54 protein-coding genes (2 of these 54 only partly in view) are annotated in these 57671 nt (G+C 42.7%); 24 read left to right on the top strand and 30 right to left on the bottom strand.

What is annotated here, in order from left to right; genetic code table 11:
• Both NSS76_RS01575 and NSS76_RS01570 read right to left on the bottom strand, forming a co-directional pair.
• Positions 1 to 439, bottom strand: partial view of an ABC transporter permease gene (locus tag NSS76_RS01575; RefSeq protein WP_044333587.1) — the 5' portion only. The gene continues 737 nt to the left of window position 1, outside the view; only the first 439 of its 1176 coding nucleotides appear in the window; it begins with the start codon at positions 437 to 439; the stop codon falls past the left edge of the window.
• On the bottom strand, positions 439 to 1179 hold the full coding sequence (locus tag NSS76_RS01570) for an ATP-binding cassette domain-containing protein (protein WP_024424365.1): 741 nt from the start codon (positions 1177 to 1179) through the stop codon (positions 439 to 441). The genes NSS76_RS01575 and NSS76_RS01570 overlap by 1 nt, the downstream gene beginning before the upstream one ends.
• Positions 1180 to 1340: 161 nt before the next feature.
• Here NSS76_RS01570 and NSS76_RS01565 point away from each other — a divergent pair, with 161 nt between their 5' ends.
• Together NSS76_RS01565 and NSS76_RS01560 are read left to right on the top strand one after the other, a co-directional pair.
• On the top strand, positions 1341 to 2042 hold the full coding sequence (locus tag NSS76_RS01565) for a LytR/AlgR family response regulator transcription factor (protein ID WP_034623942.1): 702 nt from the start codon (positions 1341 to 1343) through the stop codon (positions 2040 to 2042).
• Positions 2043 to 2053: 11 nt separating this feature from the next.
• Complete coding sequence (locus NSS76_RS01560; protein WP_197202796.1) at positions 2054 to 3019, top strand: sensor histidine kinase; 966 nt, start codon at positions 2054 to 2056, stop codon at positions 3017 to 3019.
• Between the two features lie 32 nt (positions 3020 to 3051).
• On the opposite strand, the gene NSS76_RS01555 is transcribed toward NSS76_RS01560, so the two are convergent.
• Positions 3052 to 3981, bottom strand: a complete 930-nt coding sequence (locus NSS76_RS01555) for an aldo/keto reductase (protein WP_024424368.1) — start codon at positions 3979 to 3981, stop codon at positions 3052 to 3054.
• Positions 3982 to 4139: 158 nt separating this feature from the next.
• Between NSS76_RS01555 and NSS76_RS01550 the strand changes: the two genes are divergently transcribed.
• The 4 genes from NSS76_RS01550 to NSS76_RS01535 all read left to right on the top strand — a co-directional run bounded on the left by NSS76_RS01550 (position 4140) and on the right by NSS76_RS01535 (position 7844).
• On the top strand, positions 4140 to 4604 hold the full coding sequence (locus NSS76_RS01550) for a DUF1453 domain-containing protein (protein ID WP_225315555.1): 465 nt from the start codon (positions 4140 to 4142) through the stop codon (positions 4602 to 4604).
• 18 nt (positions 4605 to 4622) lie between these two features.
• Positions 4623 to 5837 carry a sensor histidine kinase gene (locus NSS76_RS01545; RefSeq protein WP_151040478.1) on the top strand — a complete coding sequence of 405 codons (1215 nt, stop codon included), beginning with the start codon at positions 4623 to 4625 and terminating at the stop codon, positions 5835 to 5837.
• On the top strand, positions 5834 to 6490 hold the full coding sequence (locus NSS76_RS01540) for a response regulator (protein ID WP_044333593.1): 657 nt from the start codon (positions 5834 to 5836) through the stop codon (positions 6488 to 6490). Before NSS76_RS01545 ends, NSS76_RS01540 begins: the two co-directional genes overlap by 4 nt.
• A 313-nt stretch (positions 6491 to 6803) precedes the next feature.
• Positions 6804 to 7844 carry a DUF4352 domain-containing protein gene (locus NSS76_RS01535; protein WP_341080263.1) on the top strand — a complete coding sequence of 347 codons (1041 nt, stop codon included), beginning with the start codon at positions 6804 to 6806 and terminating at the stop codon, positions 7842 to 7844.
• 46 nt (positions 7845 to 7890) lie between these two features.
• Here the strand turns inward: NSS76_RS01535 and NSS76_RS01530 are convergent, their stop codons facing one another.
• The 3 genes from NSS76_RS01530 to NSS76_RS01520 all read right to left on the bottom strand — a co-directional run bounded on the left by NSS76_RS01530 (position 7891) and on the right by NSS76_RS01520 (position 11397).
• Complete coding sequence (locus tag NSS76_RS01530; RefSeq protein WP_025092766.1) at positions 7891 to 8976, bottom strand: SEC-C metal-binding domain-containing protein; 1086 nt, start codon at positions 8974 to 8976, stop codon at positions 7891 to 7893.
• A gap of 191 nt (positions 8977 to 9167) precedes the next feature.
• Positions 9168 to 10106, bottom strand: a complete 939-nt coding sequence (locus NSS76_RS01525; RefSeq protein ID WP_025092765.1) for a response regulator — start codon at positions 10104 to 10106, stop codon at positions 9168 to 9170.
• Between the two features lie 4 nt (positions 10107 to 10110).
• Complete coding sequence (locus NSS76_RS01520; protein WP_341080247.1) at positions 10111 to 11397, bottom strand: ATP-binding protein; 1287 nt, start codon at positions 11395 to 11397, stop codon at positions 10111 to 10113.
• Between the two features lie 517 nt (positions 11398 to 11914).
• Between NSS76_RS01520 and NSS76_RS01515 the strand changes: the two genes are divergently transcribed.
• Both NSS76_RS01515 and NSS76_RS01510 read left to right on the top strand, forming a co-directional pair.
• Complete coding sequence (locus tag NSS76_RS01515) at positions 11915 to 12895, top strand: glutaminase (RefSeq protein ID WP_044333602.1); 981 nt, start codon at positions 11915 to 11917, stop codon at positions 12893 to 12895.
• 33 nt (positions 12896 to 12928) lie between these two features.
• Positions 12929 to 14356 carry an alanine/glycine:cation symporter family protein gene (locus NSS76_RS01510; protein WP_341080243.1) on the top strand — a complete coding sequence of 476 codons (1428 nt, stop codon included), beginning with the start codon at positions 12929 to 12931 and terminating at the stop codon, positions 14354 to 14356.
• A gap of 63 nt (positions 14357 to 14419) precedes the next feature.
• Here NSS76_RS01510 and NSS76_RS01505 read toward each other — a convergent pair.
• The 5 genes from NSS76_RS01505 to NSS76_RS01485 form a co-directional block, all read right to left on the bottom strand.
• A protein-coding gene (locus tag NSS76_RS01505; protein WP_206534229.1) for an IS3 family transposase occupies positions 14420 to 15570 on the bottom strand; the annotation gives its coding sequence in 2 pieces (ribosomal slippage) (positions 14420 to 15297 and positions 15297 to 15570; 1152 coding nt in all).
• A 115-nt stretch (positions 15571 to 15685) separates the two neighbouring features.
• Complete coding sequence (locus NSS76_RS01500) at positions 15686 to 16546, bottom strand: alpha/beta fold hydrolase (RefSeq protein WP_024427419.1); 861 nt, start codon at positions 16544 to 16546, stop codon at positions 15686 to 15688.
• 112 nt (positions 16547 to 16658) lie between these two features.
• The gene (locus NSS76_RS01495; protein WP_024424379.1) at positions 16659 to 17024 is read right to left on the bottom strand and encodes a VOC family protein; all 366 of its coding nucleotides are present in this window, start codon (positions 17022 to 17024) and stop codon (positions 16659 to 16661) included.
• A 100-nt stretch (positions 17025 to 17124) separates the two neighbouring features.
• Positions 17125 to 18507 (bottom strand): amino acid permease, encoded by a 1383-nt coding sequence (locus NSS76_RS01490; protein WP_073203643.1) that lies wholly within the window; start codon positions 18505 to 18507, stop codon positions 17125 to 17127.
• 66 nt (positions 18508 to 18573) lie between these two features.
• Positions 18574 to 20082 carry a class I adenylate-forming enzyme family protein gene (locus NSS76_RS01485; protein ID WP_073203642.1) on the bottom strand — a complete coding sequence of 503 codons (1509 nt, stop codon included), beginning with the start codon at positions 20080 to 20082 and terminating at the stop codon, positions 18574 to 18576.
• Between the two features lie 262 nt (positions 20083 to 20344).
• On the opposite strand from NSS76_RS01485, the gene NSS76_RS01480 reads away from it, so the two are divergent.
• Complete coding sequence (locus NSS76_RS01480) at positions 20345 to 20782, top strand: MarR family winged helix-turn-helix transcriptional regulator (RefSeq protein WP_012008812.1); 438 nt, start codon at positions 20345 to 20347, stop codon at positions 20780 to 20782.
• 208 nt (positions 20783 to 20990) lie between these two features.
• Here the strand turns inward: NSS76_RS01480 and NSS76_RS01475 are convergent, their stop codons facing one another.
• The 4 genes from NSS76_RS01475 to NSS76_RS01460 all read right to left on the bottom strand — a co-directional run bounded on the left by NSS76_RS01475 (position 20991) and on the right by NSS76_RS01460 (position 25477).
• A complete protein-coding gene (locus NSS76_RS01475; RefSeq protein ID WP_073203639.1) occupies positions 20991 to 22124 on the bottom strand; it encodes a zinc-dependent alcohol dehydrogenase in 1134 nt (377 codons plus the stop codon).
• Between the two features lie 158 nt (positions 22125 to 22282).
• Positions 22283 to 23305: a quercetin 2,3-dioxygenase gene (locus NSS76_RS01470; RefSeq protein WP_073203637.1), complete on the bottom strand. Its 1023-nt coding sequence runs from the start codon at positions 23303 to 23305 to the stop codon at positions 22283 to 22285.
• A gap of 80 nt (positions 23306 to 23385) precedes the next feature.
• Positions 23386 to 23958 (bottom strand): TetR/AcrR family transcriptional regulator, encoded by a 573-nt coding sequence (locus tag NSS76_RS01465; RefSeq protein WP_024424384.1) that lies wholly within the window; start codon positions 23956 to 23958, stop codon positions 23386 to 23388.
• A gap of 37 nt (positions 23959 to 23995) precedes the next feature.
• Complete coding sequence (locus NSS76_RS01460; RefSeq protein WP_171463907.1) at positions 23996 to 25477, bottom strand: amidase; 1482 nt, start codon at positions 25475 to 25477, stop codon at positions 23996 to 23998.
• A gap of 187 nt (positions 25478 to 25664) precedes the next feature.
• On the opposite strand from NSS76_RS01460, the gene NSS76_RS01455 reads away from it, so the two are divergent.
• Positions 25665 to 27278, top strand: coding sequence for a S8 family peptidase (locus NSS76_RS01455; protein ID WP_286098882.1), 1614 nt, complete (start codon positions 25665 to 25667; stop codon positions 27276 to 27278).
• 39 nt (positions 27279 to 27317) lie between these two features.
• Here NSS76_RS01455 and NSS76_RS01450 read toward each other — a convergent pair whose 3' ends face one another.
• Positions 27318 to 27857 carry a DUF402 domain-containing protein gene (locus NSS76_RS01450; protein ID WP_341080187.1) on the bottom strand — a complete coding sequence of 180 codons (540 nt, stop codon included), beginning with the start codon at positions 27855 to 27857 and terminating at the stop codon, positions 27318 to 27320.
• Positions 27858 to 27968: 111 nt separating this feature from the next.
• Here NSS76_RS01450 and NSS76_RS01445 point away from each other — a divergent pair, with 111 nt between their 5' ends.
• Positions 27969 to 28172 (top strand): hypothetical protein, encoded by a 204-nt coding sequence (locus tag NSS76_RS01445; RefSeq protein ID WP_044333490.1) that lies wholly within the window; start codon positions 27969 to 27971, stop codon positions 28170 to 28172.
• A gap of 58 nt (positions 28173 to 28230) precedes the next feature.
• On the opposite strand, the gene NSS76_RS01440 is transcribed toward NSS76_RS01445, so the two are convergent.
• Positions 28231 to 28767, bottom strand: a complete 537-nt coding sequence (locus tag NSS76_RS01440) for a GNAT family N-acetyltransferase (protein ID WP_024427428.1) — start codon at positions 28765 to 28767, stop codon at positions 28231 to 28233.
• A 213-nt stretch (positions 28768 to 28980) separates the two neighbouring features.
• Between NSS76_RS01440 and NSS76_RS01435 the strand changes: the two genes are divergently transcribed.
• The 3 genes from NSS76_RS01435 (at position 28981) to NSS76_RS01425 (ending at position 31715) form a co-directional block, all read left to right on the top strand.
• On the top strand, positions 28981 to 30198 hold the full coding sequence (locus NSS76_RS01435; protein WP_044333487.1) for a multidrug effflux MFS transporter: 1218 nt from the start codon (positions 28981 to 28983) through the stop codon (positions 30196 to 30198).
• A gap of 604 nt (positions 30199 to 30802) precedes the next feature.
• Entirely contained in the window at positions 30803 to 31495 is a 693-nt protein-coding gene (locus NSS76_RS01430; protein WP_213404971.1) for a hypothetical protein, read from the top strand.
• A 16-nt stretch (positions 31496 to 31511) separates the two neighbouring features.
• Positions 31512 to 31715: a hypothetical protein gene (locus tag NSS76_RS01425; RefSeq protein ID WP_034283153.1), complete on the top strand. Its 204-nt coding sequence runs from the start codon at positions 31512 to 31514 to the stop codon at positions 31713 to 31715.
• A 575-nt stretch (positions 31716 to 32290) separates the two neighbouring features.
• Here NSS76_RS01425 and NSS76_RS01420 read toward each other — a convergent pair.
• The 4 genes from NSS76_RS01420 to NSS76_RS01405 form a co-directional block, all read right to left on the bottom strand.
• The gene (locus NSS76_RS01420) at positions 32291 to 32461 is read right to left on the bottom strand and encodes a hypothetical protein (protein ID WP_213404969.1); all 171 of its coding nucleotides are present in this window, start codon (positions 32459 to 32461) and stop codon (positions 32291 to 32293) included.
• Positions 32458 to 33045, bottom strand: a complete 588-nt coding sequence (locus NSS76_RS01415) for a DUF1700 domain-containing protein (RefSeq protein WP_024424391.1) — start codon at positions 33043 to 33045, stop codon at positions 32458 to 32460. The genes NSS76_RS01420 and NSS76_RS01415 overlap by 4 nt, the downstream gene beginning before the upstream one ends.
• Positions 33038 to 33355 (bottom strand): PadR family transcriptional regulator, encoded by a 318-nt coding sequence (locus NSS76_RS01410; RefSeq protein WP_024424392.1) that lies wholly within the window; start codon positions 33353 to 33355, stop codon positions 33038 to 33040. The genes NSS76_RS01415 and NSS76_RS01410 overlap by 8 nt, the downstream gene beginning before the upstream one ends.
• A gap of 116 nt (positions 33356 to 33471) precedes the next feature.
• Positions 33472 to 34302: a YitT family protein gene (locus NSS76_RS01405; RefSeq protein WP_341080172.1), complete on the bottom strand. Its 831-nt coding sequence runs from the start codon at positions 34300 to 34302 to the stop codon at positions 33472 to 33474.
• Positions 34303 to 34640: 338 nt separating this feature from the next.
• Between NSS76_RS01405 and mmuM the strand changes: the two genes are divergently transcribed.
• The 3 genes from mmuM (at position 34641) to NSS76_RS01390 (ending at position 37762) form a co-directional block, all read left to right on the top strand.
• Positions 34641 to 35579 (top strand): homocysteine S-methyltransferase, encoded by a 939-nt coding sequence (gene mmuM, locus NSS76_RS01400; RefSeq protein ID WP_341080169.1) that lies wholly within the window; start codon positions 34641 to 34643, stop codon positions 35577 to 35579.
• 46 nt (positions 35580 to 35625) lie between these two features.
• Positions 35626 to 37029: an S-methylmethionine permease gene (gene mmuP, locus NSS76_RS01395; RefSeq protein WP_024427433.1), complete on the top strand. Its 1404-nt coding sequence runs from the start codon at positions 35626 to 35628 to the stop codon at positions 37027 to 37029.
• A 112-nt stretch (positions 37030 to 37141) separates the two neighbouring features.
• Positions 37142 to 37762: a hypothetical protein gene (locus NSS76_RS01390; protein ID WP_048238197.1), complete on the top strand. Its 621-nt coding sequence runs from the start codon at positions 37142 to 37144 to the stop codon at positions 37760 to 37762.
• A gap of 466 nt (positions 37763 to 38228) precedes the next feature.
• On the opposite strand, the gene NSS76_RS01385 is transcribed toward NSS76_RS01390, so the two are convergent.
• Positions 38229 to 38711: an Ig-like domain-containing protein gene (locus NSS76_RS01385; protein WP_044333477.1), complete on the bottom strand. Its 483-nt coding sequence runs from the start codon at positions 38709 to 38711 to the stop codon at positions 38229 to 38231.
• 108 nt (positions 38712 to 38819) lie between these two features.
• Positions 38820 to 41486, bottom strand: coding sequence for a S8 family peptidase (locus tag NSS76_RS01380; protein ID WP_270126205.1), 2667 nt, complete (start codon positions 41484 to 41486; stop codon positions 38820 to 38822).
• A 242-nt stretch (positions 41487 to 41728) separates the two neighbouring features.
• Between NSS76_RS01380 and NSS76_RS01375 the strand changes: the two genes are divergently transcribed.
• The 6 genes from NSS76_RS01375 to NSS76_RS01350 are packed head-to-tail and all read left to right on the top strand — an operon-like array spanning position 41729 to position 49216.
• Complete coding sequence (locus tag NSS76_RS01375) at positions 41729 to 42187, top strand: PTS sugar transporter subunit IIA (RefSeq protein ID WP_213404993.1); 459 nt, start codon at positions 41729 to 41731, stop codon at positions 42185 to 42187.
• Positions 42184 to 42513, top strand: a complete 330-nt coding sequence (locus NSS76_RS01370; RefSeq protein ID WP_007498438.1) for a PTS fructose transporter subunit IIB — start codon at positions 42184 to 42186, stop codon at positions 42511 to 42513. Before NSS76_RS01375 ends, NSS76_RS01370 begins: the two co-directional genes overlap by 4 nt.
• A 35-nt stretch (positions 42514 to 42548) precedes the next feature.
• Positions 42549 to 43667, top strand: coding sequence for a PTS fructose transporter subunit IIC (locus NSS76_RS01365; RefSeq protein WP_213404967.1), 1119 nt, complete (start codon positions 42549 to 42551; stop codon positions 43665 to 43667).
• A 28-nt stretch (positions 43668 to 43695) separates the two neighbouring features.
• The gene (gene mngB / locus NSS76_RS01360) at positions 43696 to 46359 is read left to right on the top strand and encodes a mannosylglycerate hydrolase (RefSeq protein ID WP_341080157.1); all 2664 of its coding nucleotides are present in this window, start codon (positions 43696 to 43698) and stop codon (positions 46357 to 46359) included.
• 56 nt (positions 46360 to 46415) lie between these two features.
• On the top strand, positions 46416 to 47300 hold the full coding sequence (locus tag NSS76_RS01355; RefSeq protein WP_341080155.1) for an ROK family protein: 885 nt from the start codon (positions 46416 to 46418) through the stop codon (positions 47298 to 47300).
• A complete protein-coding gene (locus NSS76_RS01350) occupies positions 47297 to 49216 on the top strand; it encodes a BglG family transcription antiterminator (RefSeq protein WP_044333467.1) in 1920 nt (639 codons plus the stop codon). The genes NSS76_RS01355 and NSS76_RS01350 overlap by 4 nt, the downstream gene beginning before the upstream one ends.
• A gap of 57 nt (positions 49217 to 49273) precedes the next feature.
• Here NSS76_RS01350 and arr read toward each other — a convergent pair whose 3' ends face one another.
• The 5 genes from arr to licT all read right to left on the bottom strand — a co-directional run bounded on the left by arr (position 49274) and on the right by licT (position 54541).
• Complete coding sequence (gene arr, locus NSS76_RS01345; RefSeq protein WP_044333465.1) at positions 49274 to 49690, bottom strand: NAD(+)--rifampin ADP-ribosyltransferase; 417 nt, start codon at positions 49688 to 49690, stop codon at positions 49274 to 49276.
• Positions 49691 to 49801: 111 nt separating this feature from the next.
• Positions 49802 to 50014: a hypothetical protein gene (locus tag NSS76_RS01340; RefSeq protein WP_044333463.1), complete on the bottom strand. Its 213-nt coding sequence runs from the start codon at positions 50012 to 50014 to the stop codon at positions 49802 to 49804.
• A gap of 155 nt (positions 50015 to 50169) precedes the next feature.
• Positions 50170 to 51591: a glycoside hydrolase family 1 protein gene (locus tag NSS76_RS01335; protein WP_125587561.1), complete on the bottom strand. Its 1422-nt coding sequence runs from the start codon at positions 51589 to 51591 to the stop codon at positions 50170 to 50172.
• 19 nt (positions 51592 to 51610) lie between these two features.
• On the bottom strand, positions 51611 to 53470 hold the full coding sequence (locus NSS76_RS01330; protein WP_024424408.1) for a beta-glucoside-specific PTS transporter subunit IIABC: 1860 nt from the start codon (positions 53468 to 53470) through the stop codon (positions 51611 to 51613).
• 234 nt (positions 53471 to 53704) lie between these two features.
• Positions 53705 to 54541 (bottom strand): BglG family transcription antiterminator LicT, encoded by an 837-nt coding sequence (gene licT / locus NSS76_RS01325; protein WP_024424409.1) that lies wholly within the window; start codon positions 54539 to 54541, stop codon positions 53705 to 53707.
• Between the two features lie 185 nt (positions 54542 to 54726).
• On the opposite strand from licT, the gene NSS76_RS01320 reads away from it, so the two are divergent.
• Entirely contained in the window at positions 54727 to 54927 is a 201-nt protein-coding gene (locus NSS76_RS01320; protein ID WP_024424410.1) for a hypothetical protein, read from the top strand.
• A 35-nt stretch (positions 54928 to 54962) separates the two neighbouring features.
• Here the strand turns inward: NSS76_RS01320 and NSS76_RS01315 are convergent, their stop codons facing one another.
• The gene (locus tag NSS76_RS01315; RefSeq protein WP_024424411.1) at positions 54963 to 56582 is read right to left on the bottom strand and encodes an APC family permease; all 1620 of its coding nucleotides are present in this window, start codon (positions 56580 to 56582) and stop codon (positions 54963 to 54965) included.
• Positions 56583 to 56924: 342 nt separating this feature from the next.
• Positions 56925 to 57671, bottom strand: partial view of an oxygen-dependent tRNA uridine(34) hydroxylase TrhO gene (gene trhO / locus NSS76_RS01310; protein ID WP_024424412.1) — the 3' portion only. Its footprint extends 222 nt past the window's final position; only the last 747 of its 969 coding nucleotides appear in the window; the start codon falls outside the window, past its right edge — the gene reads right to left on this strand; the stop codon is at positions 56925 to 56927.

The following is a 57671-nucleotide window of genomic DNA, read 5'->3' as shown; positions in this document are numbered from 1 at the left end:
CTGCTAAGCGCTTCTCGACCACCTGGTTTTGATACTGCTCCAGCAATGATTGCAGCATTTGAACGGTGATCACTGAATCATCATCTGTCGTATATCCATGAATTTTAATGGCGAATGGCTTTTGATGCTTGAGCATATCGCCTGCCTCTTTCGGCATTTCTAGGTAAGCATTTGCCTCCCCATCCTTGACGGCTTGCTGCGGATCATCAAATGTTTCAAGGTTTAGGTTTTTGACCTCTTTGATCATTTGGTTCATTTCGGCTGGAAGCTGTTCATTGATGGCGACTGTATAGGCTTTATCCCCTGGATCTGCAATCATGCTTTCATAAAAGAACACCAGTCCAAGCATCGTCAAAAGAGGAATCAGTACGGTTAAGAGCAACGTTTTTCGATCCCTTAGCGCATCTGTCATTTCTTTCAAAAAGACGGTTTTCCACATTATGAAATCCCCCTAGCTAGCTTCGACATAAAGATATAGTTCAAGTCTTCACTTTGTTCCTGTGTATATAATTCTGGAAGTGTGCCTTTATACACAAGCTCTCCTTGATGAATCATCATCACACTGTCACAAAGCTGGCTGACTTCTTCCATGATGTGGCTTGAAAAGAGGATCGTTTTATTTTGCTGCTTGAGCTGATGGATAAAATCTCTGAAAATATTACTCGACGTGATATCTAAGCCTGTTGTCGGCTCATCAAATAAAATAATGTCAGGATCATGAATTAACGTTCTAGCAATCGCCACCTTTTGTTTCATTCCTCTTGAGAATCCTTTCACCTTGCGATCCATGTATTGTCTCATCCCAAAACGCTTTGCCAAATCCTCTATTCTTGCTTTGATTTCATGCTGATCTAAGCCATATAATTTGCCAAAGTATTCAAGGTTTTCTCTTGCCGTCAAACGATCGTAAAGCCCCGTCTCTCCGCCAAACAAGACACCAATCCGCTTTTTCACTTCTGTTGCTTCTTTCACTGTATCAAAGCCTGCGACAGTGACTGTTCCGTGTGTAGGCTCTAATAATGTGGCTACGGCGCGCAATAATGTTGTTTTTCCTGCACCATTTTCTCCTAGAATGCCAACGACTTCCCCTTCCTTCACGGAGAACGTCATGTGTTTCATCGCTTTTACGACTTTTTTCTTATCTTTAAACCAGCAGCTGCAATCGCTGAGAGTAATCATGTGGTTCGCCCCTTTCAACTTTCTAAGTCTATGATAGAAAAAATAACGCTTGCCTGATATAAAAATGTCGCGAAACGTCCTTTTTCTGTCTTGAAATGATCTATTTCAAAAAAACAAATGGTAAAATAGACAAATAATAAGAATGATCATAGGTGATTTTTATGATAAAAGTAGGTCTCGTCGACGATTACCGAGTAGATTTAGAAAAGCTGCACGCCATTGTAGGCAGGATGGAGGCTGTGGACATCGTCTTTGTCACGCAGTCAGCAGAGGATGCATATGAGAAGGTCAAAAAAGGAGACATTGATCTGTTGTTCGCTGACATTGAAATGCCTGGAATGTCCGGCTATGAATTAGCGGACCTCATTCACTCTCACGCACTGAATGTCGATGTGGTCTTTGTGACAGGAAACAGTGGGTATGCGGTCCATGCGTTTGATTTGAATGTACATGATTATATTATGAAGCCCTACCAAGCTGATCGAATTGCCAAATGCTTAGAGCGTTATCTGTCCACCAAGCAGGAGAAGAGCATTCATGGACGGCTTCTCATTAAGCAGCAGTCAGATATTCATGTGCTGCAGAAAAAGGATGTTATTTTTGTTGAGCGAACAGGCCGGTCAACAACTATCGTGACAACGACAGGAGATATCCAGACCTATCAGACATTAAATGAGCTAAAGGGCGATCTAGCTGAAAAGGATTTTATCCGCTCCCACCGATCGTTTATTATCAATATTCATTACATTAAGAATTTCTCGGCGTATGCTAAAAATTCGTATATCGTGTCTTTTGAAGGTACAGATAAAAAAGCCATGATGACCAAGCAGCAATTAGAATTCTTTAAGAAATACTATTTTTAAGGAGAACGAACGTGAACGCTTTCTATCTTGGATTTCGCATTTATGCTCTCATATGGTTAGGTCTTGCGTTTCATGCAGCTGCTGAAGCCTTTCTGCCGCTTTCACCCATTGTGTTGTGGCTTTTTACCTTTTGCGCGGTGTGTGTTTATACATTTTTCATGTACAAAAGATTTTTGCCTCATACGAGCGGTTATGTGATATTTGGCGCTTTTATACTCATTACCTGCACAGGCCTTTTGCTGTTTCTAATCCAACCGAATGAGCTGAGCTGTCTTTTGGCGCTCATCATGATGGTGACAGTCGACATCCTCTCATTGAAGGTGATGCAGACAGAGAAACAGTTAAATGGACAGCTTCAAGAGCTCATAAACGCAGAATCAAGAACCAATGAATTACTTCTTGAGCTGCGCAGTAAACATCATGAAACAGCTAGACATTTAAATGCCTTTTCCGCATCGAACGACGAGCATGAAATCAAAGATTTGATTCAGCAATACGTCAAACATTTCCCATGGATTAAAGGAGAAAATGCATATTTAGCCTCAACCCTACATCCCTTTTTGGAGCGGGCTGAGAAAGAGGACATTGCACTTTCACTAGACCTTCAAGCACCCTTTTCATCGCTTCCTTTTTCAAAGGCGGATCAGGTTAGTTTTACTGGCAACCTGCTTGATAATGCTCTAGATGCAGCGATTGAAGCGAAGCAAGCCGGAAAAGAGGGAAGCATTTCGGTCACGACCTCTATTCGGAGCGGGCTATTTTTAATCCATTGTGAAAACAGCACAAAAGGTATGGAAAAACACGTGCTAGATCATTTGTTCAAAACTTTTGGCCGCTCGACAAAAGGCGGCGATCATCAAGGCATGGGGACGTATATCATTCAACAGCTTGTTGAAAAGGCAGACGGTACACTTGATTTCACTTACCGTTCTCCAAATTTGCGGCTCGTCATCAAAATCCCTCTCACCATGTCATAAAAAAAGGTGCATAGCTGCACCTTTTTTTAGTGTTAAGAGAAGATCTTATCGATTTGATTGATTTCCTCTTCTGTTAATTGAACATCGTTTGTTTTTAGGTTTTGCAGCACTTGGTCTGCTCGTTTTGCCCCTGGAATAATAGCATCAATGCCATCCTGCGCTAAGAGCCAAGCGAGTGCGACGTGTGCTGTTTCTGCATTCTTTGATTGAGCAATGGCTTTCAGCTTGTCTACTTTTTCGAGATTTGAAAGGAAAGCATCGCCTTGGAAAAGCGGGTCCTTTGCTCGAATATCATCAAATGTCGCATCTTTTGTAAATTTCCCAGTCAACAAGCCTGATGCCAATGGGAAATAAGGAATAAAGGAAATACCATGCTCGACGCAGTATGGAAGAAGATCCTGCTCTGCCTGACGTTTCAGCAGAGAATACTCCGATTGAAGCACGTCTAAGTAGCCATCTCGGTTAAAGGCTTGAAGCTGTTCAAAATCAAGGTTTGATGCACCGATTGCCCTGATTTTCCCTTCGTCCTTCAATTCCTTTAATGTGCCTGCTACTTCTTCGAGCGGCGTACGTCCATCTGGGAAATGCATATAGTACAAATCAATATAATCAGTTTGCAGTCGTTTCAGGCTATTTTCAACCTGCTCTCTTAAGAAATCACGGCTGTTATCAAGTTCAATTTGCCCGTTTACTTCCTTATGAGCTCCTTTTGTCGCAAGGACAAGCTTTTCTCTGCCGCCTCTTTTGGCAATGATCTCACCGATTAATTCCTCTGAACGGCCCAGCCCATAAATAAAAGCAGAATCTAAGAAATTAACACCTTGATCAAGAGCCGTCTCCACAAGCTCCCGTCCAGCATCCTCACTAAGATTCGGGAATAAATTATGTCCACCTACTGCATTCGTACCAAGCCCTATCGGATTTACCTGCAAATCAGTTCGTCCAAGCGTTACCTTTTTCAAAAGCTCATCTCCCTTATCTACATAATCATCCTTATTTTCCCACGAATCATTTCCAACATTCAAGTATACCGCTCTCTAAAATCAACCTGCAGGTGGACGCCGCGAAAATAGAAGATGCGTATGATGAAGATAGACTAAAACGAAAAGGAGATCTTGTCATGACCATTCAAATTGTCATCATTATGATTATTCTGCTTTTAAGAACAGGCAAGGAAAAAGAAATCCGCCCCATCAGGCTTCTCATAGGACCGCTCATTTTATTAGGCACACTCTCTTATTCCTTTACTCAGCATATTGAAATCACGGCGATGAGCCTGCTTGCAATGATTGTCTTTGCACTCACAGGTTTTGCAATCGGGCTATGGAGAGGTAAACTATACAAAGTAACATATGATCAACAGTCGGGGCGTATCACCGCCGCCAGCTCACTTTATGGAACACTTTTTTTCATCGGAATCATCCTTATCCGGATGACAGTAGGTTCAATTGTACAGGATGGCGGTCATTCCCTGATCATTTTCGCAAATGGCCTGACATTCCTTCCAATCGGCAGTATGATCGGCTTACGTTTTATTCTTTTAAAAAGATATATGAACATCAAAGCATCTGCTGCTATTAACTGACAGACAGGAGTTTTTGATATGAACCTTCAGCAGCCACTCAAGCTTTTAGGTCAAATAAGGCGGAAATTTGTATTAGGCCTTGTATTGACCTATATGTATATTCAAATGTATGAGCCCCTTTCAATAGGCGAATTGGTGTTTCGCACCTTCGTCTATTTGGTGTTTCTCCTTTGTCTTTTTCCAAAAAGCAAGCTGTCACCTAAAAAGCAATTTTCTATGCTCCTCTTGATGTGGATTCTGACACATCTCTTGTGGCTGGTGACAGGTCAGATTCAAGACAGTATTGGACTGACCTTTTTTATGATCGGCTTTATCGCTTTTCGTTTTTCAGAGGCGCATCATCCCTATCTATTTGCTATCATCTTTTTCACCAGTGGGGTCAGCTATTATATAAACGATTTTTCTTGGAACTTGGTGATCACTCTCCCGCTATTCCAGCTGCTTGTGTATACACTTGTTTTGATTTCTAGAATGCGTCGGCGTGAACAGGAATTAAAGGAAGAACACTTCGGAGAACTGCAATTGGTTCACAAGGAATTATCAGAAGCCCATGAACAATTGAAAAAGGCGCATATGGAGCTTGAAGAAGCGACCGTTCAGTCACTCCAATTTGCAGTGCTCGAGGAGCGAAGCAGAATCGCACGTGACCTGCATGACAGTATCGGTCACCAATTAACCTCAATGATTGTCCAGCTTCAGTCTTTGCCCTACCGTTTAAAGCAAGAAGAACCAGAGCAGATGACGCAGACATTTCAGGAGCTGATCCATATTTCTAAAAATTGTCTCACCGAAGTTCGTTCTGTGGTTCATCATATGGCGTCAGATGATGCAGGTCTCGGACTTGCCGGACTTCGCAGCCTCATCAAGCAAGGAGAGGTATCGGGAGAGCTTGACATTCACTTTCATACAGAGCAGCTTACGTATAAAAAATGGCCGCTCTCCGTATCTGAACTGCTTTACCGCATTTTACAAGAGGGCATCACCAATACAATTCGCCATGCCAAGGCCACCGCGATGACCATTACACTATCTAACGACCAGCATGAGCTGATGATGAACATTGAAGACGATGGATATTTGACCAGCGAAAAAGATATTTCATTTGGCTTTGGACTGTCAGGCATGAAGGCACGGTGTGACGCAGCAGGCGGTTCCCTCAAGACGGCCATACGCGAGCCGCACGGCTTTTGTATCCATGTTCAAATTCCTATCAAGGAGGACTCCGAGACATGACAAACCCTATTAAGATTGGCATCATTGATGATCAGCCGCTGATCCGCCAAGGATTTCGTTATATTGCAAGCGCTCAAGAGGATATTGACGTCATATGGGAGGCGTCAGACGGTCAGGAGGCGGTTGAGCTTTGCTCGATCAACACACCAGACGTACTGCTGATGGATGTACAAATGCCTGGAATGGATGGCATCACAGCAACAGAGCACATTTTAAAAAAGCATCCAGATGTAAAAGTTGTGATTCTCACGACCTTTGATACGGAAGAATACGTCTTTGACGGAATTCGTGCAGGGGCAGTCGGTTATTTGCTGAAGGATACAATGCCTGAGGAATTAATTGAGGCCATCCGTACCGCCTTTGCTGGTGAATCTGTCTTTCGAACGGCAGCCTCTGAGCACATGATGGCACGAGCTCTTCAGCAGGCAAATGATACACATCACACTCATCTGCTTCACGAATCATTCACAGAACGTGAACGCGATGTATTACAGCAAATGGCCTATGGCTTAAAGAATGAAGACATTGCTGATCAATTATTTATCAGCAAAAGTACGGTAAAAACGCATGTGCACCGTATTTTACAAAAGCTCAATGCACAAGACCGTACACAGGCTGTCGTCTTCGCCATCCGGCACCGCCTCGTGAAATAAAAACTACCTTCACTTCAAGATTTTTATACAAAAAACATTTAAAACCTAAAATAAATCTACAAATCAATACTTATTAACTAGTATATTGTGCTTATTTAATTCCTTATTTTATAGGTGATTGTGTTAAAAACTATCAAAAATAGGGACTAAAACCTATTCCTCATCATGAATGAATTTCGATAGAATGAATAGTGCAAATCGTCATTAGGATATTTTCCCCTTTAACACCCGAATATACCAATCTATCTGTTTCTTTTTTCTTAGTCAGATAGCGGGAATGAAATGACGAAAGAAAAGCAAAGGAGCTTCAACTGTGAATCTTAAAAAAATAAGTGCACTCCTCATGATTTCATTCGTGATGATCATCTCTGTAGCCTGCCAGGGCTCAGCCAAATCAACCGACGCTGATCAAAAGTCAACAAAAACAGCAGAGGTAAAAGTCAATAGCTACGAATATACGTTACCAGAAGACTCAACAACTACCCTGAGAGACAATGAATTGGTACTAAAAGTCAATCTGACGATCACAAACAAAGGTGACAAAGCCCTTTCATTATATAACTCTGACTTCTCCCTTTATCAGGACGACGCCAAAGTATCTGATTTAAAATTCTACGGCAGCAAAGACCGTCTTGACCTTGGTTCATTGAACAAAGGCAAGTCACTTTCAGGAGCTCTTTATTTCCTAGTAGACAAAGGGAAGAAATATCAGTTCGTCTATCAGGACAGCATCAAGAAAAACAGTGATTCCATCCAAATCGACCTAGATGGAAACAAAATACTCGATTCAGCAAAAAAGCTGGATAACCCAGCAAAAGCGTTATCCGCTTATACCGATATTATTGTTTTTGATAAAAAGAACGATGAATTCGCAGATTTAACGGGTGACAACCAATCGGATGTCGTCAATAAATACCATGAGATGTTTGTAAAAGACTTCAAAAGAAGTGCAGGAATATACGGAAATGAAGTGAGTGACCGAGAGATTCTGTCGATGTACAAACGCATTCAAAACACCATGAAGGATAAAGCGAAAGTAGAAACAAGTGTGAAAACCATCTCTGATGACGAAGCAAAGGTTGTCGCTCAAGTCACAGGCATTGATGCTTCTAACTTAAAAGACAAGCTAGACAAGCAAAGAGACGAGTTTTACAACGGGAAAATCCGTTCTAAAGAAGAATTGTATAAAAAAAGCTTAAACATGTACGCATCTGAATTCGAAAAACTTCCTCCCGTTTCCAGCCCAGCTGAATATGAAGTGAAAATGAAACGTAATGGGGATGGTCAATGGAAAATTGACCTCAATGATTATAATACAGAGCAGTACATGAGTGGTTTTATTAAAACGAGATAATCTAAAAAAAGACGCTGGCCTCTGAAGGAGCCGCGTCTTTTTTATATTATACTGTCGCCTCTTGCTCTTCTTTCACCGCTTTTTCGATATCTTTAAAACGGCTCGATACAGTCGACGCACTAATGCCATACTTCTTCGCTACTTGTGCTTGAGAAAGCGGAGCATCGCTTGCAAGTGAATGAATGTAGTATTCGATTCCGGCAGCAAATGACGCTGCTTTACGGATCACAGGTGATTTCTGATCACAGTAGGCTTTCCAAACCGTTAAAGCACCATCTGTCAGGCTTTGATCACCGTGCTCCTTCATTCCGTCTTCAATCAGCTTAGCAGTTTCCAGCTGGACGTCACTTGCCCAGTCCATACGATCTGCTGATAGACCTGCATCGCCTTCTGTTTGAGCAGGTGTTTCTGATTCTTCTACTTCTTGCTTCGCAAACATACACTTCAGCACATCAGGGAATGATTCTCTCATAAATGTGCTGCGCGCCCCTCCATTTGCTTCATATGCGTCAACAAGCTGGCGAACTTGAAGAAGAAGAGTATCTGTAAACTCTTTCGCAAACATCGTATATTGAATGAAAAACTCTGCCTTTTCTTCAAATTGAACAGGAAAACCAAGCACGAGACTTCCCTTTTCAGGCAGTACCGTTTGATCAGGTTTTACATCTACTTCAACCTTCTCCGCTGTTACCATATTCTCAAAGTAAAGAGACTCGTCCGTTTTTTCATTTAATAAAAGCAAAGATGGCTCCATGTCTGTCCAAGATTGGACCACTTGTCTTGTTTTCGGACGGGTAATATCTTCTGCTTTCTTTGTCAGGAACTCTTGGAAAATGGTCTCTTTCTGATCAGTTAATGGACGGAAGAAGATGCCCCATACACTCAAATGGAAAACTGAGATTTGTTGCGTTTCTTTATCCATATCTGCAAGGAAAGAAAACTCATTAATGAATTGATTGATCGCTCTCTGATGCTTAGAAAAAGCATAATTCATTAAATCCTTTTGAACTTGTACAGCTTCCTTAAACACAAGCTCAGACGTTTGTTCTCCGCCTGATTTTTGACCACAGCAATGTTTATATTTTTTTCCGCTTCCGCATGGGCAGAGCGCATTTCGTTTAATTTTTCCCAAAATAAAACCTCCGACATTCTAGTCTAACCTCACTATTTTAACAAACGATTGCACAGGAGGGTTTTATTTTCAAGAAAAAAGAAAAATCTGAATGATCAGTTAAATTATAAAATCACCTGAAGATCACGATAGATCATAGGAAAGACAGACTTTCTCTGTTTATTTTCTCCAATCATACCAACAGATTTTCCTCAGCTCATTCCTTCGAATAACTGCTTTGCCTCAAAGTAAAAGATTTGAACGAATTTCTTCGTATTGACTCTGCCTGTCGATCCTGAGGGAGAAGATGTCTTCTGCATTTCTTTCATTCTTTGACTGACATCGGTAAAATCGAAAAACTTCGACGCGTAGTGCTCAAACTTAGGATTTGAGAAATCTGTTAATCCTAGTGAGGCAAAATGATTCAAGGAATGATGAATAGCTCGTCTAATCCGCTGCTCCGCCGCTTTCACTTCCCGCATCACCTCTACATCGGTTGCACCATGATCCAGTTTTCTTTCTGCTGTTTTGATAAAAAGCTGCTTTAGCGGCGGGAAATTGACCTCATGAGAATTAGCTGACTGTGTTTCATGTAAGTAGATGAGTATCTCCAGTAAATCCTTAGAGCCGCTCTCACCGACAATTCCCAGCTCAGATAAGAGGAATTCCCCAGCCTCTTTCATCGTTCTTCTCTTCGCCCCAGCGCCCGCACCTTGAGAAATCACAGGCTCTAATGGCAGCACATGGCGAAGAGAGGCTTGTATATCGTAAATCGATTTTTCCAGCTTGATACGCTCCATGACTTTTCGAATCACACTGACGATTTCAATGCGATTGACAGGCTTATGGATATAATATTCAATCCCTAGTTCATAGGCTTCTGCCATCATCTCTTTCGCCTCTACTTGGGAAATCATAATGACCTTGCCTTTGAATTCAGGGTGGATATGGCGGATGGTTTGAATGCCATCTCTAGCAGGCATTAAAAGATCAATCAAAAGGATGTCTACTTTCTTGAGGTTCAGCGAATGTGCCTCTAATCCAACTCCGTCACCCGCTTCATCTACGACCTCTCCCAAATCCTCATCCTCTATGATTTGACCTAAAATCGAGCGTATTGCACGATCATCATCTGCAATGAAGAATCGCATACACTCACCCTCTCTGTATTAAATTTTGTATAGGAAGGACAAGCAGAAAAGCTGTACCTTTTGTTTCTTTTGGTTCGATTTGAATCTGACCGCCAAGCTCTTGAACCAGCTCTCTCACATAGGATAAGCCAATCCCTGTAGACGGTGTTCCAAATGCATCAAATTTGGAGGTATACCCTGGATCAAACACAATCTCTCTCATTTTTTTAGGAATCCCTGGTCCGTCATCTTCAATCCGAATCTCTATTTTATCATGACTTCCTTTCAATTCGAGTGAGATCATCCCGGTATCTTTTATTGCTTCGACTGCATTGGCCATTAAATTATTAATCAGCGATAAGAAAATAAACACATGATAATCATGCAGATGAATGCCCCTTATATCAGATGTAAAGGAGATGTTTTTCCCAAGAGATAGAGCATACTTCTCTTGAATCCGGATGACAATTTGGACGAGCTCTTCCGCCTTCATATAGTCTTGCATATTTTCCTTCGAAATCAGCTTTGAAAGCCCAGCATAAATACGCTGATTGTCCTTTTTCACTTCATGAATTTCTCCTGCGAGCTTTAACAGCTCCTGACTCACTTTTTTCCCCGCTTCGTGTTCATGCAGCAGACGGTAAAGCCGGTATGATTCTTGTGTAATATGCTCTGTATGTTTTAACGTTTTCTTTAAATGCACCGTTTCTTCATATAAATTCGAAATGACCATCATCATATGCTCATTTTGTTTCATGATCTGCTTTTCTCTTGATTGAGCCTCATACAGCTTCATCATATTAAAAAAACTGATCACCACAAAGCTGTGAGCAAATGCAATGAGGAACATATCGCTCAGCTTTGATAAGGTCATCGTTGTATCAAACACTAGAAATTGTACAAACAGCTCGACAAAATCAGCAACTAATTCGATCATCAGGCCGATGATCCCAATGAAAATAGAGCGCTGTTTAAAGCGTCCCGTACGGACGGCAAAAAACAGGAAAGCATAAGTGAAATAGAAAAAGAAGCTTGGGAATTGCTGATAAAATGATGAAGCCAGATCAGCATTCTGCTGAATCAAATCTAAACCTACCCGAAAAAGCACAATGGCTGCGCCTGTTAAAAATCCCGGCAATAGCGGTTTAGATTTTCTTAAGAGTAATAAGCAAAAGAAAAACGCAGGTGCGCCAAAACTGATGCGAAACGTCTCATTCACAGGATAAAACTTCAGCTCTCCTGCAAGCGGCACAATGACCATCATAAAAATTAAAATGAATGCGTCCTTTTTGACAAGCTGATTTAAACTCAAATGACTGACATCCCTTCCCCTGTTTGCATAGCCACAGTATACAAGGAGACTCTTTTCTCCACAATGTACAAAAAAATAATTTTTACTGCTCCTTTTATCCTCAAAATCCTTTTTTATGACTATTCTCCGGGGCAGCAAGGTGACCTTTCAGCTATTCACTGTTTTGATCATTGACGACAATAATAGGAATTGTTTAGACAATCATCGACAGACTGATTTTTATTTGTAAGTTTTTCTGTAGATTTACGTCAGATTGTGTAGTTTCCAAGATAAATTGAATGAATAATTTTAGTGAAACTATATGTAAGCGTTTTCTTAATTTTCACTAAAAACCCTTTTTGTTTTTCCGCCGACAATGCCTTCATTTGTACATATATTTAGGTGTAAAGGAGTGGTGCAAGCAGCGCATGACAAGTTCTTTGAAGATGTGTAACATGTTTTCGTGCCTATTTGATCGCATTTTTTGTCATCCGCCAATTCAATAGGGTACTTTTTGATTTTTGATTGGAGGAATCGTATGAAAACAGCAATTTCTAATAATACACAACACGCATGCCAGTCTTCTGTTGATCAATGGGCAGAAGAAATACGTCCGTATTACATAAACGGACAGAATGCTGGCTACATTCCAGCACTTGGAAAAGTGAATTCCTCTCAACTTGGTATCAGCGTGATAGGCCCAGATGGATCATCTGTACGATATGGTGATTGGGACGTTCCCTTTACCCTGCAAAGTATCTCAAAAGTCATCAGCTTTATAGCTGCCTGTTTAGGAAGAGGCGTTCCTTACGTCTTGGATCGGGTAGATGTAGAGCCAACTGGTGATGCATTTAATTCCATCTACCGTCTTGAGATGCATAAACCAGGGAAGCCCTTTAATCCAATGATTAATGCTGGAGCTATTACCGTATCCTCCATCCTTCCCGGAAAGACTTCTACAGAAAAGCTAGCATATATTTTCGATTTAATCGAAAACTTAATAGGTAAGCGTCCTTCTGTTAATGAAGAGGTTTATCAATCAGAATGGGCAACTGCGCACCGAAATCGAGCACTTGCTTATTATTTAAAAGAAACCAATTATTTAGAATCGGATGTCGAGGACACGTTAGAAGTGTATTTAAAGCAATGTTCCATCGAGGTCACAACAGAGGACATCGCCTTGATTGGACTGATTATATCAAGTGATGGCTATCATCCCTTTAAACAAGTCCAAGTCATCCCAAAGGATATCGCCAGACTAACAAAGGCATTGATGCTGACATGCGGCATGTATAATGCGTCTGGGAATTTTGCTGCTTTCGTAGGGGTACCAGCGAAGAGTGGTGTGTCTGGAGGAATTATGGCTTGCGTTCCGCCAAGCGCAAGAAGAGAATTTCCGTTTCAGACAGGCTGTGGAATCGGTATTTACGGTCCCGCCATTGACGATTGCGGAAATAGTATTACCGGTGTCATGATGCTGAAAAAGCTCGCCAAAGAGTGGGATCTCAGTATTTTTTAAAAAGAACAGTGATGAATTCGAAGAGGTGATGTTATGAACGAAAAAGCTTTGCTATCTTATTTAACACATACAAATGATTTTATTTGGACTTATATTGTGATTGCTCTGTTACTTGGAGTTGGACTCTACTTCACATATAGAACACGCTTCATGCAAGTGAGAATGATGAAAGAAATGCTGCGTGTCCTGAAAGAAGGAAGAAAAGAAAAAGAGGGAATATCACCGTTCCAAGCATTTGCCATCAGTATGGCAGCACGTGTAGGGACAGGAAATATCACAGGGATTGCTATCGCTATTGCCATTGGCGGCCCTGGCGCCATCTTTTGGATGTGGATCGTAGCCATTATCGGATCTGCTTCAAGTTTCGTTGAAAGTACACTAGCTCAAGTATATAAAGTAAAAGACAAAACAGGCTTCCGCGGAGGACCTGCTTATTACATGGAAAAAGGGTTAAACAAGCGCTGGATGGGGATTTTATTTGCGATCCTGATTACAATTTCTTTTGGAATCGTCTTTAATGCGGTTCAATCAAATACGATCACTGTCGCTTTTAAAAACTCCTTCGGTTTAGACCGTTTAACCGTCGGTATTGTGATGGCTGTCATTTTTGCAGCGATCATTTTCAAAGGCATCCAAGCGATCGCAAAGGCTTCTGAATACATTGTCGTTGTGCTTGCGGTTGCTTACATCGGAATTGCGTTCTTTGTTATTGTCACAAATATCACGGAACTTCCTGGTGTCATCAGCACGATTGTGAAACACGCCTTCGGGTTTGAACAGTTTGCTGGCGGTACGCTAGGCGGTGCCTTATTACAAGGGATTAAACGCGGTCTCTTCTCAAATGAAGCCGGTATGGGTAGTGCACCTAACGCAGCAGCAACGGCTGTCACAAGCCACCCTGTTAAACAAGGATTAATCCAAGCATTCGGCGTGTTAACAGATACGTTAATTATTTGTACAAGCACAGCCTTCCTTGTTCTGTTTTCTGATGCGTATAAAACAACAAACCTGCAAGGAATTGAATTAACACAGGCTTCTCTTAGTCAGCATATTGGACCTTGGGCCTCTGGCTTCCTTGCCATCATGATTTTCCTATTCGCGTTTAGTACATTGATCGGTAACTATTACTATGGGGAAACGAACATTGAATTCCTTGGAGCGAACAAAATTTGGCTTAACATCTATCGAATTGCCGTTATTGGAATGGTTCTGTTCGGTGCGGTTGCCACTGTTCCTCTCGTTTGGGGTCTAGCCGATCTCTTCATGGGACTCATGGTCATCGTCAACCTCATCGCCATTACCATGCTGTCTAAGGTCGCCTTCGCAGCACTGAAGGACTACACGAGACAGAAAAAAGAAGGCAAAGATCCTGTTTTCTATAAAAATGCCGTTCCAAACAATGAGAAAATTGAATGCTGGGACGACGAACCTGCTGCATTGAAAAAGAATCAAATCGGATAAATCAAAAAAGCTCTGGTCAACTGGGGACTGACCCCCGTTTTTGAGACAGGGATCAAAACACCTTTATACAGCCAATTGCCGATAGTTGATCGGTGATTGGTTGTTTAGTTTTGTTTGAATACGAATGTTGTTATAATAATAAATGTATTCTTTGACAGTGCGTTCTACGATGGTGGTCGTAGTTCGATCAATGCTGTTAAGATAGAACGTTTCAGACTTTAGCGAGGAATGAAACGATTCGATGGAGGCATTATCAGCGGGCGTCCCTTTACGGGACATGCTCATGGTAATGCCTTTTATATGAACAGCTTTCTGATACTCGTAAGATGTATACACAGAACCTTGGTCGCTATGTAACACACAGTTTTCAGGCAGTGCTGGGAGCTGATCAAGTGTGTTTAAAATAAAGTCTGTGTCCTGCTTATCACCAATCGTAAACGCAATCACTTCTCCATTATATAAATCCAATATACTGGAAAGGTACAATTGTTTCTGTCCATAAGGCAAATACGTGATGTCCGTTACTAGTTTTTCAAGAGGACGATCAGACTGAAAGTTCCGATCCAGTATATTACCGGCCACGGCATAGGGCTGCCCATTCTTCTTACGCTTTTTCATTTTAACCCGGCACTGCCACTGGTTTTTCTGCATGATACGTTGAACAGTTTTATGGTTAATACGCATTCTCACTTTTAGTAAGGCTGTGATTTTTCGGTATCCATATCGATACTTGTGCTCTCGGCACAACGTGCCGATTTGCTTCTCTAGTTGTTTTTTAGAATGATTCTGAGTCAGATCTTTTTTCCATCTATAGTACGAAGCGCGAGAGATGCTTAAATGGACACAAATGTCCTGTACTGTCATCATTTTGCACAATTCTTCTACTAGTTTGATTGACGTTTCCTTATCAACTTCCTTTCCAATTCGTTGTACTTTTTTAAAACTTCATTCTGTTGACTCAGATAGCGATTTTCTGCCTGCAGTCTCTCTAATTCGGAAGAGTACTCGGGACCCTTTCCATAGGTATATTGTTTTCCAACAGGCTGTTCGAACCGGTGTGTATCCCCAGCCTTATGCCACCTCACCCATGTCTGAACCTGCGTTTTATTTTTGATATTCAATTCCTGCATGATCTCTTTCATAGATACGCCTGCCAATCTCATGTCTACAGCCTTCTGCTTGACTTCAACCGGATAACTCACTCTTGTCCCCATAGAAAAAACACCTCCATGTTTTATTTCGGATTACAACGATCCGTTTTCAAACTTGAAGGTGTTTTTTATTTGTCTCATCTTATGGGGTCAGTCCCACTGATCAGAGCTTTTTTCTTTATGTCAAAAATTCAAGTATGAGTTTGTTGACGACCTCTGGTTTCTCATGATTGATCCAATGAGAGGCATCATCGACAAAGATCAGCTGGCCATTTGGACAGATCTTTATCGTTTCCTTCGCCAGCTTTCTGCTTAAAAATTTGTCCTCCATCCCCCAGATCATGCGAACAGGGACGAGAATTCGTTTGGAAATTGGCTTTTCAAAGCCGCCTTTTTTGATGGCTCGATACCAATTCAGCATTGAGGTCAAGGCGCCTGGCTGCGTCCAAGCGAGCTTGTAGCTTGAGACATCTTCCTTCGTGAACAAATGCGGTCTTGCCGTCAGCCCAATGGCTTCATCCAGCTTTTGAAAGTGATTTTCTTGAAGTGCTGCCTCTGGAGCATTCGGAAGCTGAAAAAAAGCGATATAGGAGCTTTTCTTCCACTGCGGCGGATAAAAAGGAAGAACCTTCATCATCACCCGCGGATGCGGCATATTGACAATGATTAATTTCTCGACATATTGAGAACGGGTTGAAGCCAAATGCCAAGCAACAGCTCCGCCCCAGTCATGTCCGCCGACAATCGCCTTTTGGTTCGGGCTCAGCGTCTTGATCAAACCCACAATATCATCTCTCAGTTTATCTAATACGTATGATTCGACCCCTTCTGGCTTGTCACTTAGATGGTAGCCTCTTTGGTCAGGAACAACAACACGATAGCCTGCCTCAGCCAAGGGGATGATTTGATTTTTCCAGCCGTACCAAAACTCAGGAAACCCGTGGAGCAGCACAAGCAGCGGGCCATTTTCCGGTCCAGCCATTGCTGTATGAAGTGTTACACCATTTGTTTGGATTGATTGAAACTCAATTTGTTCCATTCCTTTGCCACCCTTCTCCTTGTCCTTTTATTCTTCCAACATAGCATATTTTCCATTTTTCAGAAAATAAAAACACTCACAAAAAAACCTTCACTATGGTGAAGGTCTTCGTCTATTTCATATAATTCAGAACCCAGATCAACCCATTTTTCCGGTCCTGTACTTGTCCGTGAAGTGCGCCAAAGAAGGTATCCTGTAATTCGACCAGTACATCTCCATCAGCTTCCAGCGCTTCATAGACAGCCTTTAGTTCTTCTTCATTGTCAAACTGCATGATCAATCTGAGATTCTCTGGCTTTGGTGTGCGTCCAAACGTATCTGAAAAATGAAGCAGTGATTCCCCAAGATGCAATTCAGCATGCAGGACACGGTCCTGGTGTTCATTTAAGATATGAATATCCCCACCAAAAATCCCTTGATAATATTGAAGAGATTCTTTCACATCTTCTACAACAATATAAGGACTAACACTAATCATATCCCTCATCCTCCTCTTGTTCCGTTCATCATCTCTTTTATAGCTTATCCCAAATCGTATGAAAAAAGGCACAAATCGTCAACGGATTTGCACCTTTTTCTCATGAAGATTTCGCTAATTCACTGTGTTTGTTTGAATACGCTGCGTACATGACGACACCGATTAACAGCCAAACCCCAAAGTAAAGCCATGTCCGGCCTGGTAAGTTGAGCATAAGGAACAAGCAGCAGCCCATTGAAATAATCGGCAAAACCGGCACAAAAGGAACCCTGAAGCCCCTCTCAAGCTGCTGATGTGTCTTTCTCAAAATAAGCACAGATAAACTGACCATGGCAAACGTTAATAACGCACCGATATTCGCTAAGTTGGACAGATCCTTCAAATCAATAAAGCCTGAAATAACAGCTGTCATTCCGCCAATCATCCATATGCTAGCAACAGGCGTATCGCTTTTGTTTGTTTTTGAAAACACTTTAGGCAAAAGTCCGTCTCGGCCCATCGCATAGGCAATTCGAGTTGCTGCATAATTATTGGCGAAAATCACAGCCATCAATCCAATGACCGCACCAACGGAAATAATACCAGCCACGCTATTTTGATGTACACTTTGCAGGACATATGACATAGCCTCTGTGACATTCAGCTGTGTATAGTGCACCATGCCTGTCATGACCAAACAAACGACAATGTAAATGATCGTACAAATAAGTAATGAACCTATGATCCCAATTGGCAGGTTCCGCTGCGGATTTTTCACCTCTTCTGCTGAAGCAGAAATTGCATCAAACCCTAAAAAGGCAAAAAACACAGCAGCAGCACCGGCAATGACGCCTTCTGCGCCAAACGGCATAAATGGCTGCCAATTGGCTGGCTGTACATAAAAGCCGCCTACTACAATGAAAAGAACAATAATACCGAGTTTCACAAACACCATGATATTATTAAATTTTTTACTTTCCTTCGTTCCTCTAGATAAGATCCACGCAATCAGTAAAGCAATGATAATCGCCGGCAGATTCATATATCCGCCTTGCTCCGGCCCCGCTAAAAATTGATGCGGAATCGAAATTCCAAACCCCTCAAGCAGGCTGTTGAAATAACTCGACCAGCCGCTGGCGACAGCTGAAGCAGTCAGCATATAAACAGACAATAAGGTCCAGCCCATCAAATGGCCTACAAGCTCGCCCATGGTCGTATATGAATAAATGTACGCACTGCCGAATACAGGAAGCGCTGAAGCCATTTCTGCATAACAAAGTGCTGCCAAACTGCACACAATGGCTGCAATCGCAAAGGAGAAAATAACAGCCGGTCCTGCATCCTTAGCCGCTGTTATACCAGTTAACACCATAACCCCTGTGCCAATCACTGCCCCTATACCAAGAAGCGTGAGATCTAGCCCGCCCAGTGTTTTCTTTACCTTTTGCTGTCTGCTCTGTTCCAACAAATCGTGAACGTGTTTCTTACGAAGAATATGTCGCAAACCCTTTCCCTCCAAAACGTTAGAAAAACAAAAAATCATTCAAATTTCATTATAGCAGAATAGGTACTAAGCATTCACAACCAATTCACGTAAATCTTTCTTCATAATTTTACCAAGCTTGTTTTTTGGCAGATCACTGATGAAATGAATGGATGGCACTTTGTAATCTGCCAAACGTTCCTGACAATAGTTCACCACATCTTCTTCGCAGAAATCGGCGGATTCGTCTTTTACGATATACGCACTTGGCACTTCACCATATAATTCGTCTGGCACCCCGATGACAGCTGATTCAATCACACCTGGTATTTGTTCAATGACTTCTTCTACTTGGTCAGGATAGATATTGTCTCCGCCGTATAAAATTACATCTTTGTATCTGCCTGTGATAAATAGAAAACCATCTTCATCTAGATAGCCTGCATCTCCCATATGGAACCAGCCATCTTTGAGTACCTTCGCAGTAGCGTCAGGCTGATGATAATAGCCTAAGAAATAAAATGGGCTTCTCATGACAACTTCGCCAATTTCTCCAACTGGCAGTGTTTCCTCAGTCTCAGGATGAACGATTTTCACTTCTACATCTGGATCCACTTTACCAGCAGAGCCCATTTTATCCTCGCCCATCGCAGGATGCCACGCACTGACAACCCATGCTTCCGTGCTTCCGTAGCCATGCATCATCTGAATGCCTGCTTCTTTGTAGTCCTTAATCAAACGGACCGGCACCTTCGTACCGCCAGAAATCGCAATTTCAAAGGATGAAAGGTCATACGAACCGCGCTTCATTTCTTCCAGCATGTACGTATAAGCTGATGGGAAAGCCATCATGAACGTTATTCTTTCTTTTTCGATCGTTTCTAAAATGCGCTTCGGCGTTGCATCATGTAAAAAAACAAGTGTATACCCTTCAATGGCAGCAGCGATCAGATGATTAATTGAACTCATATGATAGAGAGGGTGACTCGCCAAGTAGCGTTTCCCTTTCAAGTCAAATCCTCGATTCCCGCGTCTTGTTAAAAATTGATAGATTCGTCCATGTCCGACCATACAGCCTTTTGGATTCCCCGTTGTCCCAGAGGTAAATAAGATCATCGCTAGATCCTCTTCTGATACCTCTTCCGCAAGATCACTGCCATCATTTGAAGCCAATATGTCTTCAAACAGCTGCGTTGTTTTCGCATTTACACCAGATTCCACCATGAGACAGTTGTCTAAAGACACATTCACCGCAGAAATAATCTCACGGAATTCTCGGTCAAAAAATAAAGCCTTTGGCTCTGCTTTTTTCAAAATACCCTCCAGCTCAAATGAAGTAAGCTGCCAGCTAAGCGGAACTGCGACTGCACCTGCTTTAATGGCTGCCAGCATAATCGTTGAAAAGTGATGATGGTTTTGACAAATAAAGCAAACGCGGTCACCTTTTCGAATTCCTTTTTGATTTAAGTAATGAGCAAGCTGGTCGATGCGTTTTGCATATTCTTCAAATGTATAAGACACCCCTCCGCCAGTTACCGCCTCAATTTGTGAAGAGCGTTCCATTCTGTCGTTTAGTAATGCCTGTAAAGTATTCAATATCTTCATCTCCAAACGTTTGATTTCCAATAGCCAATTTCCAGCGAATTGGGTTGGCAGATTTTATCTCATTCACATTCTAAAATAAAAACAGCTGAAAGTAAAATCATTTCATTTTGGAATTGTTCTTTATATTAATTGATAATATAGGTAATTTTATAGCCGTCTTCCATTTTGGTTTAAATCATGATGATTATTATGATAAGATAGACCTAGTAATTGATCGGAAAATGCGAATGCAATAGGAAAAGAGGTATGGAGAATGCAACATTTCGAGCTAGAGGCAAGTTTGTTAGACCATGCACTGACGAAGTATTTAAAGGCGACGAAACAAATAGATGAAGAAAATATTCCGAAAAACGTGACGAATGTTAAAGGGTTTATTTTACGTATCATCTACCGCCATCAATCATGTACTGTGAAAAATATTCTGCAGGAAGTTTCATTATCTCCCTCTGCAACAACAACCGCTCTCAATCACTTAGAAGACGAAGGGCTGATCATCCGCTCTCGAAATAATAATGACCGCCGTACTGTGTGGATTGAACTCTCTGAATCGGGTGAACAAATTGCTAAACAAATGATCGACAATCGCCAGCTGCTTGTGAATCAATTGTTCAACCACCTTTCAGAGGAAGATAAAAAAACATTTTTTGAATTAATCGAAAAAATGATGGACGAGCACACATTAAAGGCTTAGGAATACTCCTAAGCCTTTAGATTTTTGACAAAGGGCTAAAAGCCCTTTGTCTTCTTTTCAGCGTCATAGAAAACCTTTGCAGCCCTAGGAAGGACGAGTACTGGAGCGGAGCGAATTAAACATTCGTGAGCACCGGCACGCAGACCTGACACCGAATGCGAAGGTTTGTCTACACGCTGAGGCTTAGGAATACTCCTAAGCCTTCTTTTTATGGCTTTAAAACGACCTTTATACAATCATCCTGTTTGTCATTGAAGATGTGGTACGCATGTGCAGCTTCATCTAATGGTAATTTGTGAGTGATAATGGCTCTAGGATCAATTTCACCGCTTGTCACTTTTTGATAGAGCTTTGACATGTATCCTCTCGCCGGGGCTTGGCCCATTTTCAGGGTGACGTTTCTTGCGAAAAAAGCGCCTAATGGAAACATGTTGTACAGGCCGCCGTACACACCCGTCATCTGCACTGTTCCACATTTGCGAACGGCTTTTGTGGCAATTTGAATGGGTCCGATCGTTCCGCCTTGCAGCTTGAGCTTTTGCTCAATTTTTTCAAGCGGCGACTTCTTCCCGTCCATTCCCACACAATCAATCACAACATCGGCCCCGCCCTTGGTGAGCTCCTTTAACGTTTCTCCCATGTCGGGATCTTCTGTAAAGTCAAAGACCTCAACGCCGCTCATTCGTTTTGCATGCCGTAGGCGGTAATCAATGTAATCGACGGCAATCACACGTTCTGCTCCTTTTTGCCAAGCAAATTGCTGTGCCATTAACCCAACAGGTCCGCAGCCTAGCACGATGACCGTATCGCCTTTTTTCACACCTGCGTGCTCTACACTCCAATAGGCGGTTGGCAGGACATCTGATAAGAACAGCAATTGTTCATCCTCCAGCTCACAATCTTCTGGGATCTTAAACGGTGTATAGTTGCCAAAAGGTACGCGTAAATACTCTGCCTGTCCTCCGGGGTAATTCCCATATTTCTCACTATAGCCAAAAAGTCCACCCGAATCGTAGTGCGGGTTTGAGTTGTCACATTGGCTTTCTAAGTGATGATCGCAATATTGGCATTTACCACATGCAACTGTAAATGGAATGACGACACGGTCTCCCTTTTTTACGGCTGTGACATCCGGGCCAACTTCCTCCACAATCCCCATTGGTTCATGCCCAATCACATAGCCGATTGGAAGCGGGAAATTCCCCTGATACAAATGTAAATCTGATCCACAAATTGCTGTTGATGTAATACGTATGATCACATCTTCCCGATCTTGAATCCACGGTGCATCTACTTTCTTCACTGCAATGCTATTTTTCCCTTGATAAGTAACAGCTCTCACATGGATTTCCTCCTTTAGCTCAAGTCATCTTTACATAGCTTCACCTTGAATGAATGGTTCATTCATCAAATGAGAAATTTATGTGGAGGAGGCAAAAAACAAAAAAAGCCTGTCGATTGTTTCGACAGACTCATGATGTCGTGTAACGCGTTACACACTTATTCCTTTTCGACAAAAAACAAATCATATTGAGTTGAAGTCTCCCGATTGAACATGAAATTCCCTTCTTGAATAAAATAGGGGCATATATTTGGGCTTGGAGATTCTTCAAACTGCTCATACACCTGCTCAATTTCTCCTGGAAGCAGCAAAACCAACATTTTATTTGAATGAGACACAAATTCATAAGAGTGGATCGTATCCGGCGGGATATAGACAAAGTCACCCGGCATCAAGCAAATATCCTCTCCGTTCAAATGAAGGTTCATCTTCCCTTCAACACAATAGATTGCTTCTGTATGAACTTGATGATAATGCGGCGGGAAATATTTCTCCTTCGCTCCTTCAACCACAAAATGACTGAATCCGCCTCCTGTTGTTTCTACTGTTGCAATCAGCTCATGAATCTGACCATCAATGATGTATTGCTTCCCTTCACCAGCCTCTAATACATAAGGCTGTACCTCGTGAGGAAGCTGACTATGAAATAAAACGGAGGGCCTCGTTGTATTAGACAGTTCTCTGATTCCATGCATCAGGATGATATCGCTTTCTTTTTCAGCCTGCTGAAAACTGGTTGCATCGAAAGCATAATGAGTCATAGACCATTTATTCTGAAAAAGCCTCTTCCCAATTTGCTGATAGACATCTGTCATTTTTCCGCCCAGCGTATATGAAATAAATCTTGTTTTATGACTATGCATTCTGTAGCCATGAATCGTTTTGGGCGGGATATGAATATAATCAAAGGCTGTGACCATGTATTTTTTACCGTCCAGCATCACTTCAAGCTTTCCTTCCAGCACAAAAATGGTTTCAAATAAGTGCTCATGACAGTGCAGCGGGAAATATGCTCCTTTCCCACCTGTGATTAAGGCAAGCTCAAACAGCTGATTCGTTTGATTTGCTTCTGCCAGCATATGAACAAGCTGATTCTCCAGCCCATACATCTTTCCGGAACCAGACACGGTATAAAAAGGGGTACCTTCGGATTGCTTCATCGATTGCGGTTGCTCCGACATCCCATCACTCCTCATGACAAATTGACTATCTATATTATATAGACCAATTGATATAATAGATAGACAATATGCGAGAGATTTTACTCTTCCCGCATAAATAAGTGTCTAAGGTAACTTTTTACGTGTTCTAAAGGGGTCGTTTGCTTGAGTGCAGTGGTCATCGATAAACCCCCGATGACCATTGAGTGAAGGAGAGAAGCCAGCTCATCCGCTTTGTTTTCTTCATACCCGCTGTTCATTAGCTTTTCTTTTACAAGCTCCTGCCAGCGGATCATTTCTTGTTTGCATGCAGCATGAAGCTGCGCGTTTTCAGGCTTGGACTCTGCCGCAAGCAAGACAATTGGAATCCCTCTTTCACTTTCTTTCTCCATAAATCCTCGAATGATCTTTGTCATAAAACGATCAATGGCGATATATGGGTCATCCGAATAGGCAAAGCCTTCTTCAATTTGATTGATGACCTTTTGACTAATGTATTCAACAGATGCAATGGCCAGCTCTTCTTTTCCATTTGGAAAGTAATAATAAAGAGAGCCTTTAGGTGTGCCGCTCTCTCTGATAATTTGATTCAATCCTGTCGCATGGTATCCCTGTTTACGTAAAAGAAGTGCTGCCGTTTGAATGATTTTATCCTTCGTACTCACGTGTGACACTCTTTTCCCTCCATAGACCAAAGTCGCTTATCATGCGTTATTGATTTAATTGACTAGTTCCTTTCCAAATCGAGGATGTTTCCATTTCCGCCGCAAGCCTGAGCAGCCAGTCCTCTTTTCCTTTAGGTGCTGTCACTTGTACCCCTAAAGGCATGCCCGCGCTAGTCAGATGAACAGGAACACTCATTGATGGCTGACCTGTTAAGTTGGCAAGCTGTGTAAATGGGGTGTAGGTCAAGCTCTTGAGGAACATGTCATAAATAAGATCCTGCTGTGCTTGCATGGAAAGAGATGACACACGTAAAAGTGCGGCTGTTTCCTGATCTGAATGCATAAGCTCACCAACCTTTGGAGCTGAATAGGCAGTAGCTGGTGTCACATAGAGATCGTAGGTTTGATGAAATGATGCCATTTGTGCAGCAGCCCGATCCCACGCATCAAGACTTTCTGTATAAGCAGCAGCGGTCACATTCTTGCCAGCCTCCGCCAGCACCCATGCCACGATGTCCGTTTCCTCCGGCTTTACTGGACGCCCTAACGAACGAGCCAAGGAAGTGAATAACGCAGACATTTCTCCGCTGTTCATCACGTAATATTGCTGCATGAGATGAATCCCATCAATTTCCGGCTTGGCTTCCTCTACTTGATGACCTTGCTCACTCAGCCATTTCACTGTTTGCTGAACCGCCTGCTTCGCCTCCTCACTGACCTTCGTGCCAACTGGAGATTCTACACTATAAGCAATTCGCATAGAAGATGTACGTTTCACCAGATCCTCTTGGTAACTGCCATCGTATAATGGGGTTTGGAAAGCAGCTTCAGGCTGAATGACTTGAAGAAGATCAAGAAGGGCTGCACTGTCCCGCACTGTTTTTGTGAGTGTAAAGTCAATGGAAGCCCCTTGCCACTGCCTTCCTGCACCTGGGCCTACCGGCGTTCTTCCCCGCGTAGGCTTAAGGCCGAACAAACCGGTAAAGGATGCTGGAATCCGGATGGAACCACCGCCATCACTTGCTCCACCAGCAGGTACAATGCCGCTTGCAACAGCTGCTGCTGTCCCGCCGCTTGAGCCGCCTGGAGAATAGTCCGTATTCCAAGGATTTCTCGTTGGCCCATGTAACGCAGGCTCCGTCACATTTCTTAAACCGAATTCCGGTGTATTTGTATGTCCGATCATGAGAAAACCAGCCTGCTTCAACCGATCAACAAAGTGCGAATCCGAATTTGCTTTTACATCCTTTAACAGCAAAGCTCCTGCTGTCAGCGGTTCATTTTTTATCCCTTGTGATATATTTTTCAGCACAAACGGAACGCCCGCAAATGGCTGATACTCATGTAACTCCTTGATGTCTTTTAAAACCTGTTCTTGTCTTGTCCGTATCACAGCGTTTAGTTCTGGATTGACCTCATTCAATCTATCAAATGCCGCCTGCATAAGCTCCTCGGGTGTTACCTGCTTATTCCGCACAAGTGCTGCCAAGCCAGTCGCATCATACGTCATATACTCTTTTACGTTCATCAGCATGTCCTTCTTTCTCTTATCATGATGTCTCTATTGTCTACTAGAATTCTATGAATTTCAATTTCAGGTTACTTGTAAAAATAACTTTCTGAACAAGACGACAATTCTACTATCCCATCCCTCTGCTTTCTCCGATATAATAGAGAAAAAAAGACCGAGGTCATCGGATGAGAGGAGCCACGCATTGAAAAAGAAATTACTTATCGTCATTGCGTTTCTTCTTGCGTTGACAACTGCTTTGCCCTTCCATTCGCAGGCAGCTGCACCGCCAAAAGAAACAGATGTCATCATCGTCTATAAAAATCAAAAAGGAAAACAAACAGCTATTAAGGAAAGTGAGAAAGTGAACGTACAGTACATACATCTTCCCGCTGTCGCTGTGACAGCAGATGAACAAGCGGTCACCTCACTCAAAAAAGACCCAAACATCGCTTACGTCTCAAAAAACGTAAAGGTTAAACTCGCGGCTTCTACTATGAAGAAAACAGCCGCTGCTACTAATCAAGATGCATTGGTACAAAAATCTTACAATCTGCAAAAACTAAATATAAAGCAAGCAATAAAAGAAGGCGTTACTGGTAAAAATGTAAAAGTAGCCGTTTTAGATACTGGTATTTTCTCACACGAGGATTTAAAGGTATCCGGCGGTAAATCATTCGTGAACTACACATCCTCTTATAAAGATGATGAAGGACATGGCACACATGTCGCCGGCACGATTGGTGCGCTTAATAACGATTATGGAACAGTCGGCGTCGCTTCCGGTGTGAAGCTGTATGCTGTGAAAGTGTTAGATAAAAAGGGAGAAGGCGACCTGTATAGTCTGCTTCGAGGCATCGATTGGGCGATTACCAACAAGATGGACATTATTAATTTAAGTTTAGGCTTTGAAGACAATATCCCCATCTTGCGTTCAGCAGTAGATGAAGCCTATAAAAAAGGACTGCTCGTGGTTGCTGCAAGCGGAAATGATGGGAAAAAGAATTATATTAGCTACCCTGCTGCTTACAATAGTGTCATTGCCGTTTCTGCAACAACTTCCAAAGATAAACTCGCATCTATCTCGAATACAGGAAAAGGGATTGAATTTTCTGCCCCTGGCGAGAACGTCATCAGCACTTATTTAAAAAATGAATATTGGTATGCAACGGGGACATCACAAGCTGCACCGCATGTCACAGGAATGCTGGCACTGTTAAAGCAGCTTCATCCGAAGAAAACAAATGCACAGCTTCGCACTTTATTGCGCAGCTATACAGTGGATCTTGGCGCAAAAGGGAAAGATCCGCAATTCGGCTATGGCCGCGTGCAATATGTGCCGCAATCCACCTTTTTAAAGGCTGCGACCAGTGCTGTCAAAACAGCCGAAACATCTAAAAAGCAGGCAGATGTCAATCAAGCCAAAACGAGAATTGGGCGGCTCACTGCAAGCAAGCAAAAAACAGCACTCACAGAACGGGTGAAGAAAGTCCAAGCAGCCATTGATATCCGCTCGGCACGTGCAAAGGTCAAAACAGCCGAAAAGAACAAAACACAGGGCGCTATTAAAAGTGCTCAAACGGCCATCAAAAAACTAAACAAAGGCAAGGAAAAAACAAGCCTGCAAAACCGGCTCGACAAAGTCAAAAAACAAGTCGCTTATCAAAAGAAAGTGACAGACGCTAAACAAAAGGTCAAAAAAGCAGAAGCCAAACGAACAAAGAAAACAAAAGCAGCGGCTCAAAGCGCTGTCAAACAGCTAAAAGCCTCCAAAACAAAAACCAATTTACAAAAACGATTAAACCGCATTAAGGTTTAACAGAAAAAACGATTCCTTTCAGCGAGGAATCGTTTTTTTCTATCTCAACATCGGCTCAAACAAGCTGTGATGATATTTCCCTTCGGCATCTGCCCTCACTTGATTGAGAATGCTTTCTAACGAAGCTGTCACGCTCTCTAATGCCCGCCGTACTGTACCGTGTTCAAAATCCGCTAAACTCTCCGGCAATTCATCTTCATCCAGCACAAAGACATCACCATTCGGAAGAACAAGAAGATCAATAATGAGGTCTTCAAACATGACCAGCTGGGCGTTGAACTGGGTATCTCCCACCATATTAAAATAAGATCCTAGTTCCTTCCCTTGATCATCTCTCCAGAAATATATGTTGTAAGGACGATCCTTCCAATAATAAGCGGTCGTATAGCTCCCTTTTGGAATGGTTAGAGCACCCTCACCTGCCCTCATCGTAAACGGTTCTTCAATCTTGTGAAACAGCACAGCCTGCTGCTCCTTTGCGTCTAACAGCTGACAGGTATGTTCCACAACTTTCTGATCGTATTTGATTTTTCTCTCGATGACTTCATCCCAACGATTCGCATGCAGCGAAAATAACATGTCACAACTCCCTCTAAACATTTGGTCTCTTTCCAGTATACACCGATTTTTTTTGAAGAAATAAAGGATTGCCTCATTTACTTATGGAAGACCTATGATGAGGTGAAATAAATGAACGGAATCACGATTCTTGAAAACTTTACACAAATTGGACAAATCATCCTCATGATTTGCGGCTATGTCCTTTATTGGCAGCTGGTGAAAACGAAGAAAGAACGAAAGCTGTCTCCTTATGAGCGCATGTTAAAATTCTTTGTCATGTTCGGTTTCATCTCGTGGGTGGTATCCTATTGGGCGCTGGCACTGTGGGCGTAAATTGAAAAAAGGAAGAGCTGTCCATGGAGGTAAGCTCTTCCTTTTGCTGCACGTTATACTATGAACCTGCCGGCTGTTCTTTCTTGATCACATATTGATAGCTCTTGACATGTGTCCCATTTTGGTTCACAAATTCTTTATCAAGCGCACGCTCAAAGCCCATTCTTTCATATAGGCGAATGGCAGCCTGCATTTTATCAGATGTATGAAGATACAGGACATTTTCGCCCCATGATTGCGTCAGTTCAATACTTTTACGCAGCAATGATTCTGCAATGCCTTTTCCCCTCACATCGGGATCTACTCCTAAAAACCGGACGATGGCTGATGTAATGCCCATTTCAGGTTTGTCATACGCTTGCTCTGATGACCGGAACATTTGAAGCGTCCCCACGACCTTGCCGTCAAGTTCCGCCACCAGCATCAGCTCCATGTTCGGATTATCTACAGCTGCTGCAAGCGCGGCAGAATAATTTTGCCAGCCTTCCTCTGTAAATTGAGGCTCATACTGTGCATAGGATTTGATAAGCACGCGTGTGATGGCCTCATGATCTTCTTTGACTGCTTGACGAATGATCAGCTCTTGCTGCTTCATGTCAGCACCTCCTGCTCTCTATTAGTGGGTATACGCATCATACAATCACTGCATGCGATCACCTTACTCTTTTCTCTACTCATTCAATGTAAAGAGTCTCATTCGAAAGATCAATCATTTTGCACGGAATCATCTTTGAAAATTTTTCATTGAAAAGGAACGCTTGATTCATTATGCTGTGTTGAGGAAGTATACGAGGAGTGTTGTCATCATATGAGTTCTTTATCTTATCCCCAAGAATCGAAAAAAAGTCGATTTCTCCTAGCCGCATTGCTCGGATCTTTAACAGCCCTTGCTCCGCTGGCAATGGATATGTATTTACCTGCTTTGCCTCATATTGCTCGTGATTTTGAGGCGAGCACGGCGTTGTCTCAATTAAGTCTGATGGCTTGTCTCATTGGACTGGCGCTTGGCCAGCTGATTGCAGGTCCGATCAGCGATACGATCGGCAGAAGAAAGCCGCTGATGATTGGTTTGGTCATCTTTATTGTTGCATCCCTTCTTTGTACAGTGGTCACATCGATTTGGACATTCATTCTTCTTAGATTGATTCAAGGACTTGCTGGTTCAGCTGGCATTGTCATTGCACGAGCCATTGTCCGAGATCATTATGAAGGATCAGAAATGACGAAATTCTTTGCACTGCTGATGTTAGTCAACGGGGTTGCTCCGGCAGCCGCGCCTATTGCAGGCGGACAGATTTTACGCTTCACGACATGGCAGGGTGTATTTGTCCTACTCGGAATTCTCGGGGCATTGATGCTGCTGAGATCGATTTTTTCACTGCAAGAAAGCTTACCCGCAGAGCGTAGACAGACGGGGGGCTTTCAACAGATTGCAGGCGCGATGAAAATTTTAGCCAGTGATCGTCTCTTTGTTGGATATGCTCTCTCACAAGGTCTTGTATTCGCAGCGATGTTTGCCTATATTTCTGGTTCACCGTTTGTGCTTCAGGAAATTTTCAACCTTTCTCCACAAGGATTTAGTGCGGCCTTTGCGGTAAATAGTCTTGGAATCATCACGGCTGGACAAGTATTTGCCCGAGTCGCTGCGAAAATCGGCGAAGAGAAAGTCCTTCGCATTGGATTGCTGACAGCTGCATTAGGCGGAGTCACTTTATTTTTGATGATCTCGATTGATGCAGGATTGTACGGCATTCTGATTCCGCTGTTTTTTGTTGTCTCAAGTGTTGGAATTGTCGGCACCTCTGCGCCGTCTCTTGCGATGCAGCATCACGGAGCGCATGCAGGAAGTGCAGCTGCACTGATCGGTGTTGCGCAAATGCTGCTAGGCGCTTGCATGACACCTCTTGTCGGACTAGCCGGAAGCCAAACAGCCTTTCCAATGGGTCTGATCATCATGCTTTGTGATCTAGGCGCACTTTGCTGTTATTTCTTCTTTGTGGCCCGGGCGAAAAAAAGACCCGCATAAGCGGGTTTAAAGACTGTTGGTAAAGGGCTAAAATGATCTTGATTTTAGCTCTTTGTCTTTTTTTCAGTGTGATAGAAAACCTTTGCAGCCCTAGGAAGGACAAGCATCGGAGCGCAGAACTGACAAAGAATGCGAAACACCATATATCATATACGGATACTGAGTTTCTACTGACAAATCAATAGCTATCTCTCTAATTTAGGTCGCAATTTAAAATTGCGTCTGAAGAAAGAATATAGCGAGTTTTGATCTCCATTTTGCAGCTGTGAAGTTTAAAAGTCTCCTTTTACTTCTCTTTAAAGAAATATCATGGTATTTATCGATACACCCTAACATGTCTAAGTACTTCATAAACATGTCTTTTTTTACAGCGCTCTTTTCTCTTTCCACAACTCTTCTGAATCATTTTTGTGACCTCTACACCTTTTACTAGTGATTTAGAATTATTCTCTTAAAAGCAAAAACTATTAATAATGTCGATTGTACGGACAATAATTAGGTGTTATTACTCATTTTTGCAAAAATACCAAATAAGGAAGGTAAATGTAATATTTATATATAAATAGTTAAATGCAACAAAAATATTAAATAGGAGGAAATTTTTATGTCTAAGAAAAAAAAATCATTCTTGCAATTAATATTGATTTTTTCCCTGATTTGTTTTAGTTTTTCTTCAACTGCAGGGGTTTCTGCGAAAGAAGGTGATTCTTCAATTGTTCCAATCAAGGGAGATGCTGCCGCTGAAATGGTCAATATAGCGCTTGATGCTATAGAGAACGGGGAAGTTAAAGCTATAGCACCTGTAGATACATACGGATTGAAAAAATCCAGTGTTTATAAAGTGGGTGGTGGCGTTACAGCTGTTACAGTTCCTATAAATGGAGATTATAGCCTTCCTAGTAATATCACTCTTTTCATTGATGAGGATCATACCGTCTTACAGGCAAATGAAATGTTGGTGACAAAGAATGATAAGGGTAATTTCAAGGTTGAGACTTATGTGGATGGTTCTCTTGTAAAGTCAGTTGATACCGAGCTATCTTATATGTCAGATGAAGAATTACTTGCAGAAAATCCTCCTGAAATTCAAACACAGGGCGTAAAAGCAAAAGCAGCTTGCATTGCATCAGTGCTTGGAATTGGTAGTGGTGCGGCTTATTTAATTGCGGTTGGTTGTGCTGGTTCATGTGCAGCTCCAACGCCGGTTACTGCTCCAATATGTGCAGCATGTATTGGCGCATATGCAGTTCTTGGAGCTGGTGGGATGGGTGCAGTAGTTGCTTGTTTCAAATTGTGAGTCTGAGGGTGTTTCTATGAATAAATTATTAGCGATGTCAATATTAGGATTAGGAATTAGTGGTGCGGCTTTAGTTCTCTCGGTCTCTTTGTTATTCAAAGACCCAAACGAAAACTTTGTGCTGATGTTTGCTGCTGGTTCAGCTGGCGCATTCACAGTTTTCACTGTCTCATCCCTAGTTCTTCGAAAACGTTTGAATCACTTAAGTGATAAAAAGTAAATCCTCTCTAAGGGATAAATATACCTTTATAAAAACAGCCAGTTGTCGAAAATCTTTCGATGACTGGCTGTTTAGTTTCAATTGAATTCAGGTATTGTACAGGGACCTGTATTTCAATAACATTTTTACAATAAAAAAGACACCAGAGGGATCATTCAACGGTAACACATTATCCTACCTCCCCCTTCTCTTTTAAAGTTTTTTGCTTTCTTATATCAGGGTCACCGGGTCAAATGGTCATATTAAAGCATTTGTCCAAGAACAAAGAATATTTGGAAAGGATGAGTAACAAGAAACATCTGAAGAGAGGATTGAAGACAATGGCCAAACAAACCGAAAAATCCATGACCAAAAAACAGGCAGCAGCACTTGTTGCACTTTCTAAAAAAAATAAAATTATTAAGAAGGCAAAATAAAAAAGAGCTTATGCAAGCTCTTTTTTGTTGTCTTCATATTCTATAATTTCACTTTACAAGATCCATCATGAACACAGATTTGTTCACCTTATATGTATTGGCAATCTTGCCGGGGTTTGTCTACACGCTGAGACCCGCATAAGCGGGTTTTTTCATTTATTATGGCTTGCTCCAATTGATGGTGCGGAACACGTTGCTCTGGTCATTGTTGTGATATGCATCTAAATCAAAGCCTGATAGTCCAAAACCAATTGTCATGACAATTCCTCCGGCAACGGTGAAGATGAACCCCCATTTGATGCATTGCTTTTTTAATTCATTCACGTTCATACTCTCACGACCTTCTTTTTAAACATTCCCATGAATGCCTTAGTGGTTTGAATAGTTATTTGCACAAATAGCTTTGTCAAATACGCCGTGGCTATGCCGCTTAATAATCCGACACCTAATAGAAAAATACCAACGCCAATCTGCGTCACCACCACATGCAAACCGTCCTGAAAGATAAATGGAGAACCAATGATACTCCAAAAACCGCCGAGCAGACCAGTAAGCGTCAATGTACCTGTCACGAGTGGAATGCACCAAATCACCATGTACACAGAAAGAATCAGCAGAAAGACTGTTGCTAGAATACTGCCCCATAACGGAAAACCTAAAATGAGAATGGAGAGTCTTGTGGCTTTTTCTCCAAACGTCGGCACCTGAACGGTTTTGATTCCTTGTTCCTTCATAATTCCTTCAGCGATCATAGCAGGCTGCCCGACTTGATGAACCGCTTCCTGTTCACTGTAGCCATCTTCCTGATAATCCTCAATCATTTCATCGTAGTATTCGATAAACCGATCACTATCTTTGTCGCCTAGAAGATGCAGATGCTTCTTTAGGCTGCTCAAAAATTCTTTTTTATTCATTGCCCTGTCCTCCAGAAATAAAGTCGTAAATCGCCATCACCTGATCCCATTCCTCTAAAAACTGCGCCATATGCTCCCGCCCGCTTTCTGTCATGCGGTAGTATTTTCTTAATCGACTGTTATGTTCCTGGGAATAGGTCTCCACATAATTGTTTTGCTCTAAACGCTTTAAAATCGGATACAATGTCGATTCTGAAATCTCAATACAATGGGACATATCTTTAATGATTTGATAACCATAGGAATCGCCTTTCTTTAATACCGCCAGTACACAAAATTCCAGTAATCCTTTTTTTAATTGTGCATTCATGTTTACAACTCCTAACTCTTTATACTATACATTACATAGTATTGTGTGACAAGAGGTATAGAGAATAAAAAAAGACCCGTTTTAGGGTCTTTTAGCTCTTTGTCTACTTTTCATTTTTATATATTTACAAATCCTTCTCCGAACACATCGCGTACGTCATGGACAACAACGAATGCGTCTCGATCTATTTTCTTAATAATTTTCTTAAGGCGCATGAGCTCCTGCTTTTGAATGACCGCGTACAGAATTTCCTTCGATTCCTTTGAATAATGACCGCGTCCGTTTAAAATCGTTACGCCTCGCTCCAGGGTGTGATTGATTTCTTCCGCAATATCATCTTTGCATGAAGAAATAATCGTCACTGCCTTTTTCGTGTTAAGTCCTTCTATCACAAAGTCCATCACCTTTGTCGCCACGTACAGCATCACAATGGTAAACATTAATTTTTCCGCACCAATAATAAAATAGGAAGCAAATACAACGATCAGATCAAAGAACAAGATGGCATAGCTCACGTTCCAGTCTAAATACTTGTTGGCAATTCTTCCGAGAATGGCAGAACCCGCCGTTGTTCCACCGGCTCTGAGCACAAGACCAATCCCAATTCCGATGATAATTCCTGCAAAAATCGCTCCAATGATCAATTCGTGTACATTCACGACCCATGTTGTGGTCAGGTGTAAAAATAGGGAGTTACTTGCAACGGCAACCACCGTATAAATCGTGGTCTTTTTGTCCAAGTATTTATATCCCACAAGTAATAAGATCGCATTCAACACAAGGTTCGTCAGCCACGGTGCTATTTCAAACAAATAATAAAAAATGATGGACAGCCCCGTGACACCGCCTTCACCAAATTCAAGCGGAATGACAAACATGTTCACTGCTGCGGCAAATAAAAAAGAACCAACTAGAATCATCGCTATATCTTTTACACATTTTTTCAATTTCTTCTTTCCTCCTTTTTTAAGCATATAAAAAACCCTCTTTCTGCACGAAAGAAGACAGTCGTTGGACAACATAAAAATCAAAAGACGGCGTGCCTTTTGATGAAGCTTTCTGAAATCAATCTTTCCATAATATATATCTCTTTTTAGAGGCTGTCAATGACTTGGTTTTCTATTATTTTGACTGCATTTTTATGCATCAAAACCCGCATGTTTTCTGGGTTTTTCCGCCCTACGATGCTTTTTCCTCTCCTTGACAAAAACACTTTAGTCATTTAAACTACTGCCTCATATCATATCCATTATTTCCGATCTAAAAAGGAGGCTGTTTGATTCCAATGAATCCTATTCAAAGCCGTTTACAGGCTCACGCACCTTTGATTTTAGACGGTGCATTAGCAACAGAGCTTGAACGAAAGGGCTGTAACTTAAACGATCGTTTATGGTCAGCCAAAATACTTATTGAACAGCCACAATTGATTCAGCAAGTACACTTGGACTACTTCCAAGCAGGTGCTGACTGCGCAACAACCGCCAGCTACCAAACAACGATTGAAGGCTTTGCTGAAAAAGGCTATACAAAAGAAGAAGCGATTGAACTTATGAAACGCTCTGTCACTCTAGCGAAAGAGGCACGCGATCTTTTTTGGCAGGATGAAGCGCGTCGTGAAGGACGGACAAAACCATTTGTCGCGGGATCTGTGGGGCCATTCGGCGCTTATTTGTCTGATGGTTCAGAATATAAAGGAAATTATGGACTCTCAGAGCAGGCTCTCATCGATTTTCACAGACCAAGAATTCAGGCATTAGTAGAAGCGGGTGCAGATATTCTTGCATGCGAAACGATTCCTTGTCTGATTGAAGCAACTGCCATTGCAAAGCTGCTGCAAGATGAATTCAGCGAGACATTTGCTTGGATCACATTCAGCGCAAAGGATGGCCTGCACATTAGTGAAGGTGATTCCATACGGGAATGTGTACAGGCGCTTGAGCCTTATGAACAAATCGCTGCTGTCGGTGTGAACTGTACGCCGCCGCAATTTATTACTTCTCTTATTCAAGAGATGAAAAAGGGAACGAGCAAACCGATTGTGGTTTATCCAAACTCAGGTGAAATATATGATCCTGAAGAAAAGGTATGGAACGGAGATACGTCTCATCTTACTTTTGGGAAATGTGCGCATCAATGGTACAAAGACGGCGCGCATATCATCGGCGGCTGCTGCCGGACGACCCCAGAAGATATCAATGACATCTTAAAACGAACCACATCATAGCATCATGAATCATCACACATACTTCTAAGCAAAAGGGCGGGAAGACATGGAACAAGCAAAAGATCAGTCACAACAATATCAACGAAAAATGACGAGCCGGCACCTGTTCATGCTTTCTCTAGGCGGCGTCATTGGAACAGGGCTCTTTTTAAGCTCTGGGTATACCATCAATCAGGCCGGACCTGCGGGGACCATTCTTGCCTATCTTGTCGGGGCTTTAATTGTCTACCTCGTGATGCTTTGTTTAGGCGAGCTGTCTGTCGCAATGCCGGTCACAGGGGCTTTTCATACGTATGCAACAAAATACATTGGACCTGGTACAGGCTATACGGTCGCTTGGCTATACTGGCTGACGTGGACAGTGGCACTCGGTTCGGAATTTACAGCGGCAGGACTATTAATGCAGCGCTGGTTTCCAGACACTTCGGTTTGGATGTGGAGTGGCGTTTTTGCTCTTCTCATCTTTTTACTGAATGCATTTACGGTCAAGTTTTTTGCAGAATCAGAGTTTTGGTTTTCCAGTATTAAAGTGATGGCTATTATTCTCTTTATTATTCTTGGCGGAGCTGCAATGTTTGGTTTGATCCCATTAAAGGGCGGTGAGGCCGCTCCGTTCTTTTCTAATTTCACTGGCGAAGGCGGACTTTTCCCAAACGGCTTTTTACCGATTTTAATGACGATGCTTGCTGTCAATTTTGCTTTTTCAGGGACGGAGTTGATTGGGATTGCTGCGGGTGAAAGCGTCAATCCTGACGAGACCATTCCAAGAGCAATTCGCACAACCGTTCTGCGTCTCGTCCTGTTTTTCGTTGGAACGATCGTTGTGTTGGCTGGCTTGATTCCAGTAGAAGAAGCCGGGGTGATCAAAAGCCCATTTGTCGTGGTATTTGATCGTATCGGGATTCCTTATGCCGCAGATTTCATGAATTTTGTCATCCTGACCGCGATCTTATCTGCCGCAAACTCAGGATTATACGCATCATCTCGTATGCTTTGGTCGCTTTCTGAGGAACGGACACTTCCTAAAAAACTGGCGAAGCTGACGTCAAAAGGCATTCCTTTGAATGCACTCATTTTAAGTATGATCGGTGGTATTCTTTCTTTGCTATCGAGCGTGATCGCACCAGAAACGGTATACCTTGTCCTTGTGTCAATCTCTGGACTGGCCGTTGTGGTCGTATGGATGGGGATTGCTGCCTCACAGTTTATGTTTCGGAAAAGATTTTTACAGGAAGGCGGACAGCTTCATGATTTATCCTTTCGAACACCGCTCTATCCAGTAGTTCCGATTGCAGCCTTCCTCCTATGTCTTGCATCTGTCATTGGCATTGCCTTTGATCCAAATCAGCGGATTGCCCTCATCTGCGGCATTCCTTTCATTGCGCTCTGCTATGCTGCCTATTACGTGACTGCTTGGATTCAGAAAAAACGCGAAAAACCTGGTGTATAAACATCAGGTTTTTTTCATTGACAAAAAAGGATATCGCTAGTAAAAGAAGCACACTTTGGTATATGATAGGAATCTATGATTTTCAGGATGAACCAAGGGAGTTGTCGTGAATATGGAAATGACCATTACAAGAGCATTAAGTGAACTGAAAATGTTAGATAAAAGAATCAACCGAACCGTTGATGAAGCCGTACTTGGTGGATTGATGATCGGGAAACATATACAGCATGGATTTCAGAATCAAGAAGAAGTTGAAAAAAAGGCGAAGGCTGATGATCAATCGATTCAAGCTTTAATCAAACGCCGAAATGCCATCAAATCGGCCATCGTTGTATCGAATGCGACCACAATGATTGATGTGGCGGGTGTCCGTATGACGGTGGCAGAAGCAATTGAACGTAAGACGTCGATAGACTACGATATTCGTTATTTACGGAAAATGAAACAGGTGTACAAAGAGCTGGTCGACAAAGCTGAACAAACGAATGAAGATGTGAAAAAGAGACTTGATCAGCATTTAGAAACCTTGTTTGGGAAAGATGGAAAGACACAAGCGGCTGCCAACCAAGAGATCGTGAAGTCTTTTCTAGCGGAAAATGAGGCAGTGATCATCGATCCGCTTCGTCTTCGAGTGAAAATTGAACAGCTTTCGAAAGAAATTGAAGATTTTCAAATGGAAGTTGATTTTTCCTTGTCTGAAAGCAATACACTAACGAAAATACAGATCGATTAATTGATTTTGTTAGTGAGCCGAAAATCGATAGGACTAAACACCTTCGAGGGAAAGGTCATTCCCTCCTCATCTGATGATCATCTTAGGATGATCCTTGATAAAAGCTCAAAGCTGAACGTTCAAGGATCAAAGTTCAAGTGTGAAAGTTCTTATCTATCAAAGCTCAAGATTAAAAGTTAAACGCTCGATCGAATCTGGGAAGAACGGCTGATGAGTGTTTGTTTATCGACTCATTCGGTTGCCGCCCAGCAGGTTTGCTAACAAAAAACAAAGGGCTAAAATGATTTTCATTTTAGCCCTTTGTTTTTTTCAGCATGATAGAAAACCTTTGCAGTCTAGGAAGGACGAGCACTGGAACGGAGCGAATTTGACATTCGTGAGTACCGGAGCGCAGACCTGACACAGTGCGAGGGTTTGTCTACACGCTGAAGGATGTCACCTGATGACATCCTTTTTTTCTATGAGATTAGTAACGAGATGTATATGCCAAATGGTACACACTTGTGACATTTGAAGATAGTTTGATGTCGTTTGACGTGAACGTCACTGGAACGACATCGTAGTAATGTGTTGACCAGCCTGCATTATTGTATGATTGGTAGCCTGCACCTGCAGGAACTTGAAACGTCAGCGAAAACTGTCCATTCTCATCTGTTGTGCCTGTCGCTGTTTGAGCATATGATTTGATGGCTGCTTCAAAATAAAGCTTGATCGGCTGATTAGGCATGAGGTTTCCGCTTGCATCTTTTAGTGTCCCTTTAAACGTAGCTGGATAATAAGAACCCACGCGATATTTACTGCCATAGCCGTAATTCACTATTCCACTATCGGCTGCTGTGACACTTGTTACTTCTACTGATGCTGGTACTGCACCTGTTTCTTCAGCATGTGCAAAGCTTGGGAATACGAGAAGCAATGATAGAACGAAAGCAAACATGATTTTTTTCATCGATAAATCCTCCTTTTTTTTCCTACTATTTTACTATCGACATTAATTGGTATTTTTCCAGTTAAAAACAAAAAAACTTCCCTTTTTTTAGAAAGGGAAGTCCTTTTTTTATTTTTTCACAACCACTTTTACCGCTTTGCTTTCTCTTTTTCTCACATCTGATGCGGTCACATATAAAACCGTTTTGGCTTTCTGTGGTTTTATTTGGGCAGTAAATGCACCCTTGCTATTGGTTTTGACTGTTTTGATGACTTTCTTTGATTTGTTTTTCACTTTAATGGTCAAGCCTGCACCCGCAGTCCCTTTGACGGCTTTACTTTTGACTGTTACTTTGCTGACTTTCGGCTTAGCTGGTGCTTTGCCTTTTTTCACGACGGTTTTGATCGTCGTAGCGGCCTTTCCTTTTGACATTTTAATGTGAAGGACCTTGTTTTTGTTCTGATGCTTAATCTTCACACTAAAGGTTCCTTTTTTGCCTGCTGTGCCTTTTCCAAGCAGCGTTTTGCCTCTATACACAGAAATAGCAGCACCGGCTTTTGCTTTACCTGTCACCTTTTGATGCTGATCTTCCACTTTGTTCACTGATGCATTCAATTCAACAGCACTTAATGCAGCAAATGCATTCAGTCTGCCATGTCCTGTCATCCAATCAATTCCTGGGATTTTCGGATCGACAATTGGCTCCTCGTTTTCATCATAGAAAACGTCGTCTTTTCCATCAATAGATTTAAATGAGATGTCATCTGCTGTACTTTGCAAAAGATTTCTCACTTGATTTGGCTTTAAGGATGGATTTTTAGAAAGCAGTAACCCTGCTGCGGCTGCCACATATGGTGTCGCCATTGATGTCCCGCTAAGGTATGAGACATTCCCATCAGGCATGAGGCTCGGAATATCCGACCCTGGTGCTGACATGCTCAGTCCTTTGCCATAGCTTGAGAACTCAGCGGCAATATCCATACGGTTGCTTGCGCCAACCGCCATTGCGTATTTTGATGTCGCAGGGTAGCCCATTTCTGGTACGCCATCATTTCCACTTGCCACGACGACTAGTACATTTCTTTGAGCAGCATAATTCATGGCATATTCAATCACTCTGCTGTAGTAGCCGCCAAGGCTCATGTTGATGACCTTTGCGCCTTTGTCCACTGCATGCTTGATCCCAAGTGCAATATGCTCTGTATCGCCAAAGCCATAGGCATCCAGCACCTTCACCGGAATGATGCCCGTATGTTGATTGAGACCTGCCATTGAGTAATGATTATCGGATTTTGCGGCAATGATGCCTGCCACATGCGTACCGTGTCCATTGTCATCAATCGCATCTTTGTTTCGTCCAATGAGATTCGCACCTAAGTCTGTACGAACAGTCCCGTTTAAATCTGTCAAACGGCTGTCTACACCTGTATCCACAACAGCAATTAATGTTTGCTTCATTTTGCTTGTGCCAATCAGTGTATTCATTTGTTCAAATTTGACGTCAGCGCCTTTTTTTCCGCTGTTCTGCGCACTGTTTTTCAGCGGCCACTGATAACCATACTGCGCGTCGTTGCTTAGCGCACGATAGGTTTGAACAGGCTCTGCAAATTCAACATTCGGCATGCTGGAAAGCTTTCTTGCCGTGCTTTTGATGACCGCTTTGCCTGCTTTTAGTGTCTTTCCAGCTGATTCTTGCCCTGCTGGCACATCATAGACATACATTCCTTTGAATAAAGGACTAACTGACTGTGATGTCACACGGTTTTCTTGGATGCCGTAGCTTTTCATTTTCTTTTTCGCAGATTGAAGTGTTTGGCCATCCTTTAATTTAAAAATGATCTTATTCGTTTTAACCTTCTCTTCTTTTACAAGCTTTTGTTTCTCTAATACATAACCTACTGATTTTCCTTCAAGCTGATCGATCCCAATTTTTTGACTGACAGCTTCTAATTCCTTTTTTAAATATGCCGGACTTGCTTCTTTGAGCATATCAAAAAGGGAGCCTATCGCCTGTTGTTCTTTTTCTGTTACGATATGACCACTAAATGCACCATTTTTCTCTACGTCACTTAGCAGTGTTTTTAATGTGAGCAGATGGTTGTAAACCTTTTGCTGCTCTTTTTGATGTTTGATGAGCTTTGATTTGAGAAACGGCTTTGTCTTTTGGAGCAGACGCGAAAGCTTCCGACCTTCTGCCGTTTCATTGAATCGTTTATCTTCGATTGTACGAATCGATTGAAGAATTTCACGCCCGTACTTTTTCTCAATAATGATGATTTCAGGCTCATCTTCTTCAGGAAAAACAGGTTCAGAAGGCGGAAGATTAGCTCCTTTATATCCGATTGTATATGCCGCATCCTCTTCCTCATCACGGCTGTCTTCCTCTGACCCTAAATAGAGCACTTTGACATAATAGGGACCTGACCATGCATGCGGGAAGTTGATCTCTGTCTCTCCGCTCGCTGTGTCCACGCGATATCTTGAATATGTGTCATCCTTCATCGCTCTGTCCTTGCTTGGATAGACCGATACGGACAGCACTTGTTTACTTTTCACAGAAATTTGCATGTGTGTATGTTTTGCCACCTCTTGTGCAGATGGCGTGATTTCATACCACGACTCTTCCTTTTCATTCTGTAATGTACCTGAGATGACTTCACCATTTTTTAACCCAATGGCTTCATTGACACTTGTTCCATGACTGGCAGCTGCTGCCTCGTATCCAGGTAATGCTGCCATACATAGAATGATGGCCATGAGTACGACCACACAGGATTTGACCTGCTTTTTGAACATGAAAAGACCCCCTTATCTTTTATGATACCTTGGAAGAATATCACAGAAATACATTTAGTAGAATCTGTTTTTTATATAATTAAACTCGTTTTAAGCTAGGATTTGAGATATTCAGTCAGCAAGACGGATAGCTTCATAAACTTTTTGCCATTTCAAACGGAAAATGATGCTATTTAACCATGCTGAAAAGTACATTACAATCAACTTGTAAGCGCTTAACAAACAAGAGAGAAGGGATCAGCTTGTTCCAAAAAGATCATGTTTTCACACAAGTAAACGGACGATCAAAGAATGAGATTTTACAATACATTTCCGAGAAAGCTGAAGACCTTCAGATTACAAACGATCAAGCAGGGCTATTAACGGATTTATTGAAACGGGAAGACGAAGTCTCAACAGGACTTCAACAAGGCTTCGCCATTCCACATACAAAAAGCTCCGCTGTAAAAACGGCTTCACTTCTTTTTTTAGAACTTGAACAACCCATTGAATGGGGAAGCTTCGATGATTTGCCCACAAGCTATTTATTTACACTGCTCGTTCCACTAGAAGAAGCAAATGTCACACATCTGAAATTACTGTCAGGTATTGCGACAAGCCTAATGGAACCTGCTTTTATCGAAAAGATTCAACCAGGTCAAACAGCTGATTACTATTACGAAGTCATTGAACAACAATTGAAAGAGGGGATTACACAATGAAAATTGTCGGTGTCACTTCATGTCCAGCAGGGTTAGCTCATACTCCAATGGCAGCCAAAGCGTTAGAAAATGCGGGTAAACAACTCGGACACGAGATCAAAATCGAACAGCAAGGGATTATGGGACAGGTGAACGGCATTACAGCAGAGGAAGCAAAGCAGGCAGACCTCTGCATCATTGCCTCAAATCAGCATATCAACGATGCAGAACGCTTCTCAGGCATTCCCACTGTACGTGTCGAAATCGGACGTGCCTTAAAAAATGCTGAACAAATTATCACCAAAGCCGTAGCACTTGTAGAAAAGAAAAAGTCTGAATCTCAATAAACATGAGCAGTGCCATATAGAAAGGAGCAAAGAAAATGAAAGCAAAATTAAAAGTCATTGAAGGCCATCTCATGACCGGTATTTCTTATATTCTTCCTGTAATCATCGGTGCTTCACTTATCGTTGGTTTAGCAAAATTGGTCGGGTTAGGGTTTGGTGTTTCAGATTTAAACACCTATAAGGATGCTGGCGGCATACTGCACGGTGCTTATTTAATGGAGCAGGTTGGCTGGACAGGCATTGGCTTAATGAACGTCCTGCTCGCTGGATTTATCGCCTATTCCATTGCAGATAAATCAGGTCTTGCGGCTGGTTTTATCGGCGGTGCCCTTGCCAGCTCAACAAATGCCGGATTTATAGGTGCCGTCATTGCAGGCTTCTTCGCAGGATATGTTGCTCTTTTTGTGAAAAGAAAAATTCAAATTCAAGGCTCTGCAGCTGCGCTCGTCCCTCTGCTCATCCTGCCGCTTATTACCGTTGGCTTAACCGGACTTCTTATGTCAGTTCTTCTAGGCGGACCATTAGGCGCTTTGAACACGGCATTAATTGAATGGATTAAAGGCATGGTCGCTGATGGAACAAGCACACTCGCGCTCGCTCTCATTTTAGGTGCGATGATTGGCTTCGATCTTGGCGGACCGGTGAATAAATCAGCGTGGATGGCTGGTAATGCGCTCTTCCTATCAGGCGTCTACCTCCCTGCCATTCTTGTCAATATTGCGATTGTCATTCCACCGCTTGGATACGGGCTTGCGACATTGATTCGAAAACGCAACTTCTCCCCAACCTTTAGAGAAGCAGGACGAGGCGGCCTTGTTATGGGCATTATCGGTATTACGGAAGGGGCGATCCCTTTTACCCTCGTCAATCCTTTGAAATTGATTCCGCTCAATGTTGTCGCATGTGCTGTTGGAAGCGGGGTCGCTGCATTATTAGGAGTTCATGACATCATGCCGCCAATTGGCGGGCTATACGGCTTCTTCTCAGTCGGAAACTGGTGGGCTTATTTAATCGGAGCTCTAACTGGCGCACTCGTCATCGGTATTGGCGCCAACCTGCTTGTGAATTTCTCTGAGAAAAAAGAGCCAAAAACGCCGGAACATGATCAGAAGCAGAAAGAAGAAGACGATTTTGACCTTGTGCTAGAAGGATAATTTGAACGAAGAAAGGTGTCGTTGATCAATGACTGTCAATGTACATGTGATTCCACATACTCACTGGGACCGGGAATGGTATTTCACCACCTCCCGCTCCCGTATTTACTTAATGAAAAGCGTAATGGACATCTTAGATACCCTTGAAACAGATGAAAGGTTCCATTACTTCATGCTCGATGCCCAGGCTTCCTTATTAGATGATTATCTGAAATGGCGGCCAGAGGATGAAAATCGAATCAAAAAGCTTGTCACAGCGAAACGTCTCATCATCGGCCCATGGTATACCCAAACCGACCAGCTCGTCATTTCAGGTGAATCGATTGTGCGGAACCTGCAATATGGGATTGAACGCTGTCAGCAGTTCGGCAACGTGATGAAAGTCGGCTATGTCCCTGATTCCTTCGGTCAATCCGCACAAATGCCTCAAATTTATCGCGGATTCGGCATTGTCGATACAGCATTTTGGCGCGGCGTTTCTGACCATATGACGAACCATACTGAATTCAATTGGCGCGGTGCTGACGGCAGTGAAGTCTTTGCTGTGAATCTGCCATTCGGCTACTACTACGGTGGAAATATCCCTGAGAAGGATGAGGACTTACAAGCCTTTTTATCTGAAAAAATCGGTGCACTGCAAGCAAAGGCAACCACAAAGAATGTCTATTTCCCGAATGGCTTTGACCAAGCACCGATTCGCAAAAACCTGCCTGACTTATTAGAAAAAGCCAATGAACTTGACGAGCATCACTATGAAATCAGCAGTTTAGAAGATTATATTGCAGCAGTGAAAAAAGAGCGGACATCTTTTGAGACATTACACGGAGAGCTCATTCATGCGAAGCATATGCGGATTCATAAATCTATTTTTTCAACACGAGCGGATTTAAAAATCTTAAACAATCAAATTGAAAACTATCTCGTGAATGTGATGGAGCCCATCCTAACGATCAGCTATTCTCTCGGACACGACTATCCGCATGATACGGTTCGCGATATTTGGTACCTCATGTTTGAAAATGCAGCACATGACAGCATTGGCGGCTGTAATAGTGACACGACGAATCAAGATGTCTTCTTCCGCTACAAGCAGGCAAAGGAAATCGCCGAGAATCTTGTGGACTTACACATGCGTCTCATCGCTATTCGACTGCAAACAGAGCAAGAAATCACATTCACCTTGTTCAATACCCTGCCTTCAAAGCGTTCTGAAGTCATTGAAGTCGAAACCTTTATCACGGAACGTCCATTTACGTTAAAGGATGCTAATGGAAGAACGCTTCAGTACACAGTGAAAAGCAAAACCGATGTCACAGATTATGTGCTGGCACAGCAAATTTCTCTTAACCCAAGTAAAGAAGTGTACATGCCAAAGCAAGTATGGAAAGCTGTGCTGCTGATCGAAGCCCTCGACTTACCGTCAGTTGGTTATACACAGGTCAGCATGGTCTTCGATGAATCAAGCGAATCGGCATGGGAACAAACTGAAGGACGCGTGATTGAAAATATGTATTACCGCATTGCGGCAAATGACAACGGATCACTGGACATCACAGATAAACAAACTGGCCGGACATTCTCTGAGCAAATGATCTTTGAAGACAACGGAGATGATGGGGATTCCTACAACTATTCACCCCCTCGTGAGGACTTGTATGTGTCATCCAAGGATCTTTCATCAGCAGACATCTCAGTGGCTAAAAGCGGCCTGCAGCAAGAGCTGACCATCAAGCTTCAGCTCACTGTCCCTTACGACCTAGAGGAGCGCTCTAAGCAATTGGCTGCGACTTCACTTCCGATCACAGCGAAGATAGCATTAAACAAAGACGATGCTGTCATCCGTTTTCATGTAGATGTGGACAACCATGCGTTAGATCATCGCCTGCGCGTTCTTTTTGATACAGGCATCGCATCAAACGTATCACTGAGCGATCAACAGTTTGGTACAATCGAACGCCCAACAGAGCTGACGCAAGAGCTAGAATGGTGGAACAATGAACATTGGGAAGAAAAACCGATCACCATTGAACCGATGCAATCATTTGTCGCACTTCGTGATGAAGCATATGGTGCCGCTCTGTTGACCGACTGCGTGAGAGAATATCAGATCACAGGAGAAGGCTATACAACGATTGCATATACACTCTTCCGCTGCTTCGGAAAAATGGGGAAAGAAAACCTTCTTTATCGTCCAGGACGCGCATCTGGGGAAAAAATTGTTGATACACCTGACGCTCAGCTGCAAGGTGCACTGTCATTCTCATTTGGAATGCACTATAGCAAGGACGCAGTCAGCGAGGGACACTTAGCACAGCTTGCCAAACGGTACACCACCCCTGTTCAATGCTACGAGCGGGCAGACTTTTTAAACGGTCGTTTAATTTTCTCTTTCCGAGATGAAAAAGAAGACTTACAATCTACTTATAGCCTGCTTGACATCGAGACAGATGGAGCCATTCTAAGCGCTCTGAAAAAAGAAGAGCATGGAACAGGCATTGTCATTCGTCTCTTCAATCCATATTTAACGCGTCAAACAGCCGCTTCAATCAATAGTTCATCTCTACAACACGGAGAAACAGCGAATTTAGGAGAAACACCTGAAGGACATATACTCAAAGCACAACATGGATCATTACACATTGAACCGCTTACACCTTGTCAGGTACAAACCTACATTGTAAAGAAAAAATGAACATGTAGGGGCGGGATCCATTGGATTCCGCCCCTCTTTAATGGAGGGCATTGATCATGCGAATTGGAGGCATTGAAGCAGGCGGAACGAAATTTGTCTGCGGCTACGGAACAACAGACGGAACGATTGAACACATGACTTCCTTTGCAACAGGGAATCCAGTTGAAACATGCCGGCAAGTGATCGATTACTTTACAAAGCATCGTGTCGATGCCATTGGAATTGGGGCATTCGGGCCTGTCGATGTGAAAGAGCAAAGCCTAAGCTATGGGACGATTTTAGACACACCAAAAACAGCCTGGCGCCAATTCCCTTTCCTCTCTACCTTAAAACAAGCCCTCGGGATCCCGATGAAGCTTGATACCGATGTGAACTGTGCAGCACTCGGAGAAGCCCGTTTTTCAACTGAAGCAGAAAAGCCTGCCTCCTTGGTCTATATTACTGTTGGGACTGGAATAGGCGGCGGTGCCTATATTGAACATCGCCTGATTCACGGATTGCTGCATCCAGAAATGGGTCATATCACCGTTCAGCGGCATCCTCATGACACCTACGGAGGCTGCTGCCCTATACATCATGACTGTTTAGAGGGACTGGCATCTGGACCTGCCATAGAAGGACGCTATCATACACTGGCACAAATGCTGCCAGAGGATCATCCAGCCTGGTCACTTCATGCTTACTATCTCGGGCAAATGACTGCTAACCTGCTGCTCACCCTTTCACCAGAACGCATCATTCTAGGTGGAGGAGTAATGAAACAGCCGGCTATGCTGCCGCTTATTCTTGATGAAACAGACAAACGGCTTCACGGCTATTTGCAGCTGCCAAAGCCTTTACATGAAATTATCACAAAACCATCCTTTGATGGATTATCTGGTTTAATGGGCACCATCGCTCTTGGAACTGATGCCTTACAGGCGCAAGGAGCCGCGCAATGATGATGACGGCAGATCCTCGAACCTATCAGCTGATTCAGCGGCTATTTGAAACGAAGGGGTTCGTGAAGCTGGAGGAGCTCACTGCCTCTTTTCGCTTATCTGACCGCTCTATCCGCAATTTAATCAAGGAAGCAAATGAGTATTTAAAGGAAACTGGGGCCATGATTAAAACGATTCGCGGGAAGGGATATACTCTTTTAACGAGTGACCAAGATGCTTTCTTACTTTGGCTTCATCAGCAAAAGCTTCCTGCCCGCTCTCTTGTCCCCGTCATGCCAGAAGAGCGTGTACGATTTATGATGAGAAAGCTGCTGCTTCAATCAGATTACTTAAAAATTGACCAGCTGGCTGAAGAACTGTTTATCAGCCGCATGACGGTCAGCAGCGATTTAAAAAAAGGACGAGAGCTGTTAGCCCGTTACGGCATGACCCTTGTATCAAAGCCTGGATTTGGCTTAAAGATTGAAGGAGATGAGCTGCAAAAAAGAACGTGCTATGCAGACTTACTTCTTGAAGAAGAGCCTGCTCTCTCTCATATCACCGAGCGGGAACAGCTCCATTTTCCTGACATTTCTCTTGAAACCATTCGATCTATTGTGTTGACGAACCTGCATCAAGAGTCATTGCTCATTAAAGACATTGCCTTAAAAAATTTAGTCATTCACTTAGCCATTGCGATTCAGCAAACACGAAAAAACCAGCGGATATCCGCTAGTACTGCCCGTACACAAAGATCACCCGTTTTAATGAGAATTGCACAAAAAATCATACAGCAGGTGAGTGACACTTTTTGTGTGACCTTATCAGAGGATGAAACAGATTACTTAGTCATGCATCTATTGGCGAATCAAACGTGGAAAGAAGCCGCCCAGCATCAGACGACAGTGGAAGTTCAGCAGGCGGTTACAGTCTTTCTACAGCACATTGAAAAAATAAGCGGTCATCGTTTTGCTGATGACAGCATCCTGCAGCAAGACTTGTTGCTTCATATGAAGCCGTTATTAAATCGCATCCAATATGGCGTATCATTACAAAATCCGCTTTTGCATGAGATCAAAACGTCCTATCCTTACCCGTTTGATTTGGCTGTCAGCGGGCTGAATGCCTTACAGCTGGTGCGGACGCCAAATGAAGATGAAGCGGCATATGTTGCCCTGCATATCGCTGCTTCATTTGAAAGAAGTCAGCTCGACACATCGCAAAAAAAGAAAGCGATTATCGTGTGCGGGTCTGGACTAGGGACGGCCAGACTGCTTGAAATTAAATTGAAGTCAGCCTTTCAGCACGAGCTTGACATTGTTGAGCTCTATTCCTATCAGGATTATCTCATGAGCTCCTCTTTGCCGTGTGACGTCATCATCACAACCGTGCCTCTCACATCAAAGGGGAAACCAGTCATTCAGGTCAGCGCCTTTTTTGAACATCATGATATACAGCGTGTAAATGAAGTCATTCATTTATTAAATGGACACGGGGCACCCTCAAAAGAGCTGATGGCGTTTTTTCAAGAGCGATTGACTTTCATGAATGCTGATCTAAGCAGCAAGGATGAGGTATTAGATATATTATGCAGCCATTTAGAGGCGCATCAGCTAGTATCGTCTTCTTTTCGGCCCTCGGTGCTTGAGCGGGAGCAAATGTCGTCTACCTATCTTGGCAGCGGCATTGCAATGCCGCACCCGCTCATCACAAATGAAGGCACCTCCTCTGTAGCCATCGCACACTTAATACAGCCGATTGACTGGCAGGGAGACCAAGTATCACTTGTCTTTTTATTAGCGATTCATAAGGATGACGCTGCCTGCATGAACCAATTCTTTGAACAGGCCGTCGATTTACTAGACAATCCAGACCGCATTCGCGCCCTCAAGCAAGCCAACACGTTTGATGAGCTGATGGATGCGTTGTTTCAATAAGATCAAACAAAAGGCCGCCCAATTCATGAGGCGACCTTTTTATTTAGATATATATCATTAATCGTAGATGACATTTTTTCCTTCTTCACTTAATTTTTTTAAGGAGCTCAGCATATGATTGATTTCTTCATCGGAATGTCTTTCCCAAGAACCTAATTCTGCGACTATTTTCAACGGAGATTTCGATCGATAAGAACGTGTTGGGTTGCCGGGAAATCTTTTATCAGTCACATTTGGATCATTTTCAAACTCGCCTAACGGTTCTACAATATAAATTCTTTCTTTCGCATCAGACCTAGCTAATTCAGCACCCCATTTGGCCGCGTTTAGTGTTCCGGTGAAATAAATATGGTTCGATTTTTTATCCTGATAATTGGATAAATGCAGCGGTTCAAGCAGATCTCCAATCTTCAATTCCGCTTTTGTCCCATGAAAAAATGGCCCGGGATCTAACACCTGTTTCTTGTCATTCATACAGCCACACCCCTCATCGTTTTTGACTTGCGTATAACAGTATACGGCTAGATATGGGCGAGAAACAGTCTATAAATTTCATTAAATTCGGGGTATAATGATAGTAGAGAGTTAGATGTGAACGGCCATAAGTACTGTAAATAAAAACGGAAATTTCGCATTCACACCAACAATGACGAAAACAAGAATACCTTCCACGGCTGACAGCGTCACAATCAATCCATGGTTCATTGGATATTCCTTCGCAATTAATTTCTGTCCTATATAATTCAAACCATAAAAAATCAAAAACAATGTGAAGAACATAAAAAAAATCGTCATCATATAAACAACCCCTTTCTGATAATGGATTTTTATCCAATTTTTACAATATATCATCAGACTATCATGTTAGAACAACTCGAACAATATGATCTTTCCAATAAAATGAACAAAAAAAAAGCCAGCCACCCGCATAAGGTGATTGGCTTTTTCATATGTTATTTCCCGATGTTGTCTCCATTTTGCTGAATCAAGGTTTCATACCAATAAGAGCTTTTTTTGCGAATTCTTTTGAGGTCTTTTAGGTCAAATTCGTCGCGATTGACGTAGATGAACCCGTAGCGCTTGGAGCATCCTTGGTGTGTGCTGATTAAGTCGATGGCTGACCACGGGCAGTATCCGAATACCTCAACGCCGTCTGTGATTGCCCATTTGATTTGCTCGATATGTTTTTCTAAATAATCAATTCGATAATCATCCTGAATTGATCCATCTTCTTCTAACTTGTCGAATGCACCCAATCCGTTTTCCGTGATGATAAGCGGCAGCTGATAGCGGTCATAAATCTCGCGCATCGTTGAACGGAAGCCGACAGGGTCAATCTCCCAGCCAAACGCATTTTTGCTTAAGAATGGGTTGTTGCCGCCTTTGTAGACGCCATCTTCACCTGATTTCAAATGCTGATCTCCGCCGCGTGCAAATTCGTCGTTGCCATCTCCTTTACTCGCTTCAACCGTTTGTGAGGTGTAGTAGTTAAAGGCAATGAAGTCTGGCTTCGCGCTTTTCAAAATATCCATATCTCCCTCTTCGATGACAGGAAGAATGCCTTTTTCTTTCATGTACGCCCAAGCCAGGTTGTTATAACGCCCGAACACCGCCATATCAAGATAAAGCCAGTTGCGGATCGCATTGTAATTCGCCGCAGCAAGCACATCTTCAGGCTTTGGAGAAGCCGGATAAATGAGCGCAATGTTTGGCGCTGGTCCAATTTTCGCTTCAGGCAGCATTTGATGACAAAGCGTCATGGCTTTTGCCTGTGCAACAAGCATATGATGATTCTGCTGATACAGTTCTTTTTTCGGATTTTCTAAATTTGGATCAAGTGTACCTAGCGCTGATCCATGTAAGATCATCATGTTTTGTTCATTAATGGTCAGCCAATATTTTACCTTCTGACCATACTCCTTGAATAGCACCTCTGCATAGCGTTCAAACGCATCCACTGTCCCGCGGTTAGACCACCCGCCCTTTACTTGAAGCGCATGAGGCAGATCAAAATGATACATTGTCACGATTGGTTCAATGCCATAGCGGCGCAATTCATCGATGAGTGAATGATAGAATTCAATCCCCTTTTGATTGATCTCCCCATCTCCATCTGGAATGATCCGTGTCCACGCAATGGAAAAGCGATAAGCCTTCAAGCCCATTTCCGCAAACATCTTCACATCCTCTTTATAACGGTGATAGTGATCGCTTGCCACTTTAAAATCCGTTGTCCCTTCAGGATAACTTGCTCTCATGTCAATGACAGAAGGCCCCTTGCCATCCTCGTTCCACGCACCCTCTACCTGATAGGCGGAAGTAGATCCGCCCCAGAAAAAGTCTTTTGGAAATGATGCTAGTGTTGAATATCTCATGATTTCTTCCTCCTTTTGATTAAACTAGATGTAAAAATGATTGGCCTGGTGTGATTTGTTTCTCTTCTGTTTCAATGATATCGCTAAACTCACCTGAATTGGTAATAATAACGGGTGTTGTGACTGACAGGCCTGAAGCTTGGATGGCTTCTATGTCAAACTCAGCAAGCAGTTCGCCTTCTGTGATAGTTTGCCCCTGAACAACCTTCGGGGTAAAATGCTTTCCGCCTAATTGTACGGTATCCAATCCGATGTGAATGAGTACCTCTGCTCCGCTTTCTGAGGTTAGACCATACGCATGTCCAGTTGGGAACACCGTTGTCACAACTCCTGATACTGGTGCAAACAGCTTTCCTTCTGATGGAATGATGGCTGCGCCCTTTCCTAATGCACCAGATGAGAATGCTTTATCCTGCACTTCCTCCAGCTTGATGACCTCGCCCTTTAAAGGACTTTTCACATGAGCTGCTTTGACCCCATGTTCGTTTTCAATTACCGGTGCAGAAGCGGCTGCCGGCGTTTCATCTTCATCTACTGGATCTTTAAATCCAATCAAATAAGTTAAGATGATCGAAAGGACAAACGAGACCGAGATACCGATGATGAACCCTGTAAATCCTTGACCGTAGAAAATCGGCAGTGTCAGTAAACTTGGAAGGCCTGACGCAATTGCAATACTTTGTGAATAACCGATAATCGCACCGCCGACCCCAGCAGAGATAACGGCTGCAATAAATGGTTTTTTCAAACGAAGTGTGACCCCGTATACAGCTGGCTCTGTGATCCCAAACACAGCAGAAACTGCTGTTGATCCAGCCAGTGATTTCAGTTTTTTATTCTTTGTTTTCAGCATAACACCGATGGAAGCACCGGCTTGTGAAAATACAGCTGGCGCAGTGGCCGGCTTGATATGATCTTTCCCATGGACTGCGATATTATTTAAAATCACTGGCACAAGTCCCCAGTGGATACCGAAGATGACAAGAATCTGCCAAGCCATCGCAATTAAAGCACCTGCAAGTGTAGGACTAAAGGAGAATACTTTCAGCAAAACAGCTGCAATGCCATTCCCTGCATACACACCAAATGGTCCGAATACGATGAGTGTCAGCGGAACAACCGTGACAAGCAAAATCAGTGGAGTAATAAAGTTTTTGACACTTTCATGAATAACTTTGTTAAAGAAACGTTCGATATATCCCATGACAAACACTGCCAAAATGATTGGGATGACCGTAGATGTATAAGACATTAAGACGACTGGAATCCCGAAGAATGTCACATCTCCGCCGCCTTTTGACAATTCTTGAATGGTTGGGTAAATCAGTGCACCTGCTATCGTCACAGCGACAAACGGATTCGCTTTAAACTTCCTAGCAGAAGTGAATGCGAGCAATAATGGCAAGAAGTAGAACAAGCTGTCTGACGCAGCAAATAAAATTTGATACGATGTATCTTCAGGAGATAACCATTTCGCGTTGATACAGATGCCTAATAGACCTTTTAAAATACCTGCACCCGCCATGACACCGAGAAGTGGTGTGAAAATCCCCGATACAATGTCGACGAATTTCCCGAAAAGGCTTGTGCTCTCTTCACCTGATTTTGCAGATGAAGCAGTGGAATCCTCTAATAGATTCGTAAACTCTCCAATTTCTCGATATACCTCTGGTACGGTATTGCCAATGACCACTTGAAATTGGCCGCCGCTTTCCATAACGGTAACGACGCCATTTAATTTTTCAATGGCCGCTTTATCTGCTTTTGATCTGTCATTTAAGGTGAAACGAAGCCTTGTGGCGCAATGCACCAATGAATGGACGTTTTTCTCTGTACCAATGTGTTTAATAATGTCTTCTGCTAATTGACGATAACTCATGCAAAAACCCCCTTTTTTTCAAAAAATACGTTTTTGGGCAAAATAAAAACCTAAACGGGCACCAAAAATAGTCGCAGCTTGCTGTTGCGCTTTTTCAGTGAACGTTTAGGTTTTGCCTGCCGAACAGTCACAATCCTCTAAGACGATCATTGTGAAACCGTATTCTTTTATGTTTATGAGCAAATAGTACCACTCACCTTTTCTCATGTCAACGCTTTCTTTTAAAATCTATCTTTATTTTTCTCGTTTGATCAGTCGATTCAAGTGAATTGATAGATACAGCATCTCCTCTGATGTGAGATCCCGGTGATAGGTTTGATAGACATATTCAGCGATTTTCTTTGCGCAATCGTATGCTTTCGGATATTTCACTTTGATCAGCTGATATAAGTCCTGATCTTCGCTGACAAGCAATGTTTCGTTAATCAGACGCTGGACGAAAAAGCGCAAATGCGTGAGAAAACGGTAAAAGTTAAGCGAGTCTTCATCAAATTCCATGTTGAGATGATATTTCACAATGGTGAGAATGGCATTGACTTCCTTTGTGATATTGACCGTCGTATTCATATCCTCATTGAGCTCTGCATTTATGATATGCATGGCAATAAAGCCCGCTTCATCCTCAGGCAGTTCAATATGAAGACGCTCTTCAATCATCTCAAGACAGTCCTTTGCCACAAGAAATTCATCTTTGTATAAGCGTTTAATCTCCCAAATAAGCGAATTCTCAATCAGATGATTTTTCTTCAGCCGTTCGATGGCGTAATGAATATGGTCTGCCAGCGATACATGCAGACTTTCGTTTAATCTTCGGTTCAGCTTTGTATGTGCATATTGGATCATTTCTTCGGTCACCTTGACCACATCATACGGAACCTCTTGAAGCAGCATTTTCATCCGCTCGTGAACGGAATGATCCTCTAGGCGGAAGACTTTATCAATTAACGATTCGTCCACCGGGTCCCCGGGACGTCGCTGGAAAGCGATGCCTCTGCCCATGACAACGATTTCTTTTCCATGTTCATCTATGACACTAATGACATTATTGTTTAGAACCTTTTGAATCTGCATTTCCAAACACCTCCGTCTATGACCAACAACTTTACTCAAAATATGCTCTCATCTTAACACAATTGTCAAATCACTTGATATTTTTATCTGACTTTAGCAATAGTTCTCATCAATAGTCAACCTCTTCATTGCTGGTCTGATCGTGCATCAGCCTGCATACAATACTCCTGAGGAGGTGGCCTTCTGTGAAAGCTTTTTTCTGGTCTGCATCATTTTTATTCTTGCTCATGTTCACCCTCATCATCCTAGGCATCGTGTTCTGGCTGAGTGGACAAGGCTTAGGCCAGCTTTGGAGATATGTGCTCATTTCACTTGTCACAGCGGCCGTTTTGCGCGGCGTTACCACTTGGCTGAAACGGCATGTGATGCACCTTTCATCCAAATAAAAACGGCTGCCCCGAGTGTTCAGGCAGCCGTTTCTTTATTCTTTGGTTGCTGCAGCTTCTTTCTGAGAAGCACGCAGCTCATCATTGATTTTTTTCGCATTCTCTAAAAACTCTGTTTCATATCCACTTTTGAGTGCCCACATATAAAATAGCAGAGCTACCACTGTAATCAGTGCCATGTCCCAGCCATAATGAATGATGTTATAACCGCCAAATTTGTCACTGCCAAGACAGGAAATCGTCATCATGACAAGCAGGTACACAACCATCCAAGCACCCGCCTTAAAGTTGCGGCCGAAGCCTTTCCACTTCGCTTTTGCTTGATAGTAAAAATAGATAGGGAGACCGATGAGAATAATGAACAGCACCTGACCTGTTAACGGCCATCTTGCCCAATACAGTGTCAATGAGGCAAAGACAAAACCGAGAGGAGCAATGATGCTGAGTCCTTTTATTCGAAGCGGACGATATAAATCTGTCCCTGTCTTTCTCAGCGTCATGACTGTCACTGGTCCCGTCAGATACGAAATAAGTGTTGCGACAGAGATAATTTCAGCAAGTACACCCCAGCCTCTAAATAAAAACAGAAAAATAAACGATACGGCTAAGTTAAAAAACATTGCTGGACGAGGCACGCCGTAAATAGGGTGCAGACGGCCAAGCACACTTGGCATGTATTTGTTTTTTTCCATTCCATAAATCATACGAGACGTCGTTGCGGTATACGTAATTCCTGTACCAGAAGGTGACACAAACGCATCCGCATATAAAATCAGAACAAGCCAGTTAATCCCAAGCGCAATGGCAAGGTCCGCAAATGGCGAGTTGAAATTCAAATGACCCCATCCGTTCACAATCATAGATGGATCAACAGCACCGATAAAGGCGACTTGTAAAAGGACATAAATCACAGTTGCAATGAAAATCGATCCGACAATGGCAATTGGAATCGACCGGCCTGGATTTTTTGCCTCACCGGCCATATTAATCGGGCTTTGGAAGCCATTGAAGGCAAACACAATCCCAGATGTCGCAACAGCTGTCAGCACACTCGCCCAGCCGTTAGGGGCAATACTTGTTCCAGAAGTAAAATTCTCACTATGAAAACCTACGAATAAGAGCGCACCAATTGTTAATCCTGGAATGACAATTTTAAATACGGTAATGAATGTATTTGCTTTTGAAAATAACCCAACTGTCCAATAATTAAGCAGAAAGTAAATCACAAGAAGCACACTGGCAACCATAAGACCTTCTGTCGTCAATACCCCTTTTGTGACCAAATGGGATGTCCACTTTGCCCACTCCCAAGGCCAAGAGCTCATGTACTGGACGGAAGCAACCGCCTCAACTGGTATCACGGAGACAATGGCGATCCAGTTCGCCCAAGCTGCAATAAACCCAATAAAAGATCCGTGTGAATATTGCGTATATTTCACCATTCCGCCTGCCTCAGGAAACATCGATCCGAGTTCACTATAAGACAAAGCGATAAATAAAATCACAACCATCCCAATCAACCAGGATAAAATAGCAGCAGGACCGGCGATTTGAGCTGCACGCCAAGCACCGAAGAGCCATCCTGAACCAATGATTGAGCCAAGACCTACCATCATTAAAGCGAAAGTTCCCATCCTACGATGCAAATGATTCATGTTCATAACACCTTTCGATTAAAATACAGAGCATGTGTCAAGCAAGCGTCTTTCTTTCAAAGCAGCTCACTGTTCATTTTACTGGCAAATATTTCTTCTAATGAACCTTTACCTTTGTTCATTTTTTCGCCTGTTATATTATCTCTCAATTCTTCATTTTCTGAAATAGTCGAACATGCTTATTTCAAAAGAAAGCGCTTTTTCACCTGTTCAATCTATTAGACTGAATAACTACCTTTACCCTTATTTTGAAAAAAACAAAACAAAAAAGATAGAGGAAATGACTTCCTCTATCTTCTAACCCCCGTCATGTATAGAAAAAAAGGATAGAGGGGATTCCCTCTACCCTTGTGATATCGCTTGTTCTTTTTCAATGACAGCTAGTCTTTCTTGTACTTCTTCTTCAGATAAATTGTGCTGTTTCACATACAGATTCCGTTCGCTTGTGCGGCATTCATGACTGCAGCTGCGCATATACTTATGCTCACTCTCTTCAGTGGCAATCATCTTACGGTTACATGCAGGGTTCGCACAGTTCACATAACGCTCGCAAGGCTCACCAGTGAAGAAATCTTTTCCGACAACCACATGCTCTGTTTGATTCACTGGTACTGTTAAGCGATTATCAAACACATAGCATTGACCGTCCCATAGCTTCCCTTGCACTTCTGGGTCTTTTCCGTAAGTGACAATTCCGCCGTCAAGCTGAGAGACATCTTCAAAGCCTTCACGCTTTAACCAGCCTGAGAATTTCTCACAGCGTACACCGCCTGTGCAATAAGTCAGGATTTTTTTCCCTTCAAGAATCTCTTTATTGTCACGAATCCACTCAGGTAATTCACGGAATGTCTCAATATCAGGACGGACTGCCCCTCTAAAGTGACCAACATCAAACTCGTAATCATTACGGGCGTCAATCACAACCGTATCAGGTGATTGCATTTGCTCGTAAAATTCGACCGGGCTAAGATGTTTCCCCGTTAATTCTAACGGATTCACGTCATCCTCAAGGCTGAGGTTCACGAGTTCCTTCCGGTGGCGGACGTGCATTTTCTTAAACGCATGTCCATCTGCTTCGTCAATTTTGAT

The organism is Bacillus sp. FSL R5-0654 (assembly GCF_038008745.1).
Taxonomy (GTDB): domain Bacteria; phylum Bacillota; class Bacilli; order Bacillales; family Bacillaceae; genus Bacillus; species Bacillus safensis.
Note: the sequence above shows the minus strand (reverse complement) of the source record. Positions and strands in the feature narration are given on the sequence as shown.

What these genes read in the sequence shown, in the direction of transcription:
- NSS76_RS01570 (WP_024424365.1), bottom strand. Translation starts at nt 1,179, where the DNA reads ATGATTACTCTCAGCGATTGCAGCTGCTGGTTTAAAGATAAGAAAAAA.
- NSS76_RS01565 (WP_034623942.1), top strand. Translation starts at nt 1,341, where the DNA reads ATGATAAAAGTAGGTCTCGTCGACGATTACCGAGTAGATTTAGAAAAG.
- NSS76_RS01550 (WP_225315555.1), top strand. Translation starts at nt 4,140, where the DNA reads ATGACCATTCAAATTGTCATCATTATGATTATTCTGCTTTTAAGAACA.
- NSS76_RS01545 (WP_151040478.1), top strand. Translation starts at nt 4,623, where the DNA reads ATGAACCTTCAGCAGCCACTCAAGCTTTTAGGTCAAATAAGGCGGAAA.
- NSS76_RS01540 (WP_044333593.1), top strand. Translation starts at nt 5,834, where the DNA reads ATGACAAACCCTATTAAGATTGGCATCATTGATGATCAGCCGCTGATC.
- NSS76_RS01525 (WP_025092765.1), bottom strand. Translation starts at nt 10,106, where the DNA reads ATGCGATTCTTCATTGCAGATGATGATCGTGCAATACGCTCGATTTTA.
- NSS76_RS01515 (WP_044333602.1), top strand. Translation starts at nt 11,915, where the DNA reads ATGAAAACAGCAATTTCTAATAATACACAACACGCATGCCAGTCTTCT.
- NSS76_RS01510 (WP_341080243.1), top strand. Translation starts at nt 12,929, where the DNA reads ATGAACGAAAAAGCTTTGCTATCTTATTTAACACATACAAATGATTTT.
- NSS76_RS01500 (WP_024427419.1), bottom strand. Translation starts at nt 16,546, where the DNA reads ATGGAACAAATTGAGTTTCAATCAATCCAAACAAATGGTGTAACACTT.
- NSS76_RS01495 (WP_024424379.1), bottom strand. Translation starts at nt 17,024, where the DNA reads ATGATTAGTGTTAGTCCTTATATTGTTGTAGAAGATGTGAAAGAATCT.
- NSS76_RS01480 (WP_012008812.1), top strand. Translation starts at nt 20,345, where the DNA reads ATGCAACATTTCGAGCTAGAGGCAAGTTTGTTAGACCATGCACTGACG.
- NSS76_RS01470 (WP_073203637.1), bottom strand. Translation starts at nt 23,305, where the DNA reads ATGTCGGAGCAACCGCAATCGATGAAGCAATCCGAAGGTACCCCTTTT.
- NSS76_RS01460 (WP_171463907.1), bottom strand. Translation starts at nt 25,477, where the DNA reads ATGAACGTAAAAGAGTATATGACGTATGATGCGACTGGCTTGGCAGCA.
- NSS76_RS01450 (WP_341080187.1), bottom strand. Translation starts at nt 27,857, where the DNA reads ATGTTATTTTCGCTGCATGCGAATCGTTGGGATGAAGTCATCGAGAGA.
- NSS76_RS01445 (WP_044333490.1), top strand. Translation starts at nt 27,969, where the DNA reads ATGAACGGAATCACGATTCTTGAAAACTTTACACAAATTGGACAAATC.
- NSS76_RS01440 (WP_024427428.1), bottom strand. Translation starts at nt 28,767, where the DNA reads ATGAAGCAGCAAGAGCTGATCATTCGTCAAGCAGTCAAAGAAGATCAT.
- NSS76_RS01435 (WP_044333487.1), top strand. Translation starts at nt 28,981, where the DNA reads ATGAGTTCTTTATCTTATCCCCAAGAATCGAAAAAAAGTCGATTTCTC.
- NSS76_RS01430 (WP_213404971.1), top strand. Translation starts at nt 30,803, where the DNA reads ATGTCTAAGAAAAAAAAATCATTCTTGCAATTAATATTGATTTTTTCC.
- NSS76_RS01425 (WP_034283153.1), top strand. Translation starts at nt 31,512, where the DNA reads ATGAATAAATTATTAGCGATGTCAATATTAGGATTAGGAATTAGTGGT.
- NSS76_RS01420 (WP_213404969.1), bottom strand. Translation starts at nt 32,461, where the DNA reads ATGAACGTGAATGAATTAAAAAAGCAATGCATCAAATGGGGGTTCATC.
- NSS76_RS01415 (WP_024424391.1), bottom strand. Translation starts at nt 33,045, where the DNA reads ATGAATAAAAAAGAATTTTTGAGCAGCCTAAAGAAGCATCTGCATCTT.
- NSS76_RS01410 (WP_024424392.1), bottom strand. Translation starts at nt 33,355, where the DNA reads ATGAATGCACAATTAAAAAAAGGATTACTGGAATTTTGTGTACTGGCG.
- mmuM (WP_341080169.1), top strand. Translation starts at nt 34,641, where the DNA reads ATGAATCCTATTCAAAGCCGTTTACAGGCTCACGCACCTTTGATTTTA.
- mmuP (WP_024427433.1), top strand. Translation starts at nt 35,626, where the DNA reads ATGGAACAAGCAAAAGATCAGTCACAACAATATCAACGAAAAATGACG.
- NSS76_RS01390 (WP_048238197.1), top strand. Translation starts at nt 37,142, where the DNA reads ATGGAAATGACCATTACAAGAGCATTAAGTGAACTGAAAATGTTAGAT.
- NSS76_RS01385 (WP_044333477.1), bottom strand. Translation starts at nt 38,711, where the DNA reads ATGAAAAAAATCATGTTTGCTTTCGTTCTATCATTGCTTCTCGTATTC.
- NSS76_RS01380 (WP_270126205.1), bottom strand. Translation starts at nt 41,486, where the DNA reads ATGTTCAAAAAGCAGGTCAAATCCTGTGTGGTCGTACTCATGGCCATC.
- NSS76_RS01370 (WP_007498438.1), top strand. Translation starts at nt 42,184, where the DNA reads ATGAAAATTGTCGGTGTCACTTCATGTCCAGCAGGGTTAGCTCATACT.
- NSS76_RS01365 (WP_213404967.1), top strand. Translation starts at nt 42,549, where the DNA reads ATGAAAGCAAAATTAAAAGTCATTGAAGGCCATCTCATGACCGGTATT.
- mngB (WP_341080157.1), top strand. Translation starts at nt 43,696, where the DNA reads ATGACTGTCAATGTACATGTGATTCCACATACTCACTGGGACCGGGAA.
- NSS76_RS01355 (WP_341080155.1), top strand. Translation starts at nt 46,416, where the DNA reads ATGCGAATTGGAGGCATTGAAGCAGGCGGAACGAAATTTGTCTGCGGC.
- NSS76_RS01350 (WP_044333467.1), top strand. Translation starts at nt 47,297, where the DNA reads ATGATGATGACGGCAGATCCTCGAACCTATCAGCTGATTCAGCGGCTA.
- arr (WP_044333465.1), bottom strand. Translation starts at nt 49,690, where the DNA reads ATGAATGACAAGAAACAGGTGTTAGATCCCGGGCCATTTTTTCATGGG.
- NSS76_RS01340 (WP_044333463.1), bottom strand. Translation starts at nt 50,014, where the DNA reads ATGATGACGATTTTTTTTATGTTCTTCACATTGTTTTTGATTTTTTAT.
- NSS76_RS01335 (WP_125587561.1), bottom strand. Translation starts at nt 51,591, where the DNA reads ATGAGATATTCAACACTAGCATCATTTCCAAAAGACTTTTTCTGGGGC.
- NSS76_RS01330 (WP_024424408.1), bottom strand. Translation starts at nt 53,470, where the DNA reads ATGAGTTATCGTCAATTAGCAGAAGACATTATTAAACACATTGGTACA.
- licT (WP_024424409.1), bottom strand. Translation starts at nt 54,541, where the DNA reads ATGCAGATTCAAAAGGTTCTAAACAATAATGTCATTAGTGTCATAGAT.
- NSS76_RS01315 (WP_024424411.1), bottom strand. Translation starts at nt 56,582, where the DNA reads ATGAATCATTTGCATCGTAGGATGGGAACTTTCGCTTTAATGATGGTA.